This is a genomic window from Candidatus Nitrosotalea okcheonensis (assembly GCF_900177045.1).
Classification (GTDB): Archaea; Thermoproteota; Nitrososphaeria; order Nitrososphaerales; family Nitrosopumilaceae; genus Nitrosotalea; species Nitrosotalea okcheonensis.
Genome location: NZ_LT841358.1, coordinates 17073 through 74743 on the forward strand (window position 1 = coordinate 17073; position 57671 = coordinate 74743).

Below are 57671 nucleotides of genomic sequence, written 5' to 3' on the forward strand. Positions count from 1 at the left end.
TTCTCAAGTCAATATGGTAGCAAAATCAATTTCTGATAATTCTATATCAATAGGAAATGCTACTGCAACTGATAACATCAAGTTGGTCTCACTCACAAACAACGCATCAAAGACATTCCCGCTTGGCAAGACTACCATATTGTGGGTGGCAACTGATGAGGCAGGCAACAAGGCAAATGCCACACAGATAGTTGATGTGGAAAATACCACACCGCCAAAACTAACCGTTCCAGCAGGTATCACCTTTGAGGCAACTTCTCTTAACAATAATACCATACCAATAGGAAATGCTACTGCAACTGACATAGAACCGGTAACGATAACAAACAATGCTCCAAAGACATTCCCGCTTGGCAAGACTAGCGTATTATGGATTGCAACAGACGCATCTGGCAACAAGGCAAATGCCACACAGATAGTTGATGTAGTTCATACAACTCCGCCAAAACTAACCATTCCAGCCAATGTTACATTTGAAGCGACATCTATTGATAACAATACTGTATCCCTAATGCCACCAAATGTATCTAACATAGAACCGGTAACAATAACAAACAATGCTCCAAAAACATTCCCGCTTGGCAAGACTAGCGTATTATGGATTGCAACAGACGCATCTGGCAACAAGGCAAATGCCACACAGATAGTTGATGTAGTTCATACAACTCCGCCAAAACTAACCATTCCAGCCAATGTTACATTTGAAGCGACATCTATTGATAACAATACTGTATCACTAATGCCACCAAATGTATCTAACATAGAACCGGTAACAATAACAAACAATGCTCCAAAAACATTCCCGCTTGGCAAGACTAGCGTATTGTGGATTGCAACAGACGCATCTGGCAACAAGGCAAATGTTACACAGATAGTTGATGTGGAAAATACCACGCCGCCAAAACTAACCGTTCCAGCAGGTATCACATTTGAAGCGACATCACTAAAAGACAACCTAGTTCCAATAGGGAATGCTACTGCAACTGACATCCAACAAGTCACAATAACAAACAACGCATCAAAGACATTCCCGCTTGGCAAGACCAGTATTCTATGGATTGCAACAGACGCATCTGGCAACAAGGCAAATGCCACACAGACAGTTGATGTAGTTGATACTACAGCACCAAAGATAACTGCACCGCATAACATCATAGTAAATGCTACAAGCTCTACAGGAACTCGTGTTGATATTGGAAACTTGACAGCTAGCGATAATGTACAATTAGTCACAATTTCAAATAATGCTCCAATATTATTCCCATTCGGGAATACTACTGTAACGTGGACTGCAAAAGATGAAGCGGGGAATGTGGCCAATGCTACTCAGATAATTCAAGTTGTTGATAGATCACCACCACAATTGACAATTCCTGTAGATGTAGTAACTGATGCAACGGCATTTGAAACACCTCTTGTGATAGGAAATGCTAATGGTACAGGAATAATCGACGCCTCACCGAAAATAACAAGTAACTCTACTGGACTATTTCACATTGGTAAAACAATAGTACAATGGACTGCAACTGACAAGTTTGGCAATGAAAAGACACTCGATCAAACTGTTACAGTGCTTGCATGTGGAAAACCATCTTCTGACTATAACTTGGTTATGGGAACAAATAGCAGTGACACACTAACAGGCTCGATGGTGCCAAATCTGATAATTGGACTAGGGGGCAATGATGTAATTCATGAGGGTTCATCTGGTGACTGTGTAATTGCTGGAGATGGTAACAATATCATATATGCAGGAAATGGCACCAATACAATTTACGCAGGTAATGGTGATAACGTCATAAGAGGAGGAAATGGAAATATGCAGGTGTTTGCAGGCACTGGAAGCAACATAATCCAAGGTGGAAGTGGACAGAACACTTGCAGCCTTGGCAGCCCAGCAAAAGATCTAGTTACAAACTGCCAGGTAAAACTCCGCTAAATTTTTAGCAAAACACTATTTTTCATATAGATTATAATTACAACTGTCCATTTTCTATATGATGACAAGTTCCAAGAACCTGTTTTCCCGTGCCAAAAAAATCATACCGTCTGGCATAAACAGTCCCGTAAGATACTATGATCCGTATCCATTCTTTGTAAAAAAAGCCAAAGGTAGTACATTGTGGGATGTAGATGGGAGACATTATCTTGATTACTGTAACGCATATGGCGCATTGCTTCTTGGACACGGGCGCAAAGAAATAATTTCTGATGTAAAAAGGCAGCTAGGAAAGGGAACCCTTTACTGTGCCCCTACTGAAATTGAGGTAGATCTTTCTGAATTAATATCTGGAAATTTTCCATCTATGGAAAAAGTACGGCTAGTTAATACTGGCAGTGAAGCAACCATGACATCTATTAGGTTGGCAAGGGGATTCACAAAAAAGAAAAAAATAGTAAAATTTGAAGGATGTTATCATGGTGCACATGATTATGTTTTGGTCAAAGCCGGTTCTGGTGCTGCACATATTGGCATGTCTGTCTCTGAGGGAAGCTTGGACGAAGTCTCAAAAAATACTCTTGTCGTTCAGTATAACAACTCTCAACAATTACAATCGTTATTGGAAAAAGAAGATGATATAGCTGCAGTAATTGTAGAACCTGTTCTTGCAAACATGGGACTAGTATTGCCTGCAAAGAATTTTCTAAATGACTTAAGAAAAATAACCTCAGAAAAAAACATTGTATTAATTTTTGATGAGGTAGTAACAGGATTTAGAATGTCCTCTGGCGGCGCTCAAAAATATTTTTCAATACAGCCAGATATTACAACTCTTGGTAAGGCTCTAGGAAATGGTTTTCCTATTGCTGCAGTGGGGGGGAAAAGTGAGATCATGGACATGCTGTCTCCAGAAGGAAAAGTATATCAGGCAAGTACATATGCAGGAAATCCCATATCTGTCTCTGCTGGAATAGCATCTGTCAAGACCATGAATAAACTCCAGTCCAAATTATATCCAAAACTTGAAAAGAATTGCACCAAGCTAGTTTCTGCAATACATGATTTAGCATCAGACCTGAAAATTCCCCACCAAATTAATTCTATTTCGTCTATGTTTCAGATCTTTTTTACAGATGAGCCAGTTGTGGATTACTCATCTGCAAAAAAAGCAGACATGGTGAAATTCAAAAAGTTATTTGAAATATTACTCAAAAATGAAATATTTATTGCACCATCCCAATTTGAAACAGTTTTTCTGTCATATGCACATTCTAAGGATGATGTGAAAAAAACAATTTCTGGTTACGAGAAAGCACTAAAAGCGGTGAAATCATGAAATATGTGATTGGAACTAGAGGTAGTCAGCTCTCACTTACTCAAACAAACTGGGTGGTATCAGAAATTAAAAAAAAATCTCCCCAGACAGAATTTGAAATAATTACAATAAAGACACAGGGGGATACTGATGCACGGCCTCTTTTCACAATAAACCAAAAAGGAATATTTGAAAAAGAGATTGATAGGGCAGTGGCAGAAAGAAAGGTTGACTTTGCAGTGCACAGCCTAAAAGATGTTCCCGTGGAATTACCAGAAGATCTGGTACTAGCATGTGTTCCAAAAAGAGAAGAAGCAAATGATGTCTTTATAGCAAATGATGGAAGTATGTTAAACACAATAAAAAAGGGGGCACTCATTGGCACAAGTAGCTTGAGAAGGGCGGTACAAATTACAAGAATTAGACCAGATGTTGTAGTGAAACCAATTAGAGGCAATATTGAAACAAGAATACGAAAAGTCCATGATGGGGAATTTGACGGTGTAGTCTTGGCCCAAGCAGGAATCACAAGATTGGGGCTTGGTGTAAAATTTCAGAGATTGTCAATGGACACATTTCCACCATCTCCAGGACAGGGAGCGCTTGGCATAGTATCACGAAAAGATAATGTTTCATTGATCGAGTTGCTCAAAAAAATTGAAGATCCAGAGACTCGGAATGCAATAGAGGCAGAAAGATCGCTTTCAATGTTTGTTGATTCTGGGTGCCGATTTCCGGTTGGAGCATTCGCTCACAGAGACAATGATCGTCTAAAATTAAAAGTAATAGTATATTCAATAGATGGGAAAAAATCTATAATGGTGGAAAAAGACTCGGAAACAAGCAAGGCAAATGATCTTGGTAAACAAGTTGCGACAGAGCTCCGTGAAAAGGGAATTTCAGACATTGCAAAGGACTGGAGAGAAAAAGTAGAGGAATGGAATAACAAATGACTGGCAAAGTTTTCATTGTTGGTGCTGGTCCTGGAGACCCAAAACTTATCACACTAAAGGCAGTTGAATCTATCAAGTCTGCAGATATAGTCCTCTATGACAGATTGGTGAGTAAAAAAATAGTTGGCATGATCCCAAAAAGGGCTGAAAAGATGTATGTTGGAAGAGATGTTGGTGATGATTACAAACACCAGAATACAACAAATGATATGATGGTAAAATTTGCGAAAAAAAATAAAAATGTTGTACGACTAAAGGGGGGAGATCCTTTTATTTTTGGAAGAGGTGGGGAAGAAGCAGAGTTTCTACGAAAACATAAAGTCAAATATGAAATAATTCCTGGTATAACATCTGGCATTGGTTCTGCAGCATATTCTGGAATTCCTCTAACACACAGAAAATATGCATCATCTGTAGTATTTGTAACAGGTCATGAGGACGCAAAGAAAACTGAAGGCGTAGTTGACTGGAAAAAACTTGCAAACGCAGTAGATACCATAGTAATCATGATGGGCCTATCAAGACTTGATATCATATCAAAAAAATTGATCAGCGGAGGGTTGAGCAAGAATACACCGGTGGCAGTGATTCAAAACGGAACCACTGATGAACACAAGATGATAAAAGGTACACTCTTGAACATATCTAGAAAGGTCAACGAAGCAAAAGTCAAACCTCCGACCATCGTTGTAGTCGGCAAGGTGGTAAATCTCTCTGGTAAAATAGGGTGGAGATGATGATGCAGGGAAAAATCATTGCTATTACCAGATCCAAAGAAGACTCGGAGGAGTTTACTAGATTGATATCTAATGCAAAAGCAAAAGCAATCTCATTGCCAACGATAGAACTTGTAAGCAAAGGGGAGGGAATGGTGGACGAATTTTTAGATGCAGTAAAGACAGATGATCCGGATTATTCTGTTTTTATGAGCTCAAAGGCAGTAAAACTTTTGTTTGATACTGCAAAAAAAATCTCCAAATATGAAAAACTCCAGCTTGCTGTAGCAAATACGACCGTAATTGCAGTGGGTCCAAAAACAAAAACTGCACTTGAATCTGAAGGCATTAGGGTATCACATGTACCAGAAAGGTTCTCGTCAGTTGGGGTAGGAGAGGTTTTCACATTTCTTAATGCTGATGGAAAAAAAGTAATTGTTCCGCGAAGTGGGGCATCAACACCATTTCTTGCACAGCTTTTAAAAAAAATAGGCCTCAAAGTAAAAGAGGTCTATCTATACGATGTCAAATCTTCTAGCTCATTGTCCTATTGGAATGAATTCAAAGAACTTTTTTCACAAAATAAGGTGGATGGAATAATATTCACAAGTGCCTCATCTGTACGAGCATTTTTTGATATCATGTTGTCTGATGTGGATGAAAAAACGCTAAAAAATAATATAGAAAAAACTACAACTATTGCTATAGGTCCCTTTACAGCAGATGAACTCAAAAAATTTGGGGTGAAACCATTCACGGCAGATGTACATACAGTACAGGGCGCAGTAGATGCCATGAAGAGTTGCTTTACTAGGTGAGCAATTTTAATAATGACCCAATAACCAGAAATGACAGAAAACAACTTGAATCAAATGTCAAAGGAAATGTTATCTAAAACCCGTTCTCTTTCCATTGTTATTCCTACATATAATGAGTCAAAAAATATAGTGAAGATGCTTGATTCACTACGTGCAACACTAACACGGGAAATGAATGCAGAAATTATTGTGGTTGATGATAATTCTCCTGACGGCACAAGTCAGACTGTTGAAGAATATGCAAAAAATTCTGAAAACACTGGATATACTATTCAAATAATACGCCGTGAGAACAAGCGAGGCCTGAGCTCTGCCATTGTAACGGGAATAGAAAGCGCAAAAGGTGATGCTGTGGTTGTAATGGATAGTGATTTGTCTCATCCTCCGCAGACCATACCTCAAATGGTTGAAGAACTACAAAATTCTGATTGTGATATTGTCGTGGCATCACGATATGTGAATGGCGGGGGCGTTTCCGGGTGGCCATTTAAAAGAAAATTAATCAGTAAGGGTGCGACCAAAATTGCTCAACATGGGCTGGGAATAAAAATAAAAGATCCAATGTCTGGATTTTTTGCATTCAAGCGTCATATTGTAAATAATATAAAATTTGATGCCATTGGATACAAGATACTACTTGAAATTCTTGTAAAAGCCAAGGAAGCCAAAGTCAAAGAGATACCTTATACGTTTATCAATCGTACTACAGGCTCGAGCAAGCTTGATTTCTCAGTAGGTGTTGGTTATTTACAATCTATATGGAAGTTGTATAGATACGGCAAGTCTGTCAAGTCAAACGAGAGACGCACATCTGTTCATTTTCTCTCAAAGGCTGGAAGATTCTATACTGTTGGCGCATCTGGCTTGCTAGTAAATTATTTTGTATCTTTCATGTTTGGAGCAGTACTTTCCAATCTCTGGTATATCTATGCCACAATGATAGGCATTATCTTCTCTATGAGCTCCAACTTTATACTAAACAAGATCTGGACATTTGAAGATAGAACATTTGAACCAAAGCGAACTCTGATGCAATATGGATTATTCCTTGGATTCAGTGGAATTGGTGCAGTATTTCAACTGTTGATGGTATATGGTCTTGTTGAACTCAGACATTTGAATTATTCAATTGCCTTGTTCTTGGCAGTTGCCATTGCATCTGTAGGTAACTTCATCCTAAACAAAAAGTGGACCTTCCAAGAAAAAGTTTGGAGCTAAACCATATTCTAAATTCTTGGAATATCTTTTCTTAGTTGGGCCTAATGTTTTTTATTTAATTTTTTCATGTTTGATCCCATTTAGCTTAGCCTACTCCGCTATACGAGTGTGAAGAGGGGTGTAACTTTTTTATAACATAACGGGGTTATGTCAAGTATGACTTCTGAGAACCTCAATATGGATTATAGTAAATATGATTTTAAAGACTCTACTGAGATGTATGTTTACACTAGTAAAAAGGGTCTATCAAAGGAAGTGGTCGAAGAAATTAGCAGAATGAAGGGAGAACCACAATGGATGCTGGACTTTAGACTTCGCTCATACGAGATCTTTATGAAAAAACCCATGCCAAACTGGGGGGGTTCTTTGAGTCAGATTGATTTTAACAATATCTATTATTATGCAAAGGCTTCTGAAAAAACAGAAAAGGATTGGGATAATGTTCCATCTGAAGTAAAAGCAACATTTGATAAACTGGGAATTCCTGAAGCGGAAAAGAAATTCTTGGCTGGAGTAGGAGCACAATATGAATCAGAAGTTGTTTATCACAGTTTGAGAGAAGATCTTGCAAAAAAAGGTGTGTTATTTTTGGATACTGATACTGCTCTAAAAGAACATCCCGAAGTCTTCAAAAAATATTTTGGCAAAGTAATTCCGCCGGAGGATAACAAGTTTGCAGCACTTAACAGCGCTGTATGGAGTGGAGGATCGTTCATCTATGTTCCAAAAGGGGTCAAAGTGGATCTTCCATTACAGGCATACTTTAGAATCAACAAGGAAAACATTGGTCAGTTCGAAAGAACTCTCATAATTGCAGATGAGGGTGCAGAAGTGCATTACATAGAAGGCTGTACAGCACCAGTCTATTCTTCGGAATCATTACACTCTGCAGTTGTAGAATTAATCGCAATGAAGGGTGCAAAACTGCGATACACGACAATTCAAAATTGGAGTAATGATGTGTATAATTTGGTTACAAAGAGAGCATATGCATATGAAGGTGCCAGTGTAGAATGGATTGATGGAAATATTGGCAGTAAACTTACCATGAAATATCCTGGAATTTATCTAATGGGACCGCATGCGCATGGTGAAACGCTTTCAATTGCATTTGCCGGCAAGAATCAGCATCAGGACACTGGTGCAAAAATGGTTCATCTTGCACCACATACTACATCTAGAACAACATCCAAGTCAGTAAGCAAGAGTAATGGTAGAACAACATATCGCGGTCTCTTACATGTAGCAAAAGGTGCAACTGATGTCAAAGCATCAGTCAGATGTGATGCGTTGTTACTGGATGATATTTCAAAGACTGATACTTATCCATACATGGAAATCAACCAAGAGGATGCAACAGTGACACATGAGGCCACTGTTGGAAAAATTGGTGACGAACAAATCTTTTACCTGATGACAAGAGGATTTACTGAAGAGGAAGCACTTACACTTATTGTGAATGGATTCATAGAGCCGTTTACCAAAGAGCTTCCGATGGAATATGCAGTAGAACTTAACAGGCTGATTAAAATGGAAATGGACGGCTCAGTCGGCTAGCGTGCTGATTGTGTCAACTTGTGATGTAAAATGTCTTCTTTTGTTCTCTCTAAACTTAACTCTAGTCACATAGACGAAATTTCTGAAGCAAATAATGATCCAGCATGGCTGAAAGAATATCGCAAGAATGCATTTACCATATTCCAACAACTTCCTCCGGAGGTATCTCCTCTTTACAACAAGTACAGCGACGCAAACAAGATGGATCCAGAACAAATAATGTTCTCCCTGAGCTCTGACAGCACAATCCCAGACTTTGTCAAAGACAGGTTAGTAGAAATTGGTAATAATCCAAGCATAGTTCAAATCGGTACTAGCATCCACAAAATCAATATTCCGTCCGAACTAAAAGAGAAAGGTCTTGTGATGTGTTCTATCCAAGACGCAATCAAAAACTATGGTGACAAGATAAAAAAATCATTTGAACAAACAGATTCAAAGAGAGACAAGTACATCGCACTAAACAATGCTTTTTTCAATTCTGGAATATTCATCTATGTTCCACGAAATCTTGTTTTGGAAAAAACAATACATCTTGTGTCATCACTTTCACTTGACCAGACCTCTACTATATCACGCAATGTTATAGTGGCGGAGGATAACAGCAAGTCCTCGATTGTTCAGGAAATCTATGCGCCTCACGCAACAAAACAACAAGCATATCTTGAATTATTGGATGTCACAATTAATCCCAACAGCCAATTTGATCTGGTTACATTGCAGGCAATGGATGAGACTGCGGTCAACTTTTCTTCCAGGGTGGCAAGAATAGAACGTGATGGTAGAATGAATTGGTACCTGGGATTGTTTGGCTCACACCTCTCGAGATATAAAGTTGATAACTTTCTTAACGGTCAGGGTGCAACTGCACAAGATACCGAAGTGGTTTTTGGAAACAAGAACCAATCATATGATCTTGCCTCAAATTTGATTCACAATGCACCATCTACAATCGGCCGAGTCTTGGAAAAATCTGTTCTCAAGGACACTGCCAAATCTCTCTTTAAGGGAATGATACGAATTGAAAAAGACGCACATCACGCAGAATCCTATCTTTCAGGACACTCTATTCTGCTTGACAAGGGAGCAAAATCTGACTCTATACCAGGACTTGAAATATTTACAAACGATGTCAAGGCAACACACTCTGCGTCAGTTGCCCAAATGGATGAAGAACAAATTTTTTATCTTGCTACCAGATGCTTGAACAAATCTGATGCTCAGAAAATAATTGTTGAGGGATTTCTTGAACCCCTTTCAAGAAAGATGTCATATCAGGTCCGTGCATGGATAAGTTACCTGATAGATTCCAAATGGGCAGGACGTAATCTCACTATTAAGACTGATGAACAACTCAAGGCTATGCTTGAAGTAGAAGAAACAAGATATCGTGAGACTGACACATTTGAAAGCCATTACAAGTATCGGTGAGATCTTTGTCCAAATGGGTTAATGTTTGTAAAACAAGTCAATTAAAGAAAGGTGAGATGCTTGATTTTGATCATGGGGATAAAAAAATTTTACTTGCAAATCTTGATGGCAAAATCTATGCATCCGATAGAATTTGTACTCATGCTGATGCAGACCTCTCTACTGGAATATTGACAGAAGAAGGGGTTACCTGTCCACTTCATCTCTCTACATTTAATCTAAAGACGGGTGTGCCAGAAAACCTTCCAGCTGAGATACCGCTGAAAATCTACAATGTTAAAATAGAACAAAACGAGATCTACATTGAGGTAAACTAATTTGCAAACAAGTTTCATAAATATTGAAAACATTCGAAATGACTTTCCGATTCTGAAACGTATGGTACACAAAAACAAGCCGCTTGTATATTTTGATAATGCAGCCACTACGCAAAAACCAATTCAAGTGATTGAGGCCATTAGTAACTATTATCTGAATTATAATTCTAATATTCACAGAGCTGTTCATGAGCTTGCTGAAGAAGCTACACTTGCATATGAGGCAACAAGAGACAAGATAGCTAAATTCATCAATGTAAAAAATCGTGAAGAGATTGTTTTTGTAAGGGGAACTACCGAAGCAATCAATCTTGTTGCTTATGCATGGGGGCGACAAAACATCAACAAAGATGACATCATAGTAACCACCGAATATGAACATCACAGCAACATAGTCCCATGGCAACTTTTAGCAAAAGAGAAAGGGGCAAAACTAGAATATATTGGAGTAGATGACAACGGGGATCTAATCCTTGATCATTTAGATACATATCTCAAGACAGGGAAGGTAAAAATTGTAACATTTAGCCAAATGTCTAATGTTCTTGGTACAATCACTGACTCTGAAGAAATTGTCAAGAGGTGTAAAGCATATGGTACACGAGTGCTTATAGATGGTGCACAATCGGTTCCACATCTTAAAGTAGACCTGCAAAAACTTGACTGCGACTTTTTTGCCTTTTCGGCACACAAGATGCTTGGCCCCACTGGAGTTGGGGTTCTTTGGGCAAAAAAGGAATTGCTCCAAGAAATGGTTCCGTTCAATGGCGGAGGAGACATGATACGAGAGGTACACAAATACGAGACTACATGGAATGATCTACCATACAAGTTTGAGGCTGGCACTCCAAACATTGCAGATGTAATAGGATTTGCAGCAGCACTAGATTATCTTAATAAAATAGGCATGGACAAGGTGCGAGAACATGAAATGGAACTGACAAAATATGCACTGGACAAACTATCACAAATAAAGGGAATCATACTATATGGTCCAAAAGATGTGGCAAAAAGGGGCGGTGTGATATCATTCAATCTCGGAGATATTCATCCACATGATCTTGCCACTATAATTGATGAAGATGGAATTGCTATTCGTTCTGGTCATCACTGCGCACAAGTACTGATGGAAAGATTGGATGTATCTGCAACATCCCGCGCAAGCTTTTATATCTATAATACAAAAGAAGAAGTAGATGTTTTTATCAGGTCACTTAACAGGGCAAAGGAGTTGTTCAAGCTATGAGCAGTGCTGATATTTACAGAGAAATTATTCTTGATTATTATCGGAATCCAAGGAACTATGGAAAAATACAGGATCCTGACATTGCACAAAGAGACAGCAATCCTCTCTGCGGTGACGAGCTTGAGATGCATCTTAACATAAAGGATGATAAAGTTGCAGACGTAAAATTTACAGGGAAAGGCTGTGCCATAAGCCAAGCAAGTGCGTCCATGTTGACAGAACTCATACTGGGCAAGGATTTTGAATATGTAAAAAAACTCACAAAAGAGGACATACTTGATAACCTTGGTCTTCATGATCTTGGACCTGCCAGAATCAAATGTGCCTTGTTATCATTGAAGGTTTTAAAATCTGGTCTGTATTCTTATCTTGTTGACAAGCTACATGATACTGCATCTGCAGACAAGATAAAAGAAGAATCTTCAGGTCTTTACTAAATTGTCCATCTCAAATATTGCATTACCACTTCAGATTAGAAAAATAATCTTTGAAAAATTTAATGATACAAATGTTAGATTCACAAATGACGAAATCCTCGAACTGCTAAAAAATAACGGCCTTGACAGCTCTGTTACAATTGATGATGTTGAGCAATATTTTAACCAGTTGCGTGATGCTGGATTGATAAGGCAGATTGCCCAGAACTTTACCACTAATTGGTACAAACTCTTTGATGTTGTAGAAAAAATCAAATGTAATTCATGCAACCAGGAAATTTATCTGGGGAAACTAGAACCGCGAGTATGTACAAATTCTGAATGCAAGGCAGCCATTTAGGTAATCATATTCTAGATTAAATTCCAGTATCTGGATCATGCTATTTTCTGTACTCTGCCTATCTTGCCGCTTTGTAACTCTACTTTAATTCCATGAGGGTGAGAGCTGCTCGAAGTAAGGATTCTTTTTACTATGCCATCGGTTAGTTTGCCTGTATGTTGATCCTGTTTTTGCACTATTGATACTGATATTCCTATCCTAATTTTATCTCTTGTAGGTATGTTTTCCAACATAAGTCTCATGTACTCATTTAGAACGATATCTTGTGGCAGCTTCTTCTAATGCTTGAATCATTGGTAGCTTTACACCTGTGAGGTATAGTACCAATGCACCTCCTGCGGTGCTTATGTGGTTTATCTTTTCGGCAAGACCGTATCTTTTTAATGCTGCAGTAAGATGTCCGCCGCTTACAATTGTAGTGGCAAATGAATTTGCTACTCCCCTGAGGAGTGACTCTGTTCCAAATTTGAAATTCTCATTTTCAAAAAATCCTGCCGGTCCACTCATGAATACAGTTCCTGCACTCTGGATAGATTTTAGGTAATAGTCGACTGATTTTGGTCCCAAATCAAATATCTGCTCACCTTTTGAAATTTCACGTACATCCATTTCTTCTCTTTTTCCATTTCTCTCAACTGCAATGTCTACTGGAACTGAAAATACATCTGGGTATTCACCAATTAGAGCATGTGCCTTTGAGACTACCTCTTCCTCTCTCTTTATTCCCAAAGGGAACTTTATCCTTCCCTGAGCTCTCAAAAAGACATTTGCAATAACTCCTGTAAGAAGAACTTGGTCTGCTCTGCCGTTCTGAATTAGCTCCTTTATTGCCTCAAGCCTGTCAACCACCTTCGAGCCTCCAAGCACAACCACATGTGGTCCCTTGGCAACAGTCATTATTTCATCTAGCTTTCTGACCTCTCGTTCTACCAACTTTCCCGCACATGATGGAAGAACATGTGCAAAACCAATTATTGATGGATGTGATCTGTGGGAGCTTGGAAAAGAATCCAGTACACAAATATCAAATAATTTTGAAAGTCTTTGTACCATTATTGTTTTTGATGCGTCAGAAGATGAGAATTCATAATTTTCTTCTGCACATAATCGCAAGTTATCAAGTAATATGATATCGCCATCTTTCATATTTTTGATTTCTCTTTGTGCTTCTGAACCAATTACATCTTCAATGTATTTTATCTTGCGGCCCAATATCTGCTCTAACACCTTTGCATGTTTTTCCATTCCTGTGTAGTCTTTGTTGCCGACTCTTCCTTGGTGCGAACCGATCACTACTTTGGCACCCTCTAGGTCTTTGAGAGACTCGGTTGATTCCCGAATCCTGCTTGTCTCAATTATCTCCATTGTGACAGGATCTATGGGGCAGTTCATGTCTACTCTGAGAAATACAGTCTTACCCTTTGTGTCAAAGTCGTTAATTGTTAAGATTCTCAATATTGTTCCTATCTTTGGATGTGGTTAAAATCTTTTAGATGGTTATTTTTTGTTTTGCTAAATCTTTTGGACGATCATTTTTACAATTGGGTTTTTCTTGAATTCATTCCAGATTACCAGTCCATGTTATGGTGTAATTGACATCTTTGTACTTGGATAGGGACAATTCTGGTGAAACAAAAATGAAAAAGATGAGCAATCTGATTTTAATATGGTGATATCAAGCAATGGTTAGATGTCGCATCTAGGAGGGAAATCTCGCTGCAGAACGTGATCTTTGACATACGAAGCAGGACATTTTTCTTACTATTGCTGGCTTTTCTGATTCTGCTTTATCTATCTGTTGCAAAAATAGTGATTGTACAAGATACAGGATTTGAAACAACGCTTTCAAAACTTGTGGGAAATCCTGTAGTAGATCTTACGATGGATGTATTTACAGAACTTGGGTGGGTGCTGTATCCAATATTTATCAGTATTATACTGTTTATTATAAAAAGAACAAGACGTCTTGGACTTGTACTTCTTCTCTCGTTATTGATAGGTACTATGGTTGCAGCCTATATGCGATGCTATACAGGATATGAAAAGCCCGCACTTGATTTCATCGGTGCACATCTGGCAATCAAATCTGGTGCAGATGTGAGTGTACCATGTACTATTGATGGCACTTTTCCTGCAGGCGATACCGTGAGAACCACCATATTTGCATTTATCATAGGATATGCATTATCCAAAAGATTTCCGCGGGGATGTTATCTTTTATGGGTGTATCCTACAGTAGTCTCAATAAGCAGATTGTATCTATTACAAGAATATCCATCAACTGTAGTTGCTGGGGTGATATTTGGCATATTGATTGCGAATATAATCTCCAAAAAATTAAAGATAGAACTTATCTTTGACAAGTCAAAATCCTAGCTCTTCCATAACCTTGGAGCTTATCAGAACCATTGCATAGTGATCTGTGTCGTAACTGTATATCCAATATCTTACATCGCGTTCTTGTTTTGCTTTTCTCAATCCAAAATTAAGCTCATTCATAATTGTAAAACCAATTTTTTTTGCAGACTTTTGCTCTTTTGTCATGATGATCCTAAATGCGCCCTTTTGCGCTGAAAAACCGAGTCTTATCATTTGTTCAGCCAAATCGGGAGCCTTTCGCTCTTCATCGATCTGAAATGAATGAGCAATTGGTAGTTGTGACGGGTGAAAATCCATGACTTGTGTATGCACTTGCTAAATAAAATCTACTTGGTCATACTTGAAACATCTCAAAATTTTGCTAAAAAGCTCAAAAATATGTTGAAAATTTTCACTCATATGTCAAATACTGATCATAACAAAAACTTAATCGATTACAAAGGCTCATTATCACATGGCATCGCTTGAGGCTTTATCAAAATCATACGGTATGAAAAAGGCGGCAGTATCAAAATTGCGAAAACAGGTTGAAAATAAACTAAAAGAGGCTGTTTCTAAAAAGCGAAGAGCATCATCAGGTCTTGTTGCCTTGGAGAAACAAAAGGAAAATTTGACAAGGGCCAAAGTCCATGTATCTCAGATTCTAAACCAACATCTTTCTCAAAAGGCAAGCATTGAGAGGCTCAAAATTGCGGCAGAAGAGAGATTGCTGCATGAACAGGATGCAAAAGACCAGGTAACCCAACAAAGTGAGTATGGGTCCTCTGAAGACAAGAACTCTGTAATTGAAAGGCTCAAGTATATTGATGAAAAAATAGCTGAATTACATTCCGAATTAAAAGAAAGAGAATCTGGTTATTCTAGACTGGAAAAAGCGATAGAGTCAGGTGAAAAAGAACAATCCAAGCTCGAAGGCCAGCTAAAAAAACAAGGTCACACCAAACCTATCTTGATTGAACAGCTAAAGGCTTCCACAAAAGCAGAATCTATCTTGAGACCAAAGTTTGAGTCTCTTTTGAAACTTGAAGCCCAGGCAAGTAATGCCTTGGTAACGGTGCAAAAGAAATTGGCAGAGATTGCAGCACAGAGAAGAAAGAAGATGGCAACACTTGCAGCCATGAAAAGAAAAAGAATGGCAGCACTTGCAGCTCGGAGGAGAAAGAACAATGCAAGAAAATTGGCCCTGAAAAAAACCAGAAAAGCAAAGACAAGAAAGGCAAAAAGAAAACACGCTAAATCTGCAAAACACAAGACCCGTTCGGAAAAAGTATCAAGAAAAAAGGTAATGAAAACCGTTAAAAGAACAGCGACTAGTACCAACAAAAAAGCGGCGATAAAGAAGAAACTCAGACGCAAATAGTAACCGCGCGCACCATTAATATTGAATTAATTTTTCCGTAACGATGTTGTCACTACCACAACATATTGTTGTAGAATTTACCGAAATACCCACTCTTAAAAATCCATCACTTATTTGTGGATTTCCAGGAAGTGGATATGTTGGTAAGCTTGCGATTGATCACATGATCGAAGAATTAAAAGCAATCCCATTTGCAAACATACTGTCATCATCATTTCCTCCGCAGGTGTTAATTCAGCCTGATGGAACAACCGATCTTATGAAAAATACTTTTTACTTTTACAAGGGAAGTTCAAATGATCTTGTTCTATTAAGTGGAGATGCACAACCTGTAACTCCTGAAAGCGAGTATGAGATGGCTGAAGAAATTATAAAAATCTGTGATAAACTTGGGATAAAAACTATCTACACGCTTGCTGCATACATCACAGGAGTTTTTTCTAAATCTCCCAAAGTTTATGGTACTAGCACCATCCCACAAATTGTCAATGACTTTCAAAACTATGGCATATCAACTATGAATGGCGGAAGCATAACTGGAATGAATGGTCTTATTCTTGGTGTGGGAAAAAGAAAAGAAATCACTGGAATTTGTTTACTTGGAGAAACATCCGGATATGTTGTAGATGCCAAGGCGTCAAAAATTGTGCTTGAAATGCTGTTAAGGATGTTGAATCTTAAACTTGATTTGACCGGTATTGCAAAAAAAGCACAGGATACAGAACAACTGGTGAAAACAATTGAGGAACAAATGGGGCAAAGAACCGGAGGGAATTCACTATCAATGCCACAACATGACAAAAAACTAGGGTACATAAGCTAGACATGAAAAAACGTGGACCAATAATTGCAATTGCAGGGGCTGTAATGATTGTAATGGCTGCATCCATTGCATATTCTGTAATGCCTAAAACATCCCTTGGTAGTGGGGGAGGAAATTTTTTCCCTTCGCCAGAAAGCCTGTTTGATAGTGTCTCTGATAAAGTAAGTATTGATGCAGGAAATGTATACACTTTTTCACATACTGTAAATGCTGCTCAGATACCCCTGATGTGGGGAGTTCATGTTGTGGACTATAACCCGAATGATTCTGTGGCAATATCTATAACAAATATCTTCGGAGACAAGTTTGGTTCATTTGTAGACAATGATCCTATTTTTATAAAATCATTCAATGTGCCAAAAGCAGATACCTATAGCTTTAACATTGAGAACAAGGGCAAGGAACCAATTACCGTAGTGATGTTATTTACAGAAAATCCTGAGCAGTCCAAAGCATTGACTGATCCCAACTCGCCGTTTGTAAAAAACATACTGCCACTGGCAGAGGCTGGATTCTTGTTGATTATAGGAATCATTGTGATAATATCCGGTACATTACTTGGTGTACTAGATTGGAGAAAGGGAAAAAATCCATCTAGTGGTAGATATGTCTAAAATTCTAACACTACTAGTTTTCCAAACTTTCCAACATTGAGTGCATTTTCGCCTCTAAATGTAGAAATATATCCATTTTCGATTCTTACCTTTGAACCTTGTTTTACCATTTTTATCTGTGCATCCCATAGGCTAAGCTTGATCTGTCCGGTTTCATCTTTTAACATTGCATCTGCAACTTGAGCTTGTCCGCCCGTTTTGAGGTTGACAGTTCTTGGATCGCTGATGCTCTCGATGATTCCTTCAACTGGCTCTAGCTTGTTTTGTGGTCTACTCAGTTGATCTATGCTTGGCATTTGAGAAAATTGTCCATTCACAAATAATAAGTGTTTTGATGGTAACTTCTGGAAAGAGAACGGGGTTTGATTAAATGAAATTCTTGGTGTGCAATTTCGGGGTTTAGATTCATGGGAGTGCTTTTCCTGTTCCGATAAAGACTGAAACATCATTTTCGTTTTTAGGATTTGGTGGTACAACAATCAAAGAAACGATATTAAAATCGTCATTCAATCCATTTTGTTCAACTAGTTTGTAAAAAGCACGATTCGTGTGCCATTTTTGATTTGTTTCATTCCACATATAGTCTAGATCGGTTATTGATTTAGGATGATGCCATTTCGCTCCTTGCAGATCTGCGTATAGATAACTCTCTCTTTCTTTTTTGTATTTTTTCCACGAAGCGTCATTTTGTTGTATTATTTTTTCGAAATCAATATTCTCTAACATTTCTCCATCAAGTAAGTATACGCCTTTTTCATATCCAAATGTCTTATCGATGAAAATTGTTTTATTGAGAATAATCTTTGATTGATGTAATCTAAAAATAGAATTAATCTGTTCTTGCTTCAAATGTTTAAAATGAACTAAAAGACAAAAAATCGCCTTTTCTAGTTCTTCACAAGAGGTACATAGTAGAAACAATGCAACGGGCTTGTTTGTTGATTCATACAAACTATTTGCAGATTCTTTCAATTCTTCTGCATTTTCATAAGATTTTCTACTACCATCTAAAAAATTTATTTTCATACATCCTTTATGATTTAATGCTATAAAATGTTCATGTTATCTATGAATGACTTTTCGATGCTAATTTTATGAGATTTTCAATTTTATTTTCTCCCAAATCCAATTTGATCCCTGCTTGTTCTGCGGGTGTCTTTCCAATTGATCCATGCTCTCTAATGAAGTTGTAATGAATTCGATAAGCATCTATTAATTTCTGTGCAGATTCTTTGTGATCCATGCCTCTCATTACCACTTCTCTATCCCTGAAAACTCCGTTCAATCGTTCTACTTTTTGGTTTAATCCGTTATGTCTCACACTAACAGACCTGATGTTCTTGACTCTCTTGCCTTCCATAATATAGTATTCTTTCCAATATGCCTCATTGTAAGATTGATTTCCGTCATGAACTATGGCTATTGGCATCGGCGTCTTAGATTTTGCATCTTGGAATACTGCTCTTGCATCTGCAACCTCACGCCTTTGAGATACTTTTGAAGTAATCCAAAATCTAGTGGTATTGTCCATCATATTCCATAACCATTGATAATGTCCTTTTTCGTGGTGTTCTTTTCTTACATGAACCATCATTTCATCAACATGATATACACCTGACATTTCTTTTGGAACTAGAGAATCTACAAAGGGTGATACAACTTCACCAAATTTTTGAACCCAGTTTAGAATAGATCTGTGGCTAACCTCAATTCCATGAAATAGTTTGATATGTTCTGTTACTTTCCTTAGTGAAATTCCCTTGAAGTACAGATCTAATGCCACTGTAATTATCTTTGAATTTATCTTGTTGTAGGCAAAGCCCAGATTATCAGACCACTTGCGGTTACATTCCTTGCACTTGAATCTCTGAATATCTCCGGATTTGTTATGTCTGATTCCTATCTTGATTACATTTATCGATCCACATTTACAGATTAGTTCGCTATCTGCTTCAAGTTGTTTTACATCAGTGTTTGCAACGATTTTATTTCGTAACTCTTTTGAAATTAAAACTGCTTGAATGTGCTTACATTGTAGTCTTTTTTCCACATCGTCATATTTCTGGTCTTTATTGTACTTTGAAAGTCTGAAAACATAATCAGGACAAGAACAAGTCCAACCCTGTTTGTATTCATGAATTGTGTCATACCAATTATCAGATGACTGTGATTTTACCTTGTAAGTTACTGCATTGATTCTCTTGATTTGATCATTGTGACCAACTATCGTTAGTGCTTTCATTTGTCTCATGTTGCCTTGTTTTCTATTGATGACCATCTATTACCTGCTATAGCATACCGCACTAATATTTATAAGGGTTGCTATAGATGGTAATGTATGGCAATGAAAAAGATCACGGTAGCAATTACTGAAGAACTTGAGAGAGAACTTGAGAAGGAACGAAAAGATAGACGATTTGAATCAGTACCAGAAGTTGTTAGAGTAATTCTTAGTGATTATTTTAGAAAAAACTCCTAGAATAACACTATACAATTATGGGTAGAAATCCAACTAACACAGAAAGCGATATTCCAACTTTTTCATTTCTACTAAATCTTCCTCCAAGTTGACCTCTTATAGGAACTAGATATGTCCAAATTCCAAGAAAAACAAGATATGATAAAAAGTAATGCTGATAATTTGCATAGAGATTGCCAAAGAAATTATCTGTCAAGAATGGCAAACCGAATAAAACAGCAATTTCTATAGTTCGTAATAGTAAACCGTCTGTACGTGTTATGAATCGACGGTCAAATATGGTTCTAATTCCATTTCCAGTTCTTTGTACAATACGTCCATCAATAGTATAAATTAAATTAAAACTTGACAGAAATCCTAACATTAGAAATGGACTAATTGATTCTGTCGTGGTTTGCCATGCTATGTTCATGTATTAATTGTTTATGACTAGTCTATTATGATCAAATTCTAAATCAATTATCTTTGACTTTTAACATGTTGAATATTCTAATTGCCACAATCATAATTGTGATGGTAAACACTATCACAATGGAAATGTTGATCTTGTCTACAATTAACATTTTTAGCGTTACAAACATGTCTGCAACCAATATTAGAAGGAAAATAAAAATTGCATTTTTTGTTAAGATGAATGGCTTATCAGAGGTCAAAAACAACCCTAGCCAAAGTAGAAAATACTTTGGCAAGAGTTTTTGGTTTGTAAACCCCGATTTTGCACACGGACAATTTCAAGGTGTCAAACCCCGTTCTCTTTCCAGAAGTTGATGGTAAGTTCTGCTAAGATGTCGATTTCATCATCTAAATTTACCGTGTTAAGATCGGGGGGTGATTATTTGAAAACAGATTTTGAATATGTTGTATGTTTCCAAGATTTTTTTCTGCTTTTGTTTCTATACTATCAATCAGTTCATGTTATTTGCTGACTAATTCTAGTAGCCTTTCTCTATTATTGAGTGGAAACCATGGATCAAATCTAGATTTAGGTCAAAACAAGATAGAAAATATTATCAGATTAGCCTCTAAAAATAATTCATTATATAAGATTGTACTAGTTCAATCATTAAAAATGCTTTTCTAGTCTCTTGCTCTATGATACAAAAGATGCCCTCAACAACAGAGAAGACAAAAATTCTCATCGTTGATGATGAACACGACATAGCTAATTCGCTCAAAAAAGGATTAGAATCCAGGGGATATGCCATTGATGTATTTATTGATCCTCAAGAAGCATTAGAGAATTACAAAGTAGGTAAATATGATCTTTGTATTTTTGATATTCGAATGCCAAATATGAATGGTTTTCAGCTGTATGTTGAGATAAAAAAGTTAGATCGTAATGTAAAGATCTGTTTCTGTACTGCACATGAGTCAGAATATCATGAAGAATTTCATAAAGCATTTCCTGAATTAGATGAAAAATATTTTATTTCAAAACCAGCTACGTTGACCCAATTGGTTACCCGTATCGAAAAAGAATTAGAAAACGGGTCTTCAGGACAACATTACTGATGTAAAGATATTTTCTTATCTTTTATCTCCCGGAAATTAATGCCTGTATCAAACCCTTCATCTTACCAGATCTTGATGGTAACTTTTTGCAATTTAATGATTGGTGATATATTCACTTGGTAATTATTTGGTTTTTCAACCACTGTGCAATCTGTTTTGTAGCCTCATTGTGTGACATGTCAATTATTGGTAAGAGAACATTGTTGTTATTATTTTTCAGGTATTGTTTGTATTGCGGCATCTCGGTGTATTCTATTGCTGCAAAATGTATCTTGCCTTCTATCTGGTCCTTGATAATCTCAGGAGTGGGAGGAAAACCTTGTGGTTCGTATAATATTCCATCTGCCCACCGCGCTGGAGGCGCAGAGCTACCGAGAGGTACATTGTTGGTCTTGATACTTAGAAAATCATCAATGCTGTTGACTTTGACAAGCTCATGAATTATTATTTCGTTTATTGGTTGGTGTCTGATTATTACCATATTTCTAAAGAAATTAGTGTATCATTTAATGGATCCGATTCACTTTATTTGAGATATCTTCCAGAACTAGTATGACTGGAGAACAAGAACAATCATTACAATCGTAAATGCAGTAAAGATGGATCCGATTCCTATTGCCATCTTGGTGTTTCTACTCATATATTTTCTACTCCCATTTCGCTAATTTAAGACATTACATGTATGTCAAAATACAGATTTTGGTTTTACCAAACTTGGTTAACTTGATTAGATTTTAAATAAGGTAACAATAATTCTAGTCTGCATGAGCGAACAACCAAGGCAATTTTTCAATTTCTCATTTTTTAAGGTAGATCCAAAATGGAGATGGATGGCAGATCTTGCAAAAGAAGAATCTGCAAAAGAAGTAGAAATTGTCCTTAAGAACTCACAAATAAAGTACAGGACATATTCTACCTTGGGTCTTAGAGATGATGCAGAGTTTTTGTTATGGTTTGTATCTGATTCTATTGAAAAAATCCAGGATATAATATCTAAACTATACCTTACAGTCTTTGGAAAATATATTGTACCAACTCATGTCTATCTGTCCAACACAAGACCATCAATGTATGCTGATAGCAAAACACAACGTGGTTGGCTTGGGGGAGAGGATCAAAAAAAATATGCCATCGTATATCCCTTTATCAAAACACGAGAATGGTATCTACTGCCGCTTGAAAAGAGAAAAGAGATGATGGGGGAGCACATACAGGTTGGACACAAATATCCTGAAGTTTTACTCAATACGTCATATTCATTTGGAATACATGATGAAGACTTTATGCTTGCATTTGAAACCGATACTCTGCACAAGTTTCAGGATCTGATCATGGACTTGAGAGAAACTCAAGTCAGTGGATACATTGCAGTAGATACACCAATGATTGTATGCGTCAAAAAAGATATTGTCTCTTTGATTAGGAGTCTTGGATGATGAAGGCTCTAAAAGAGTGGGCTACCGTAATAACTGCGCTTGAAAATGGAGACCAAACAGTTCTGCTTCGAAAGGGAGGAATACTTGAGACTGCATCAGGCTTTAAGGTAGAGGATAAAAAATTTGCACTCTTTCCAACATATGAACACCAAGACAACTCTTCTTTAAAATCACAGTTTTACAGATATCTTGCTGATGTGAGAGAACAAAAACCCAAAGATGGTGTAAACAAAATTACATCTTATGCTGAAGTACTTGCAGAGCATGATGTTTCTTCCATGAAAAAAATTGAAGAATTGTCAAGATTTCATATCTGGAGCGATTCCTATATTGTAGAGCGGATGAACTGGATGCCACAAAAACCCATGACTGCAATGTTTCTCAAGGTGTACCAGATTCCTTCTATTGAGATTCCGGTTCTTCCTGAATATCACGGTTGCAAATCTTGGATAGAATTAAATGCTAATACTGGAGATGGATCAGCTGTTTTAAATGAGACAGATCTTCAGCAACAATTATCAGAGTTTAGGAGTATTGTGAATTGAAATATAGAAAGCTAGGAAAGAGTGGAATTAATGTCTCTGAAATTGGGTTTGGAGCATGGACTCTCGGTCTTGACTGGTGGGGCAAAAAAATCGAAGATGATGAAGCCAAGAGAATGCTAAAACGTGCATTTGATCTGGGAATTAATTATTTTGAGACCGGGGATATTTATGGAAGGGGAAAAAGTGAGAAATTAATTGGTGAGGTATTCTCCGGGATGAGAAACCAAGTTGTCTTGTCTACAAAGTATGGATATGATATTTATTCAAATGAACAGATAGGTCACAAGGAACTTCCTCAAAAATTTACAGCTGAATTTACTGATTTTGCCTTGAAGAAAAGCCTTGAACGACTACAAACAGATTATGTTGACGTATATGGATTACACAACCCAAAGATCTCAACCATACGTGACAAACAAGTTTTCGAATTCTTGGACAAAAAAACAAAAGAAGGACTTATCAAAAGTTACCAAATTGCACTCGGTCCTGCCATTGGATGGACCCAAGAGGGAATTGAATCCATGAGGATAACTAATACTACTGCAGTACAGACTGTATACAATATTCTTGAACAAAATCCAGGAAACACGCTAATCAATGAGGCAGAAAAGAATAATGTTGGAATTCTAGTTCGTGTACCTGATGCCTCTGGAATACTGACCGGTAAAGTAAATGCAGACACAAAAATTAGCGAAAAGGATCATCGTTCTGTAAGAAGCGGAAACTGGATACAAGAGGCGCTAAAGAAAGTTGATCAATTGATGCCTATAGCAAAAAGAAACGGCTTGAATATTACAGAACTTGCAATCAAGTTTATTTTATCGCAAAAATCTGTCTCATCAGTATTGCCCACGGTTGTAAGTGAAGAAGAGATTGAAATGTTCTCCGCAATGTCTGATGGCAAGTATCTAAACGATGCTGACAAAAACGAGATAGTTGGGCTTTTCAACCAGTGGCCGTCATATGATCTAAAGGCTTCTGTACAAACAGCCTAAGTCTTATTTACAAATCACTGGAAAAATAAAACAAATTATATTCAAAGACGAATTAACACAAGTGAAATGGCTGTAAATCCCAAGAAGACGTCCACTATGACGTTCCGAATCGATGAAGATGTATTAAAAAAACTTCGTTCTGAATCAGAACATCGGGAAACCAGTCTCAATACATTTGTCAACCACATTTTCAAAAGATATGTCGAGTGGGACATGTATGAAGCAAAAGTGGGAATGATTCCAATTGCAAAGCCGATCATTTTAGAACTTTTTGGAAATCTAACCAAAGATCATGTTGTTGACATGGCAACTCGCATTGGGAAAAATGTAGTCAGAGATACGGCATTGTTCATGCGTGGAGATTTTAACCTGAACTCATTCATATCTTGGTTTGAGGCTAGAATGCGTGCCTCTTCGATTGAAATAAATCATAACATAAAAAATAATGTCCATACGTTTATCATAAAACACGACCTTGGGGAAAATTGGTCTCTTTATCATACTACTGTACTTGGGCTGATCTTTCGTGAAGTTTTGGATACGACAGCTGATTTTGAATACAACGCTGGCATGATGGCGTTTAAATTTACTGAATAAATAATTGCATACGATTGCAAGTGTTTGCAAATGAATTCAGTCTAATCACTCTTGTTATATTTCTGTAGTCTAGTATGCTAGTAATGCAAGTGTTACAACAGGGAAGAATACTTGAAAACAAAGACGCGGACAATATCTTAAAAATAATGTCAAATGACCAAGCTATGACTATACTTAGATCTACCATTGACACGCCAAAATCAGCATGGGATATTAGCGTCATGTCTGGGGTTCCGCTAACCCAGGTATATAGGTGGGTTAGGAGGCTTCACACATCTGGACTTGTACGTGTATCGGGCGACACAAATTTGTCTGGCAAAAAATTCTTCATGTATCAAAGCAAGGTAAGCTCAATCAAGGTAACATTGACATCCATCACAGAATCAGTGATGGAGATATCCTAGAAATTTATTTTATAATGTGATTATGCTGTAATTAGATCCTCAATGTTAAATTCATGTTCTACGAAATACTCCACTCGCGTCTTTTTGAATTCTCTTGAACTGAATAGGATTTTGTAATTGCTAACCTGGACTTGTTTTTGAATCTCTTTTGCCATATCTTCTGCCTCTTCGATTGATTTGCAATGTACCATTGAAAATACACTATATGGCCAATCCTGGTAGACAGGCCTCTGATAACAATGACTTATTTGTGGAAACGAGCCTAATTTTGAACCAACCTCTTCAATTTTTTCATCTGGGACTTGCCATACTATCATGCCATTTGCAGTAAAGCCGACTTCTCTATGTCTTAGGATTGCAGCAAACCTTCTCATTATTCCTGTCTCTTCATACAGTTTTACCTTTTCAAGAAGTTGTTCTTCAGTTATTCCAAGTTTCTGGGCAGATTTTAAAAATGGCCTCTCAACTATCTCTAGATCTTTTTGCAGTTCTCGTATGTAGTTTTTCTCTTCCTCGGTTGCAATAAACTTGGTTTCTACAATCTTCTTCTTCTCTTCTGATGGTTTGATGTCCGATTTTTTTTCCTCTACCATCTCAAGCTTTACTCCGATCTTGAACAGCTTGATTGTAGGAAGAAGCCTTGTTTTTTTAATTCCTGCTAACTTTGAAAATTTATCTATCTCCGTCTTTAGATCGGACCCCGGAGGAACTGCTAAGGTGAACCATAGATTGTATTCATGATTTCTCTCATAATTATGACTGACACCTGGATGTTTGTTTACCTGATTTGCGACATGATCTAGTTTCTCTGGGTCTATTGCCATTGCAACAAGTGCACTCTTGTATCCTAGTTTTCGTGTGTCAAATATCGCACTAATCTGTCTGATTATTCCTGCCTTCTTGAGTGTAACAAGTCTCTGCATCAATTCTTGGTTTGATAGATCGAATTTTTTTGCCATGGATTCATATGGTTTTGGGATCAGAGGAAAAGTCCACTGGATTTCATTTAAAATTTCCTTATCCATCTTGTCCATGTTAGATGAAAACCTTGTCTTACGATTAAAAATGTTACCTAGTTTCTCATGGAATCTATAAATATCATTTACAGTCAGCCAAGATCCATTGATAGTTGATCTAAATCTTAGAGGAGATTTGGTGATTATAGTGGGTGGAGGAAATGAGGGTTTGAAAAAAGTAAATTCCCTGCTGACCCAAGAATGCAAGATTCTCCTTATCAGTGATTCAACAAATAGGCAAATTCAAAATTATGTTAAACAAAAAAAAATATCTTTCAAGAAAATGAGGCTTGTCAACGCAAATTTTCTAAAAAAATACAAACCGTTTATGGTATTGGCAACAACTGATGACAAGGCACTCAATCGCAAAATTGTGGAACAGGCCAAGTCTATGCGTTGTTATGCATATGCTGCTGACGATCCTGAAGCAAGTGACTTTGCATTTGGTTCAGTGATTAATATAGCTGACACTGTACAAATTGCAATATCAACAGGAGGTCGAAGTCCTGCCATGGCAAGAAAACTAAAACTTCAGGCAGAACAAATCTTCAAAAAAGTGATAAAAAAAGAGGACATTTATCATATAAAACTACAGGATTTTGCAAGAAAGGCGGCAAAGTATAAGATCCAGACATTCTCTGAACGAAAAAAGTTCCTTTACAGTGTTATGAATGACAATCATGTTAAACAATTAATACAAGACGAAAATCTAAAAAAAGCACAGAAGCGGGTTATGGAGATGCTAGATAATCTGATATGACAAGTGATGTAATCAACGCTAGAGTTACTTTTAGAAAGTCACCCATTCACATGCTTGAGAGGTTCACCTTTCCCGATCTAGATTCTGCATATGAATCATTTTTACAGCACTCTGGATTGCACGAGTGTGTAATTTTGCAAACCTGTAACAGGGTGGAACTTTTTGGTTGCGCAAATTCTACCGATCTTGACAAAATAAAAAAAACATGGGCATCTGTAGCAGGATTGGAAGAAAATGCATTCAAAGAAAATCTTGAGATAAGTAAAGGAACCGATGCCTATGCACATCTGCTCAAGCTTACCTCTGGCCTTGATTCTCTTGTAATAGGGGAAGAGCAAATACTTGGACAAGTAAAAGAATCCATCAGTACAGCAAGAGGGATAAAAGCCTCGGGTGATAATCTTAATACTTTATTTGACAAGGCAATTAAAATTGGGACACGCGTACGTCAAGCAACCGGAATCAGTAAAGGAAGTATATCTATCGGTTCCATGGCAGTAAATCTGGCAGAAGAAAACATTGATGATCTGAAATCCAAACACATTTTGTTGATTGGAACTGGAGAGGCAGCAAGTCTTGTAGCAAAATCACTCAAAAAAAGAGACATTGATTTTCTCATAACTAGCAGAACCTTTGAGCGCTCAAAGGCCTTTGCAGAGACTGCGGGTGGCAAACCATTACCATTCGAGGAAGCAACTACTAATTTCAAATCCATTGATGTGCTGTTTGTAGCTACAGTTGCACCATATTTTCTTGTGACACATGACAGAGTAAAAGAAGCAATGGATTCACGAAATAATGGGATGCTCATAATGGATCTTTCTAATCCGCGAACTGTTGATGACAAGGTATCGGAAATAGATCATGTCAAAGTTATGAACTTGGACCAAATTGCAGAGATGGTGGAAAAAAACATGAAAAATAGAATTGGTGTAGTATCATCAGCAGAGCATATAATTAATGAGGAATTACCTCTAGTAGAAGCAGCAATGAAGAGACTCGAGGTGGAGCCTATTGTGACTAATGTATTCAAGGAGATAGATCAAGCACGAGTAAAAGAACTAAAAAAGGCACTTCAAATGCTAGGGGAAAAAGATGAACAAAAGATACGAATTATTGACCAGCTTACACAAGCAATTGTCGAAGACATAATGTCGATCCCAATGAATAATCTACGCAAGGCCTCAGAACAAGGTGATTCTGAAATTCTAAAAACTGTTACAAGACTCTTTGATTATAAAAGAGAGTAACAAATTATATTTGCTAAAAAGGATGTCTTGTATGTAATGTCTTTTCCTAATTTGAGACTGCGACGTCTGAGAAAAACTGGCAAAATTAGGGAACTCTTGGAAGAAGTACGGCTATCTCCAAAGGATCTAATATGTCCAATATTTGTACAAGAAGATCTAAAATCAAGAATCCAAGGGAGCTCAATGCCTGGAATGGAGAGGCTTCCACTTGCAGATGTTGCAACTGAAATAAACACTATAGCAGAATTGAAAATTCCAGCAGTAATGGTATTTGGAATACCTTTATACAAAGATGAACATGGAACATCAGCTTTTTCTCAAAATGGAATTGTACAAAAAACAATTTCTGAAATAAGGAAAAATATTGGAAACGACATTGCAATAATGGCAGATGTATGCCTCTGCCAATACACAAGCTCTGGCCATTGTGGACTTGTCAAGGGAGACAAGATAGATAATGACTCTAGTCTTGAAACTCTGGCAAAAGTTGCAGTGAGTCAAGCCCAGGCAGGAGTTGATGTTGTATCACCATCTGCCATGATGGATGGGCAAGTAAAGGCAATACGACAGGGTCTTGATGATGCTGGGTTTCACGATGTTGCAATAATGTCTCACTCTGCAAAACATAGATCTTCATTATACTCACCGTTTAAGGACATGGCACACTCTGCACCTCAGTTTGGAGACCGAAAGACCTACCAATTGCCGTACACAAATCCAAAGGAGGCTATGAGGGAGGTTGAAACTGACATACAAGAAGGAGTAGATATAGTCATGATAAAACCAGCATTGGCATATCTGGACTTGATATCTATGACTAGAGAAAAATTCAATGTACCGATTGCTGCCTATAGTGTATCAGGAGAATATGCTCTTGTAAAGGCAGCTGCTATGGCTGGATATGTTGATGAAAAAGAAGTTACATTGGAAATTCTTACAGCCATCAAGCGTGCTGGTGCGGACATGATAGTAACATATTTCTCAAAGGGTGCAGCAAAAACTCTTAACGAGAAATGAGAGAAGATCAAACATTTGAGATAGCACGTGCATATGACTTACTACCGCATGTGGTTGGTGCAAGCTGGGCATCAATCTGGTTTCGCATTAACAAAATAAGAAGACCTACAAAAGAAGAATTCAGAGAAAAAGTTGTCGAATATTTCAAAATGCTAGAGCCTCTTACAAACGCATATCCACAAGAGGAGAATTTCAGGGATATGATTAATTATATAAAAGATAAGCATGCTGATGAAATTAGAAGAATAATGACCGGAAATAATTCTGAAATTGAAAAACGATACAAAAGATATGTAGACTATGGCTAGATCTCTTTTTTTAGTTGGTCAAGAAACTTTTTCATCACATTGATTCTTTTTCGCGCCTCAATTTTTCCAGCATCGGTGTTCATTGTTTTTTCCAAAAGCAAGAGCTTTTTATAAAAATGATCTACAGTCCAACTCTTATCATCTGGCAAGCGTTTTTTGCAGAATGGATCAACGTTGCTATAAAATGGTCTCTTTTCTGCACCGCTAACTGAAAATGTCCTTGCTATTCCTATGGCTCCCAATGCATCTAATCTGTCTGCATCTTGTAGTATCTTACCTTCTATTGTCTTCGGTGTAGTGCCTCTTGAAAAACTATGATCTCTTATTGCATCCGATATGATGTCAATCTCATCTTGACTGCAATTATATTTTTTTAAAATCTTTTTTGATTCTAGTGCACTCTCGGTTGCGGAATTTTTTGAACGAGGATCGGATTTTTGATATGATATAATATCATGTAAAAGTACTGCAGCTGTTATGATTCTGATGTTGGCTTTTTCCTTCTTTGCAATCACTGTTGCATTCTTGAGTACCCTCATAACATGTTCAAAATCATGAGCTGTATCGTTTTGCTCAAGTCTATTTTTTACAAGTGATCTTAATTTTTTAAACTCCAATCTGGTCTATGATGCATATTGATTTTATAAATTGAGATTGTGATTCTGACTCGTGTCTAGATGGAAATTCATGAAATATGGCGTTAAACCGCAAATAATTGCAAACATTTTGATCCTATACCACAGTTATGCAAAAAATGGCTGGCAAGTGCAATATATTTATAAATTAAAATCACGTACAAATTCTGTGAGCATCAAAGCGTGGAAATGTTATCGTTGCAACTTGACTTTTACTGATGAATCGCACGCTGCTTTACATGAAGATCTGTCGAAACACAACGTAAGAGAAATTCAGATAGTAAAAGTATAGAAACCAAAACTAGATGATATGTATTGGGAGTCAACTGAATAAAACAATGTCTTACTCTAACATATCGAAGATGAATTTTGAGGTCTCCGAAGAGCAGAAAATTTTTCTTGACAAGATAGACCGAGTCTGCAAATCCATACGAGATTATGAAACAAGATGTTATCTTGATGAAAGAATGAACGACCGAGTAATCCCGGAATTTGGAGAAATTGGAATGCTTGGGTGTCCGATATCGAAAAAATATGGAGGTTTGGGATATGACATTTTGACATATCTTTTTGCAATTGAAAGAATTGGCAGGGAAGGAAATTCTCTTCGTACATTTTTCTCTGCACATGTATCTATTGGTCAAATGGTGATACAAAATTGGGGAACCGAAGAGCAAAAAAAGAAATATCTTACAAATACTGTCAATGGAAATAACATAATGGGTTTTGCATTGACTGAGCCTGATGCTGGAAGTGATCCTAAAAAAATGACGACAACATTTGAGGAACGTGGTAGCAATTATGTTCTCAATGGTACAAAGCACTGGGTTGGAAATGGAACATTTGCCAAATTAATTACAACTTATGCAAAAGGCTCTGATGGGAAAATATCCGCATTTATTGTAGATACATCTTCAAAAGGTTTTGATGCACAAGAGATGAAAAACAAAATGGGGTTGCTTACTGTAAAAAACGCCGAAATTACTTTTGAAAATTGTCTTGTCCAAAAACAAAATCTTCTTGGAAAAATTGGAAATGGTCTTAGTGTTGCATTTAGTGCATTAATTGACGGCAGGCTGAGTGTTGCAGCAGGAGCTGTGGGTGTAATGAAAGACTGTCTTGATGAATCTATTGCATATTCTCAAAAAAGAGAACAACATGGCTCTGTTCTTGCAAAAAAACAACTTACTCAAGAGCATCTTGCTACAATGATTGTAAATATTGAAAGTTCTAGGTGGTTAGTATATCGTGCAGGTATGGCAAGGCAAAAACTACATGATTATGTCGAAGACCTAAAAGAAAAAGATGCAAATTGGCTAGATGCCCTTAACAGGGAGAACAAGGAATATTCAGCACTACGTAACAGGGCAGATAGGCTTGCAGCTATTGCCAAACTGCATGCTACAAACGCAGCATTTGATTGTGCAAACCGCGCAGTCCAAATATTTGGTTCTTATGGATACCAGAAAACAAGCCGGGTTGCAAGACATTTTCTTGATTCTAGGGCGATTATAATCTACGAGGGTGCAAACGAAGTACTCAAACTAAAGATAGCATCGCTTGAAATGGGTGACAAGTATGATGCATACTAGGTTCTCATCAAAACTTTATGCATGATGTCAAGGCCCTCCTGAATCTGCTCTTTTGTAATTATCAATGGCGGTATGATTCTCATTGATTTTTGACCTGCTCCCAAAGTCATCAAGCCATGCTTGAACAACTCGACAAGTTTTTTGTCACGATGAGCAGTCGAGTCAAACTCTATGCCAACCATGAGGCCTAGTCCTCTGACATTTATCACTCCTTTTTTTCCCACCATTTCAACCAAGCCGGTCTTGAGGATGTGGCCCATCTTTGTTGCATTTTCAAGCAACTTGTCTCTTTTTATAACTTGAATTACCCTTGAACCTACTGCCATGTCTATTCTATTTCCCCCGCCCCACGTACTTGATAACACTGATCTCTGCATTGGATCAAATTTTTTGCTAAAAGCTGTTGCGCCTATCTGCAATGCCTTTGCCGTGCTCATTATGTCTGGTTTGATACCGTAATGTTCAAAGGCCCACCACTTACCTGTATGGCCTATCCCAGACTGGACCTCATCCAAGATGAGTGGAACTCCATATCTTGTTGCAAATTTTCTTAAATTTGAAATGAATTTCTTACTTGCAACATTGTATCCACCCTCTCCTTGAATTATTTCCGTTAAGATGAATGCCACTTTATTTTCCTTTAGAATCTTTTCTGCAGCATCAAGTTCTGGATCGTTATCATTCGTACAAAACTTGATTCTTTTTGATGGAAGTTCTGGAAAGTTATATTTCTGAACTGGTCTGCTAAATGTAAAACTCAGGGCTCCCAATGTTCTTCCATGAAATGCACCAGTACAAGAAATTCCGGGAAGAGGACCCATTTTCTTGTATGCCATCTTTATTGCATTTTCAACTGCCTCTGCACCACTGTTTATGAAAAACGTCTTAAAGCCTGATGGTAAAATAGTTGAAATATTTTCCGCAAGATCTGCATGCTCCTGGCAATAAAAGTCCTGACCTGCTATCTTGTATGTTCCATTTGATGAATACTGTGCAAGTATCTCTACTATGTCAGGATGAGAATAGCCCAACGGACAGGAGCCTATGTTTGATGTAAAATCAAGATACTTGTTACCATCAATGTCTTCTATGATGCAATTATGTCCATGCGAAACAACTAGCGAATACACGAATGTCGAATCATAGGCGTGTTTTTTCATGGTGTCAATAACACGCATAGCTTTTGGACCTGGTATGACATCCCTCGTTTTTTTCATTTTCTACTGCATACTAGCGAACAAATTTTCTAATAAACACTAGTATAGATTACCATGGTCGAAAACCATCCAGAATGTGATGATCTAAATCGCAAACAAGACAGAAAGGGAGAAAATGAGGGATGCAGAGGGTGGGATTTGAACCCACGAACCCCTAAGGGAAGGGATTTCTTACGGAAGATCTTGAGTCCCTCTCGGTTGACCGGGCTTCGGTACCTCTGCAACGAGAGATTCCTGTACTGAATATATAACTGAAACCGTGTCTGTCTGGGTTTTGAATATTGTTACTGTCCGCCTACAATTTTTTCTGACATTGCAGGCATGGTGTAGAAAAATTCGTCCTCAAAGCCATAGTCTTGTTTTCCAGTCTTTCTTAATGCTTCAAAGTATCTCATACAGTCTGTGTAAAATTCATTTGATTTTGACCGATCGTCTGTTTGCATGTCTACTGGTTAAAAAAATTAGGTTTGTACACCGATGTAAGAAATTTTAGACATTGTTATTGTCTTTTTTTTATTAATTACTGGCCTTAGGAGTCTGCGAGGCTTTGTACAAACTCTATGTGATTTGATACACTCATCACTTCTATCATATCCTCAATTCTTCCGTCAAGTCCAATGAGATATGTTATCCTTTTTGTGTATGTTCCGAGTATGCCTCTTGCCTGATACTGTGCAGCTACCTTCTTGCTGGTATCTGAGAGTATCTTGAATGGAAGATCATATTTTTGGCAAAAATTTACATGTGATTCTATTGAATCTTGGTTTATTCCAATAACTTCGTACTTTTCTGATATTTTTGGATAGTAACTCTTGATCCCGTTTGCTTCTGCGGTGCAGCCAGGAGTATTGTCTTTTACATAGAAAAATAGAATTATCTTTTTCTTTCCAAAATATGATGAGAGTCTTACTTTTTCTCCTGTATTTGACTCTAGTTCAAAGTCTGGTGCGAAATCGCCTATCTTCATACTGTATGTCTAAAATTATTTGATGTTGTACAAATGGAAAATTTTCTATTGTGTGGTTTCCTGAATTCCAAGCCATCCGTAACCTTTTTGTTCTAATTCGTCAGCAAGTTCCTTTGGACCTTCTTTGATCATTTTTCCTTGTGCCATAACATGAACAAAGTCAAGCTTGTCAAGGAATTTGAGAATTCTTGCATAGTGTGTAATCACAATTACTGTTGCATCCTTTCTTGAAACTGAACTTATTGCCTTTGCAACTGCTTGTACTGCGTCAATGTCTAGACCTGAATCTGGTTCATCAAGAATTGAAATTCTTGGCTGAAGTACTGCCATCTGTAAAACTTCTGATCTCTTCTTTTCTCCGCCAGAAAACCCCTCATTGAGATATCTTGACAGAAAATCATGTTTTAACCCAACTTCATCAAGATTCTTTTTTAGGTAATTCTGAAACTCTCTTACTGTAAGAAAGACTTCTCTTTTTTCATCTGCAAGTGATTTGCTTAGTGCGTTATATGCAGTTCTAAGAAAATGAGAATAGCCTACGCCTGCGACTTCTGTTGGATATTGAAATGCTAAAAACAATCCTTTCTTTGATCTTTCATCAGCTGATAAACCAATAATGCTTTCACCATCTAACAAAATGTCTCCTTTTGTAACTTCGTACTTGGGATGGCCCAAAATTGTATATGATAATGTACTCTTACCTGATCCATTTGGACCCATGATGGCATGGACTTCTCCCGGACCTGTCTTGAGATTTACTCCCTTGAGAATTTCCTTACCGTCTCTTTGTACATGTAGGTCTTTAATCTCCAGTATTGCCATTGTAATCATGAAATGTTTTTGGGTATATAATCTAACAAAAAATTAGCTCTGTCTAACTACCTTTTTCATGTCTAGTCATCATCAAGTTCCTTGTCAATTTTATCCTTTAATGATTTGTATTTGTTGAATCGCTTGTTCCAATGCGAAAAGAAGCGGTATTCCTTTATTGCAATAACCAACAAAATTATTGCAAATACTATTGAAATTATTATGAATGTCTTCAATCCAAAAAATATAGGTCCTGTGTGAGATCTATCTCCTATGTGTGATATTGGTAATTCCTTGATTATTGTACCATTTTGATCCACAATCTGAATGTGCATTCCAGGCTTGTGATATATACTGCTAAATCTTTCTCCGCCTTGCTGCGATGATTCTAAATGTTTTATGTCATAATCTGGGTGACCTAGTAAAACGCCTCCTAGTATAACGGCAACTGGTCCAAAAAGTAATGCGCTTGCAATAAAAATAAGAAATAACCTGCGCGAACTGTTAGTGTGAGACAAAAGTTCATCTAAAATTTTCAGAATATTTTCTGATTTTTTTTTCTCGTCTCTGTCAGATGGTGATACATTGTTTTCAGGTGAATTATTTTCGGGTTCTGACATTTACTAAGAACACTCCTGTTGCATTAAAAATGCTTCGCTAACTTTGTTCTTGATCATGTTTTTCATGTCTTGGAAATATGTCCTCATACGGTTCTAATATCATCTTGCAAAATTCTCGTCCTTTCTGTGTCACTGCATATTTTATTATCTTCTTGTTTCCCCACGCCTGTTCTGTTCGCTTTATGAAACCCTTTCTCTCAAGACTCTCAAGAATGTCCTTATGCTTCATTAAATTCAAACCACAATAACTAAGAAGTGATGTCTGATTAAGTTCACCATGTTCTGTTAATTTTAATATGATGTCTTTTCGTATGTACACTCGGTCTCTGTATTCATGTGACAAGATTATTACTCTGCCATCAAAATTATGTATTAAGCTTTTACTTGAAATTTCTCATAAAGTCTAAAACTTGCATATCTAATACTTTTACCTTTCACTAACAATGTTCACTGACATAGTTTCGCAATTTTTTATTAAGCAATTGTGGTATTGATGGATATGAACACAACAGAACTAGTCAAGAATAAAAAGATGCTTGCTATAATAATTGGAGTAGCAATTCTTGCTACTGCAGGAGTGTCAGCAGCATCTGCACAAGTTTCACCAACATCAAGTCAGACCCCCACAATACAGGGCACAATCAACCTTCAGCAAACAATAATGTCTAACGTAAAGATTGCATTCCCTGATGCAGCAAATACTGCGGCAACAGCAGTAAGTGGAAAAGTGATAGGCGGAAGACTAACAGTGGCACAGGGATACGTAGTATACAGTTTCAAGGTGATTGATGACAAGAATATGGTATACACCGTAATTGTCGATCCATCAAGTGGAGCAGTATTGTACAAATCAACGGGTCGCCAGTTCGGAATGGGCGAATTTGGCATGGATCATGGACATATGATGCATGGACACATGGGTGAACAAGCATGGAACTCAAAGACTCCATCAGGAAACACAACTCCATCATCTGACACGACAGCCCCAAGTGGATCACAATCCTGGTCCTAAACTCTTTTTTCCTTTTTATTTTAATTGATGATTTTTTAAAAGAATCGTTTCATCACGAACATTGTTAAGTAACAATGTTTGATAATTGTTTTAACTGCAGTAACTAGTCCAAATGTGTGCAAATTGGATTGAAATCACTTCAAAACTTTGAAAGCGGATCGCATTCCCCAGAAATATTCGAGCCTGTTTGTAACATGATCCTCAACTTGGATTCTAATATTCGATTTGTTGGGGTGATGAACAATAAAGGTAAACTGCTTACTGCAAGTGTGAAAAAAGGAGTACGTACTTTTATTACTCCACAAGATCAGGAAATGCTACTCATGGAGATTGCACTGGGTGTGCGAATGCGTAAGGAACATGATCCACAGTTGGGACCTGTAAATTTCACTATCTCATATGGTCACAAGATGGTATCCATGAATTTTCCACTGGACGATGAAATACTATGTGTCTCTGCGGAAAAAAAGATTGATCTTGTAGCAATACCGTTTCTAATATTACAACTTTTAGAAGCAGAATTGCATAAAAAAGAAGTTGATGATAAAAAGAATTTGGAACAGGAACATGTCTGACAAAACTGAATTTCAAATGTGTGGAATGTATATGATGTCATATGATCATGTAATGTTGGAGATCCGCTTCAAATCGGTACATTATTCACAATGTACTGGATTTTGGCATAAATGGTATTGAGAAAGCTAATTTCATGCACCACAATTTTTGGCAGTGATTTTCATATGATGCAGATTAGACTAGAACCAAGAGATGTTGCAAGATTAAGTTCGCTTGGTAATAATGTATGCAGAAAATGTACTATGAAATTAATGGAAGGAGATGTTGTAATACGAATTGGGGCAAGACCTCCAAAATATTATCATAAAGGATGTTTCAAGGTGTATTGAGTAGTTGGTGACACAAGAACATCTGATTTTTCTACGCATCTGATCCTACTCACTAACAATGTTCCTGAACAAGGTTTGGCAATCGTTTTATTCTAAAAACTAGACAAAGAATTTCATATGGTTCTTTCAAACATATGGAATTCACATAATGATTATTTTCATGCATATGAAACTCAAATAGATGAGTTCTAAAGAAGAAAAAAATGATCTTGAAAAACATGACAAAAGATTTGGTAGTTGAAAAAAGCACACAGAACGAAGTTGTCAACAACAACTCTTTTGCTCTGAGAGTAGAAAATCTTTCTAAGATATATGATTCTTCTGCGGGACGAGTTGTGGCACTAGACAATGTAAGCTTTGCAATCAAAAAGGGAGAATTTGTATCGGTTGTAGGCCCATCTGGTAGTGGCAAGTCTACTGTTTTGAATATGGTTGGAGCACTTGATAGGCCAACAAGTGGGAAGATCTACATCGATGGCATAGACGTATTTTCTCTTAATGATTCTGAAATTGCCACCATGAGAAATGGTCGTATTGGATTTATCTTCCAGTCGTTTAATTTGATTAATAGGACTACTGTCCACAAAAATGTAAGACTGCCTGGGATGATTGCAGGTATGTCAAATGACGATGTAAATTCTCGCACCATGAAGATCTTGGAAGCCCTTGGTATTGCTGACAAGAGGGATCAAAAACCTGTCAATCTAAGTGGTGGACAGCAACAAAGAGTCGCAATAGCTCGTTCTTTGATAAACAATCCAACCATAATTTTGGCAGATGAACCAACTGGTAACTTGGATACGAAAACAGGTGATGATGTATTTGACATGTTGAAAATGCTTTCACATAAATTCAAACGTACTATAGTAATGGTAACACACAATCCTGAACTTGCCGAGTCTACGGATAGATCTATATTGTTAAGAGATGGGAGAATAGAAAAAAATGTCATCAACTAGAATTTCTGTTAAAAAGTTTTTTGGGAAAAGAATAGCAATCAAAATTGCAATTCCAATTTTAATTGTAATGTTGTTTGCACCTACTACAATCACATCTTTTAATGCATATGGACAAGTGGTCACAGTGGTACCATCTGACAATGGTCATCTGGGAATAGTACAATCACAGGATTGTTTCGCACCCCTTACTACAATACTTGATGCCACTTATTCTGGTCCTGTAGTAGTGGACTCATATTGGGTGGACCAAGGGACATCGTCTTCCACCGATATTACTAGTAATCCTGTCAAAAAAGAGATAGGTCCAGGAGAAGGACCATCTGTTTTTGCTGTAGTCCTTAACAATAGAGGAACAGCATATTCTATAACTTCGATCACTGCATTTCTTAATCTTCCATCAGGATTTGCGGCCACTGGTGAAAGCAAAAATCCACAATTACTTCAAAATTATAATCAAGCATCAAGAGTTGCAAATAATCCTGCAATAGGAAACTACTATGGCCAAGTGGCACCAGGTGCATCATTTACTATGTATTTTAACATAGATGTATTACCGACAGCCAAAGTAGGCACTTTTTCTACAACCGTTGTTGCAAATTATGTCCAAGTGGGAGTAGTTGGACAACAATGTACATCTGCATTGCTCAATGTACCGTTTGTTCTTCCAGGAAAAGTGATATTGGATGCATCAACCGTATCTTCCAATCTTGCTCCTCAAACCAATGATCCGGTTTCGATAGAAATTGACAACAAAGGTTCCGCTGATGCAACTGGAGTTGTAGCAACAATTGTGGATCTTGGAAATTCTAAAGGCAGTTCGGGAAGTAGCAGTAGCTCAGGATCTGTTGTGCTACAATCATCTACGACACAAATTGTTAATCTTGGACCGAACACTTTCAATATAGGTACAATACCTGCAAAATCAAAAGCGGTAATAAGTACAACAGTTTACCCTGGTACAGCTGCAAGTGGTTCTACTCAGCAGGTTACACTTCAAATAAATTATCAAAATGCATGGGGTAAACTTTTGACTAGCACAATTAATACGGGGCTTGTCATAGCACCCAATCCTCCACAGTCTCTTAACTTGTCATATCTTGGAAATACTACAACTCCTGTAATCACTGCATCCATGCTAGATGATCTGAATTTTGCAGTTGCAAACAACAGTACTGATACAATGTCCAATATTGTAATCTCTCTTGTACCGCAATCAACTTCGGTCTCTGTAGTGGGTCCCTCTACTTGGACAATACAGAACTTGACACCCGGTGAAAGACAGGTACTCACAACTAGAGTGTATGCTGCAAACACTTTGATTGCCACCCCTACTTCTTTTACATTAACCGCCACATATGTCTCAAAAGGTCAATCACAAACAAATTCTCTTACTCTGGGAACTTTTGTTGTTGGTGATATACGACTTCAAATTTATGATCTCTCGCTGACTACCTCTGGTGGTACCTCTAGCCTTGTTGGCAATTTACTTAATCAGGGCAGTACGACTGCATTATTTACTACTGCACAACTTGCACCTTCTCAACTCACAAGTGCAATGAAAGCTGCGAGAATGACAAACTTTACAAATAACACTGGATCTAATGGTGACAATCCAGGTCAAGGTGGTCAGGGATTCCACGGTGGTCAGGGACGTAATGGTCCGGGTGGATCAAGTTTAACGCAACAATTCATAGGAGATCTCTCACCTGATTCTCCAATTCCAATTAGTATACCCATTAGAGGAATCAATTACTTGTCATCAGGAATGTATCATGTAGTATTCAAAGTAACATATGCTGATGACTTGAAGAATTTTCATACCGTCCTAGTGAATGGAACAGTCAATATTGTGCGTAGTCCTCCGGTTAATATCTCTACAAACCAACATACTTTGATTGACAGTATTCCTCTACCCATACTTATTGGAGCACCAATTGCAGTTGTAGCAGCAATTGTCTTTCTAGTAAAAAGAAAAAAATCAGAAAAGAAAAAATTGAAATTGTTGACACAGGGAGACACTGACATCATCTCAATATTTGACAGCACAAAAAAGAAAGAAAATGAATCCTAAAGATCTTTTCTTGTTGTCATTTGAGGCACTAGTTGACAGAAAGGTGAGAACACTTCTTACTATTCTGATGGTTGTGCTTGGAAGCAGTCTTGTTGTTGTATTGAATGGTTTGAGTGCTGGTCAAGCCGCATTCTTGGAAAAACAATTCAATACTTTGGCTGCTAATGTTATTTTTGTAAGCAGCGGACAACGTGGATTTCGAGATGCTTCAGCAGGAAATGCTCTGATAATTAATAATGTCATTATTGAAAAAATGAAATCCCTACCATTGATATCTGATGTAATACCTGAATATGCTGGTTCAATAACGATGAATTCGCAAGGAAACACTGAACGAGCGTCTGTCATTTCAATTGATCCAACAAAATTGTCTGTGGTGTTGCCTAATCTTGAATATGTTGATGGTTCTACAGTAAAACCAAACGATCGATCCTCTGCTATTGTGGGAGATACCATAGTAAATCCCCCTGGTGCTGACAATGCCTTTGTTACACTTGGCCAGACTATTGTAGCTACATCTACATATTCCGATGGAGCTGGAAAGACAGTAACAGTAACGAAGAATTTTGTAATTTCTGGAATTTTAAAACCATCTGGTAATAGTAGGATAGATAATTCGGTTATCATTAATCTTGATGCAGGAAACGATCTGTTGCACAAGCTAAACAAATATGATAGTGTAATAGTTGCAGCAACAACTCCAGATGATGTTGATGCCGTACAGCAAGAATTGACATCTACATTTGGAAAAACTCTTGGATCTACAACACCAAAAGCAATTATGGCGGTAAGACAGCAAGCTGCAAGTGGTAACGCTGCCTTTATTCTAATGGTTGGAATTATTGCACTTGTTGTAGGTGCAGTTGGTATTGTTACTACTTTGTATAATTCAGTCACAGAAAGGATTAGGGAAATAGGTACCATGAAAGCAATAGGCGCACAAAATACTACAATTCTCGCACTTTTTCTGGTGGAAGCAGCTTTGATAGGGATAATAGGTGCTTCATTGGGGTTGCTCATAGGTATTGGTGGAGGCTATATCATGAGTATTGCAACAACAACTTCTCCTGCGGGAGGAGGTCCAGCAGTGCATATACCTCCAATCTTTATCCCAATGGATTTGATCAAAGCCTGGCTCCTTTCTTTGTCACTAAGTGTTGTAGCTGGAATGTATCCTGCATGGAAAGCATCACAGTTGTCTCCAATGGTTGCACTGAGAAGAGAATGAAATTTTAGACCATGCCAAATCATGAATTTTTCCATGGGATAAATACAAAAACCGAGACTAGAAAAATGAAAAACTAGCATTACATGTGCAAATTTTGAACGACGCATATAATGCTGACATATAGTCTTCCTTTTTCAAGCATGTGTGATATTTGTATAGCATGATCAAATGTGTAGCATTTTTGTAAATAATTTCTATGGACATCTCTTGGTTGATGGAAATGGAATAATTTCAGTATGAAAAAATCATCAAAAATATAGACTATGACGCACTAAAGTCTCTAGTCCAGTTTGAATACTCTTGGATCATACCTGGACTTACACTAGGTCTTCTTTTTTTGATTATTTTTTTAAAATCGTCCATGGTAACATCACGTAGTTGTACATGTGTAAGATCTGTGTTTCCTCTGGATTCAGCTAAACTGAAAAATTCATCTATTACAGATAGCTGAACTGATTGACAAATATCTCTTATGTCGCTTGCACTGTAACCGTCTATTAATTGTGCAAGTTGTGATGCTTCTACCGAAGAATCTTTTTTTAGTTTTGATAAATACAATGAAAATAAATTTTGTCTAGTTTCTAGTGCTGGGAGTGGTATGTAAATTCTTTTTGAAAATCTCCTGAGAAATGCCCAATCTAATTTCCAAGGTTTGTTAGTAGCTGCAATTACGTATGTTTGAAGATTTTTCCCTTTGTCATTTACTCCATCCATTTCTGTGAGAAACTGATTTTTTACTCTGATCTCTCCACCGTTTTCATTCTGTGAATTACCAAGGAGTGAATCTACTTCATCTATCAACATGATTACTGGTACGTTTTCTTTCTTAGATAAATCTCGTGCCATATGGAATAACTGGGACACGTTTTTTTCAGCATCCCCTAACCACTTACTCATCATTGATGCTGCATCCACATTTATGAAATAGCCATCAATTTCACTTGCAGTAGCTGCCGCAAGCATTGTTTTTCCACACCCCGGTGGTCCATACAGAAGAATTCCTCGAGGCCATCCTAGAGTAAAAAGTTCTGGTTTTTTAGCAGGATATACAATGGATTCGCGCAGTGCTACTTTTACATCTTCTAATCCTATCACTTCTTTCCAGTTCACATTTGGTTTTTCCTTTATGATCATATTTTCAAGATTGTTATTAGATACAGTTTGATTGGAACTGACATGATCTGAAGAATTGCCGTGATTGTTGCCATTTTGAGAAGAACCATCTGATGGAAAGTGTAATTCGCTTATTCTCTTTTTATATTGCTCGCAATGTTGCTCGTAAACTGGATTCAGTGTATTATCTGGAAATAATTGGATTAATTTTACTAGTGCATCAATAGCTCTTTGGTAACTAGCGGCTGCTGCACTCTTGTCTCCTTGACCGTCTTGTCTTATTGCATCTGCTGCATATTTTCCTGCTGCTCCTTCTAATGCTTGGGCTGCCGCACTCATGAGAACATCACTATATATTCTAAAATTTACAAGGTATGGTATACTGTAAAATCGTATGATTCTATTAGTTAAATTAATTAAAGCACTTTTCATGTAATCGTTATTTTTGTATTACATTATTAGCACATGTCATGTTCATACTAAAACTAGAGTAGAAAAGGTTACAGTATGCTCTGTCATACATATTATAATACTATGTTATACTGTAGTGAAAGGATATAGATTTGGAGCCGCTTGAATTTTGTAATGCTTGTTTTCAGAGGGGAAAACCCAATCTTTGTGAAACCTACAAAAATACGTTCACTAAAATCAATTCATTACAATTTTCCCAAAAAACTAGGTTAGACAGGATTCTTACTAGATTAGAAATAAGGCCGCGTTCAGTTGATAAACGATGGACGCTGATCATTCCATCAGAAAAACGCAAAGAATTTCTTGATTCCTTGTGGGGGATAAATGTCACAGTACATACGTTAGAGGACCATGTCAAGGTCATAACACAACTCTATAAACCAGAGGTGAGAAAATTAGGTGTTAGAGAACAAATCGAGCTTCCAACACCTGAATCATGGGAAGAATTTGATCCAAAATCAAGAGACTGGATTCCTCTCAAAGTTGTTATAAAAAAAGAAAAATTCTATGCTCAGGTAAATCTGGGAAATGTACTCAAGTGTTCAAGTTTTGAAGGAACAACATATTTTCGTACTTACCTAAATGCTGATACTCCAACGCTTACCCATATGGAAAAACGTGCGGTATACAACATCGTTTCTACTATATCTGAACCCATTACCGCTATCTGGAAGCATGATGATAGTGGCCAGCGCGGATTTATTGGATATGATCAATTGTTAAACATACCTGATGAAATTTTTAATGTTCTGCGAAGGCTGGCAACTGTAGATAAGAGGGTTCCAGATACTATGATATTTGAAAATAATGATTTTGAATTGATAAAAACGGTACTAGGTTGTATCAAAATTGAACTGATCGTGTCTTCTGAAACAATAACTACTATATCTGATAAAAAATCTGATGTTCCATTACTTATTGAAGGGATACAAAAAGATCGTCTCCAAGTTATGTTGAATATTATTAAAGAAATGGGCGGTAAAATCGAGATTGAAAAAGACAGCCTCACTGTATTAGGTACACGTGGATTGATTAAGATAACATTTGTAGATGATGACAAGAGCTCACAAGATGGCAATATGATGAAAATCTCTGTATCTGCTCTTGAAGATCCACCAAGATTTGCAGAGATATTAGTGATGGTGAAAAAAAGACTTGGTCTTCTTGACCTACCGCTTGAGAATGTACTTAGTCAACACTGGCCAATAATTTCAGATAACGATCTACAGTATATAATACAGACTGCAATCTCATGGTGGTCAAGTAACCCTGTATTGGCTACAAAAATAATTGGTGATGCCGAAAAATTTGCCAAAGTAAAAGAATGGAATGCAAAAATCAAAGAAGGCAAGATCCGTTCTACCCTTGACACCATAACACTTGGGAAGATAGTGAAACAAAAGGAATCAAATAAATTCACAAAATAATCTGTAGCATACTTCATAAGCAAAATATGAAAATTTAGTATCTATACGCTTGCCATATGTGTTAACATACCAGATCTGCTTTTTTGATATTATTCATTTTTTCCATAATGCTGTTTTTGAGTTGAATTGGATTCAAACCGGGTCTTGAAACTACCAAAATAACATAGTTGAAAAATTCAAATAAAAGTGTGGTAGATCTCTCCCTTTCAAGAATTGAGCTTTTCACTTTCCCAAATTCATCGTCATGATCCCGGTTCATTGATATCTGAAGAACACATTGCATGAAGAACATCTCTTTTTTTTGCATAGTTAATATCTTGTCTATTCCATTTTCTCTTGCCTTGGTTTCTATGACTCTACCTTTGTGGTTTAAAACTGCAACAAATTCTACGTCATTATCTAAATTGGCAATGTCGTTACATAAAATGTCAAATTCAAAATAGTTATCATGTATTATTGACATTACAACATGATGAAATTACTGACTCAAAAGGATGTGCCGTATAGAATGTTATTGTGTATGATGTCTATATAGAAAATAAGAAACTATGATGTGTTCATTTTTCCAATTATTTGCAAGTTTGATCCTTTGAGAACTGTAAAAGACAATCAAGTTTTTATGTCATAATGCCATCTATTTTTCGAGCAAGTGCAATAATGGAATCGATCACAATATTGGTACAGTATAAGATAAAAAAGAAAAAACTTACCAAAGCAACTAATGCAATATTAGAGTATGTGGAACAAGTAAAAAAGAATGAGCCTGGAACAACTGAATACACGGTGTTTCAGGATGAAAGTGACCGTACTATGTTTATACATGTCATGTCTTTTGTCGACAAGGCTGCCAAAAAGACACATGAAAAAAGTGAATATCTAAAAAAGTTGAAAAAAATACTGGTCCCAATATCCAAGGGAAAAGCTGTGTATACCAGTATGGTAGCAGTACAATCTCCTATATCTGAGGAAAATGCTGAAGAAATTAGAAAAGACATGTCTTCACATGAACCCGTCTGATTTTATCTCTGATTCATTTCTTGCTGTATTGGCATTGTAATGATTTCTAGTTTTTACATGTGACAAAATTTTTATCGGCGTCTTGGATTTTATTCAAATTATTGGTTACCTACACGCTGAAGAAAAACATCGATTCTTTTCTGAAGATCATTGTGTATCTCTAACACTGTTCTGTTTCCATTGATTGGTATTAGACCATATTTTTTTTGCATTGCGTGAAACTCTTGTGAAATTCTTTTCTGGTAAATCAAAAATGACTCGTACATGTCTTCTGACAGACCAATGTCAGCCCCTGACTCGTAATGGTCTAGTGTAGAATTCTTCTGGAACACCCTGTGTATCAATACGGATGGCTCCACATCTAAATAAAACACAATGTCTGGCTTTATGGCAAACCCATACAAATTATGGCACCATGTTCTGTCCAGCCCTCTTACCAAGTTTCTTGCTATGAGGGTGTAAATGTACCTGTCCGCAAGTACAATGTATCCTGCCTGTAACGCGGGTATAATCTTGTATTCAAATTGGTCTGCAAAATCTGCAGCATAGTACAACGCTAGAGTTTTTCTTCCTAGGTTGTAGTCTCTTTTTGCCTCTAATATTCCTCTGCCTACAAGCTCTGATCTTTTAAGGCCAGTATTGAGTACGGCGTGCCCGTCTGCCTCTAACCTCGTCGTAATCTCTTGGATTTGCGTACTGCGTCCTGATGCATCTGGACCTTCTATTACAATGAGTCTTCCCTTGATTTCTATCTCTTGTAGATTCTTTATTCCATGACCATAAAATTCAACAGTTCTCTTTCCAAGATCTTTGTATTTTGTTCGTGACACTTTTCTTATCTCCTAGTTCTTGTCTTGTTTGCCTGATGACCTTCTAAAAGAGGCATTATTTTTTTTCTCACAATGTTCTGCTGTTCTTCGATATTCATTGTTCCATCTATTACTGTGAATTCTTCGTTTTCTGCAAGCGAATCATACTGTTCAATTATCCTCCCCTGGAAAATTCTATAGCTCTCATATTGATCATTACTCAGGTTCATATCCATTCCAGCTTCGTAATACTTTAGCTTAGGTCTGCCTATCAGAATTCTGTCAACTGCAATATCGACTGGAACCTTAAAATAAAATGCAACATCAGGCTTTATTGCAAAATCATACACTTTCTTGACCCATTCAGGATTACAACCTCTGACAATATCTCTTGCAAAAGCTGTATACACATATCTGTCTGCTAATACAAAATGACCAGCTCTTAGTAACGGTGAAATGTTTCTCTCATATCTGTCTGCAAAATCTGTGGCATGTAACAAGCTAAAAGTAGTTGGAGTAAGTAATCCTTTCTTCTTTCCTTTCGAAGTAATCTCCTTTACCATCTCTGAAGAATTCCATTCTGACTTGAAAACACTGACACCTTTGTATGCTAACCATTTTTCTAAAAGATGAATCTGTGTGGATTTTCCTGAACCATCTATGCCTTCAACTATGATTAGCTTTCCTCTGGATTCCGTCCTCATTCTTGATTCACTATGATATGAGGCAATTTTAGGTTTTACAGAAGTTACTACGCTTTTTCACCTACCATTTGTTTTGTAGATAGGTGTAATGACTGTGATCTATATAGTAATTGTAACTCTATGAAACATATGACACCATGATTTGTATTTTCAAGATCTGGTCACTTCTAACCTGTTGATGGAATGCCAATTCCTTCAACTCATAAATATGTGAAAAATTGATGACTGGTAAATGGATCTACTGATACTACGACACGGTGAGGCGGGAAGACATTCTTTGTCTCCGGGGGATTATAAAAGACAACTTACTTCAGAAGGAAGACAAGAAATTGTAGATTTGTCACATGGTCTACGTTCTTTGAAGGTAAAATTGGATTATGTTTTTACTAGTCCTCTTTCACGTGCCAAACAAACAGCCGAGATCGTGGCAAAATCTCTAAAATACGCCTGCAAAATTGAAGAACTTGATTCTTTAAAGCCAGAAGGTAACAGACTAGAGTTTTACTCGGTCTTGTCAAAATTAAAGCGTGATTCTGTGGTGCTCATAGTAGGTCATGAACCATACCTTAGTGAAATGATAAGTGAAGCAATATCTCAGTCTGATTGCAGAATACGTCTAAAGAAAGCTGGCCTGGCAAGGATAAGAGTGATCTCAACACTCCCAAAAATCAAAGGCGAATTGAGATGGCTGCTTGTCCCGAAACATCTAAACAAAATTACATGAGATCTTTACGTTTTCTATATTTTTCATTTAGTAAAAAAATGTAAATCAGAAGTAGATTAATAGTGACATGTTAGTATCAATGCAGGTAATGTTTAACTGAAAATATCTGTGATTGATCTCGGCTTTAACTCTGCCAAACTCGTAATCTATAATGTTAAAGATGATGATTCGTTTGATGTTTATCAACAAGAAGGAGTCAAAGTGAGGTTGGGGGAAGGACTTGACAAAAAAGACCTGCTAGAAAAAAAACCCATGTTAAGGGCAATTGATACACTAAAAATTTTCAGAGAGATAATCCAACTGAATCCGATAAAATCTGTCTTGCCCATTGCTACTAGTGCAGTAAGAGAAGCAGGTAATCGTAATGACTTTGTCAGTTCTGTTTTCAAAGAAACTGGATTTAATTTCAAAGTTTTATCTGAACGAGAAGAAGCCTTGTATTCTTATGTCGGAGCAATAAAATCACTTCATATTCCTGATACATTATTCTTTGACATTGGAGGGGGTAGTCTGGAGATTGTCCACGCAGAACGATTCAAGATAAAAAAAGTGATCTCATTGCCATTGGGATCTTTGAGATTGACAAACCAATTTGATGGAAAAAAAGGCAGACTTACTAGCAAGAATCTTAAAAACCTTCATAGACATGTCTGGGATCTTCTACCCAGCAAAAAAGATCTTGGTCTTGGCAAAGATACTAAACTTGTGGGAGTTGGGGGTGCACTGCGTGCATTGGCCAGGTATGAACAAAGACTGTCTGGATATCCTCTGGATAAAATTCATAATTATAAAATTAGTCACAAATCACTTGATTCAACAGTTGACAAACTGTCAAAGATGAAATCTGATGACATTTCCAAGATTTCAGTCATAGGTTCAAGCAGGGCAGAAACGATTGTGGCAGGATCTTGTGTGATTAATACACTAATGGAAAAATATGGCTTTTCAAATCTGCATATAAGCAATCACGGACTCAGAGAGGGGGCACTTTCAATATTTCTAGAGGATCCAAAGATGTATGATGATGGAAATATTACTGCCGAACAAATTCGAAAGATAATAGGTCTTGGTACACAACAAAAAACAAGTCCAGAAAAACAGGATCTTCTTAACAATTTGTATTCTATGCAACTAATTTCTAAAAGGGAAAGAAACATACTTGATTACGCTGAAAAAAATATATCTGAAAAATCATCGTATAGTAATCCCCAGAGTGTTTTCTATTCAATTATGGATGAAGATCTATCACTTGATCATACCGATCATCTAGTTTTGGGGCTTTCTCTTGTTCATGCACGACATTCAAAGACATCCGATTGGCTATTTTCAAGATACAAAACAATCTTGTCTGAACAGGATAAGGTATCAATGAAAAAAATATCTGTACTACTTATCCTACGAAAGATTCTTGATAGGACCAAATCGAAGGCTGAATTAAAATTACACGGTTCCAGAATAGTGGAGTTTGTTGTAACTCCATCAAGGTCTACTCAAACTTTTCTACTCAAAGACGCATTGAGAAAATTTGAGGCCATGTTTGATGTCAAGGTGATTCTATCAACCCGCCCATATCCCGGAAGCTCGCATAGTGTCATATTAGAACTTTAAACCAAAATTATCTGCTTTTGGGTATTTTCTAAAAAAAGTAACAAATGTGTTATACTTCTTGTTTCGTTCCATCGTCTCTGCTGATATGATGTCTGAATATCTTGAATTTTGTTCAATACTTTTGAGATAGTTGATTATAATATCGCTATCATGAATCTCTCCAAGCATGTCCTGGATATTTTTTAAATTTTTGAGCACATCGAAAGTTGTTTTTTTGTCTGACGAAAACTCAAGGGAATATCGCAATTTTTTAAAGTCTTTTCTGAGCATGTGGAGCTCATCAATTTTTTCCTCATCTCTTAGTGCAATTATTGTATTTTTCTGTATGTTCAATACTATGCAGTCTAAAACCTTGAGATATTTTTTTTCCAATTTTGATTCTTTCAAAGCCGATTTGGGAATTTCAAGGCTGGGCAAGCGTGATATCTTGAGTGCTAGTCTGTTGGCATTTTCAATGTGTTCAATCCTAGAATTTTTTAACGACTGGACTAGACTCAGCGTCCTGTCTGGGTATTTTGATGTCATGTTTGCACAAATTATGTCAAAATCTCTTATCTTTGCATTCATTTTGAAAAATTTCCTGTCTTGCTTTATGTTATTTTTAATCTTACTCTGTTCTCTTGTACTCTTTGGAAGAATTTTGTATGCCGTTTCTAGGCGTCTAACTGATACTCTGATGTCATGTATGTTCTCATCATTAGGGTCTTCTATGTATTGGATAAGTTTTTGATTAAAGTTGTCTGAAGTCCTTTTAAATTTTTTAAGAAATATATTCTTACTAATCTTTATGGGTTTCTTCATTTTATTATTCATGATATGTGTCATTTCTTTTAAGTTCTAGCAATTATTTTGATGCAACAGGATGTTAAAAATTACATGACTTGATGTTGTTACATTGTATGAAATTTAATCTTACTATGATATTGCCTTTATGAAAAACATTATAACAAATGACACTGCTGCGCTGGCAGGTATGGTAATTATCCATGCCCACACAATTCTCTTTCCTACACCCCATCTCACTGCTGACATTCTTCTTACTGCTCCTACTTCCATTGTGATCCAAAGCATTTTTCATTGAATCATTTTTAGAAATTAGTGAATCTAGACGGAATAATTACGCCCATTCCTCATCTATATAGGACATGAAATCTGTATAGATGAAAAATACTTGCGATCTGTCTGTATAATGTGCTTTAGAGTGAATTATTTTCTGAAATTACATCCTGCACTGTTTCATTAATGACTGCTTCCGCAATATCACTTGAATATTCTGCAGTTCTGCGAATGTCTTCGAGAACAAACTTGATAACACTAGAATATTTCTTTGATTCCTCTAGACTATCTGTGAATTCTCTTTCTTTCTCAGATATTCTGCGTGCATTTGATGCAACATTGTCTGCAAGAGTATAATCCCTTTTATTTAGAGCTAAAATGGAATCTTCAAAGACCTTGAGTGATTCTTCGCTTAGGCGTGTTATTTTTTGTATCAATGCTGGTTCCAAAGTTGATTTTAGGAATTTTATTCTGCTAGCAATTGATACTGCATGATCTGCGATTCTCTCAATCGACTTGACTACTATTCTATAACTAATACAATCTGATGGTTTTTTAAGTCCTATGTCCCGGAGGATCTTTTCATGTTCAACCGCAAGTGTCAAGTTCCGTAGTATGTATAAACTGAATCTATCTACTTCATCATCTAGATGAGTGATCTCTTCACCTAATTCCACATCCATTTCTTTTAATGCATCAATTGCCTGTCTATGCATCGTTGATGTGAGTAAAAACATTCTCTTGAGTGCATCACTTATTGAAAGTTCTGGAAGGCTGGTTAAAATCTGGATTGTAATGGATTCTGAGGTAGACTCTACTATCTCTGTTCCGATCATATTTTTTCTTACAAGGTCTCTTATTGCTTGCTTGTGTTCTATCTGAATTCTGCCTCCCTTTGCACGTATCTCGATAATCTGATAACCTGCCAAATACATTGCAATAGCTTTTCTCTGAATTGATTCGACAGAATCTTTCTGGCTTATGACCGTCTTTGATTTTGAGATCTTTGGAGATGAATAGTTTTGTGTTGGTAATATTGAGAGCGATTTATTCACATTTTTAATTATTGAAACTGGATCTCCTGTTTTTAGTTTGAGCTCATCAACCCATTTTTTTGGAAGAGATAAAACATATGTAGATCCACCCACGAGTTGTAGTTTTCTGACCTCTTTTTCATTTAGTGTTTCTGACAATGCACATATTGTACTTCTTATAGTTAAAGCACTTGTCTCCCAATTCAATATATCTCTATATAGTTCTATAGTGGACTATGAAATCTAAGAAATTATGGTCGATCCTCTCATATCTTGTCTTACAATCCTGTATGTTATATGATGACTATTAAAATGAAAAAAGGATCATCTATCACTGATAAAATTTTCAAATATGTCGCTGTTGGTGCTGCTACTTATGTTCTGGTAATTATAGTCTTGATTGTAATTAATCTCTCTACAGGTTCTACCCAAGTTTGGCAGAAGGAAGGCATCTCATTTCTTACAGGTTCTGATTGGAATTCAGTTGACGGTAGAGAATCTTATGGTGCTGCGCCATACATACTGGGTACTCTTGTTAATGCTGGAATTGCTATGGCAATCTCAATACCTCTAAGCTTTGGAATTGCCATGTTTCTTTCTGAACTTGCACCTAAATTACTTCGAACTCCTCTTGCTATGATAATAGAACTTCTTGCAGCTATACCAAGCGTCGTGTATGGATTGTGGGGACTCCTTGTTTTTAGATCTTATATTCAAAATTGGATAGAAATACCACTTCACAATTTATTTGGTGATCAAAGCATAATATTTGCCGGAACTCCATTTGGGTTGGATATTCTTACTGCAAGTATAGTTCTAGCCATCATGATTGTTCCTACAATTGCTTCTATCTCAAAAGAGATCATGTTGGCAGTACCAAACAGTCAACGTGAGGCTGCATACATGCTTGGAGCAACAAAATGGGAAGTTTTCAGAATTGCGGTTTTACCATATTCAAAATCTGGATTGATTGGAGCTATAATCTTGGGTCTTGGAAGAGCTGTAGGGGAAACGATGGCAGTTACAATGTTGATAGGAAACGCAACAGGTGCGGCAGCCTTCCCGTCATCTCTATTTGGGCCTGGACAGACATTGTCAAGTATAATGGCAAATGAATTTGCAGAAGCTTCTCAAGGAGGCCTTCATTTGGCAGCTCTTATTGGTATTGGACTAATTCTATTTCTTTTGGCTTTTGCTATAAATATAATTGCACATCTTCTTGTTGCAAAGGTGATCAAATCACACGAAGGAGCAGTACTAGCATGATAACTGTAGAGCAAAGATCTGAATTTAGAAAACATTTTCACTATAACGTTGGCAGAAGGCTTGTCCTAGACAAAGTCATAAAGTGTATTGTGTTTCTATGTGTGGTAATTGCAGTTGTCCCACTTGTAGCTATATTGGTTAATGTCTTTAGTAATGGGGCTGCTGCTTTATCGTGGAATTTTCTCACTGAAATACCTGGAGCGGTTGGAAGTAACGATCTAGGTGGAATAGGTCCCGCTATCCAAGGAACATTAGTACTTATCGGACTATCTAGTCTCATAGGAGTTCCAATTGGTGTTATGGGTGGAATATTTCTCTCGGAATATGGCAACAACAGATATGGAAGGACTATAAGATTTTTCAATGACGTTCTTGCAGAATTCCCAACGATTGTAATTGGAGTGTTTACATTTATCTTGATTGTTTTAACCGTTGGAAACTTTTCTGTCTGGGCAGGATCTTTTGCACTCTCAATTGTTATGCTGCCTATTGTAATGAGAACAACTGAAGAATCACTCAAGTTGGTGCCTGTCACATATAGGGAAGCAGGCTATGCCCTTGGAATTAGAAGATGGAGAATAATTTTCACAATAGTACTCAGTGGCGCAAAAAGCGGTCTTGTGACTGGGATTTTGTTATCAGTTGCAAGAATTGCTGGAGAAACAGCACCTCTTGTATTTACAATTCTTGGAAGTAGTCAGTTCATACAAGGTTTGGATGGGCCAATTGATGCACTCCCACTTAGGATCTGGAGACTTTCATCTCTTCCATATGATAGCTCAGTAACTCAAGGGTGGGGAGCAGCATTTGTTTTGATAATTCTAGTTCTTTCCATAAATATCGGAGTAAGATACTTGTTCTTACGAAGAAAAGGACAAACCATATTAAAGTTCAAAAGGCTAGGAAGTATGTCATGATGGAAACAATGACAAAAGCTCCATTGAAAGATATCTCTACCGAGGATGTAAAATACAAACTCGTAGCAGAAAATATCTCTGCAAGCTATGATGGCATTGTTGCAGTCAAAAATGTTTCAATGAAGTTTCGTGACAAGGCTGTTACTGCACTCATAGGGCCTTCTGGATGTGGCAAGACCACGTTTCTTCGATGTCTAAACAGAATGCACGAGCTTACAAAGAATGCGACATTGACAGGAAGAGTTTTGCTTGATGGGGAAGATCTCTATTCTAATAAAGTGGATCCAATAATCAATAGACGAAAAATAGGAATGGTGTTTCAAAAACCAAATCCATTTCCTACAATGTCTATTTATGATAATGTGGCATGTGGTCTCAAACTCAACGGAGTAAAAGATAAAAAAATAATCGATGAGGTGGTAGAGGGATGTCTTAAGATGGCTTCACTGTGGAATGAAGTAAAAGGGGATTTGAAAAAGCCTGGCATGAGTCTTTCAGGAGGCCAACAACAACGTCTGTGTATTGCAAGAGCACTAGCTATACAGCCAGAGGTTCTCCTGATGGATGAACCAGCTTCTGCACTTGATCCAATTGCAACCCAAAAAATCGAAGAAATGATACAAGAGTTGAAAAAGGAATACACTATAATTATTGTAACACATAACATGCAACAGGCAACTAGGGTATCGGATTATACTGGATTTATGTATCTTGGAGACTTGGTAGAATTCGGCGAAACAAAACAAATTTTCGAAAATCCTAGAAATGAAATAACTGCAAAGTATGTTCAAGGTCAGTTTGGCTAGTCATGACACGCCTCATAGATCCTCATCTGGCAAATTTGTCAGAAATGATGAAGCAAATGTGTGATCTGTCAATTCGATGTACAAATCTTGCAATTGATGCGTATTTGGGTGGACAAAATGCAAGAAAAGAAGTACATGATTTCTCAAACCAAATGATGGATCTATATGATAAAGTCGGTGAACTTACATTTGAGATAATTCTACGATATCAGCCAGTGGCAAGTGATTTTAGACTCGTACGTTCTTCACTTGAAATTTCGTATGGATTTACCAGACTTGGAAGATATGCATATGATATAACATTGGTTAGAGATACTTTTGGTGATCTTTCTGATTGTAAAAATGAAGCGGTTTATACTCTTTCAGGTGAGATAAAACAGATGGTTAGACTTGCAGTCGAGTGTTTTGCAACTCTTGATTTGGAAAAAGCCAAGGAATTGCGAACTGATGAAGACCTTGTAGACAAATATTATAACAAACATTTGCCAATGTTGATAACATTAAACAATGTAAAATGTGCTCTTGCAGATGCACTAGTTCTCAGATATATGGAACGAATGGCCGATCATGCTGCATTTGTAGGAGATTCTGTAGGCTATATTGTTACAGGCGCAAGAACATACCGTTAATTCTGTTTAAAATTTTTTTATTTTGTTGATTAATTCCATGCTTGAAAAAATTCTTGGTATTTTTGATCACATTTTTCACGAATTTAACATCATGACAAGTCCATGACGTTGTAAAAATTATGTAACAAACGATGAAATTCAAAGTTAATCAACAAAGCATTTTTTCACAAAATCTAATCTATATAGATTACTAATTGATATGCAAACTATGTTGACCAAGGGTAAATAGTATATCTTTCCTGTCGATGTATGACTAATAAAGTCATTATGGGATTAACATTGATGTTAATCCTGATAGTGCCCACAACGTCGTTGCATGCAAGTGCACAGACTAGTCAATCTTATACAATCACAGGGGCAGGATCAACCTTCGTGTTTCCATTAATGGATACTTGGAGAGTTGAATACAATAAGTTACATCCGAACATCAGCCTGAACTATCAGTCGATTGGAAGTGGAGCTGGAATAAAACTCTTGGAACAAAAAAGTGTAGACTTCGCAGCATCAGATGCTCCATTATCCGCTTCTGAAGCAGCACAAGCACCTGGAGCCTTGACTATTCCAGATTCAATAGGCGGAATAACAGTTGCCTATAATCTTCCTGGAATTGATAAGGGGCTAAAACTAACAGGACCTGTTATTGCACAGATCTTTATGGGGACTATTACCTCATGGAATGATCCTGCACTAGTCAGTCTTAATCCTGGAGTAAACCTACCTAGCCAAAAGATAATCATAGCTCACAGATCCGATGGTTCTGGGACGACATATGCCTTTACCGACTATCTTTCTAAAGTCAGTCCAGACTGGAAGAGCAAAGTGGGTGAAGGTAAAACAGTTCCATGGCCAATTGGTACTGGAGGCTCAGGTAATGCAGGTGTTGCAGCCATAGTAAAGTCTACACAGTATGCTATTGGATATGTAGAATTGGCGTATGTATTTCAAAATAAAATGGCATACGCATTTGTCCAAAATGCAGATGGTACTTCCTTTGTAGAACCAACTATTGACACTGTCGCAGCAGATGCAGCTGCAGCAGGAAGCAACTTACCGGCAGCAGATGGTGACTGGAGTCAGGTATCTATAGTAAATCAACCAGGGAGTAACTCATACCCTATATCCACGCTGACCTATGTGATGGTATACAAGGACTTGAGTGTAGTAAGTGGAGAGACACAGGATAAATCTAATGAGGTAGTAAAATTCCTCAATTATATAATCCATGATGGACAACAATATGCTTCCGGCCTGTTGTATGTTCCTCTGCCTGATACAATCAAAAAGATTGACGAAGATGGACTTGCTAAAATAACATTCAACGGTGGCGCAGTTCCAGAATTTGGACCTATCTCAATTCTAGTTCTTGCAATTGCAATTATGTCAATAATTGCAGTTTCATATAAAACTGGATTCAGATTTAATCCAAAAATCTAAATCTTTTTTTCTTTTTTTATCATGCAAAAATTATGCACTGGTAATAATTTGATTTTTTAAATCATTATTATGATATGTTTTTCATAGTATATGTTGATCGAAAAATGAATTCTATACATCAACGTAACATATAGCTATTTACGTAATCTATGTCGATTATGTGTAAATAAACAAATCTTTCACATATGATTAATGACAAAAAAAATCTTTTTAGGATTAGCATTAATGCTAGTTCTAATAATGCCGACAACTGTTCTTAGTGCACGTGCAGAATCTGCACCTCCAGCACCTGGCGACAGTGATAAGTACAACTATAATGCCGGAGGATCAACTTTTGCATTTCCGATAATCGACAAGTGGAGAGTTGAATATAACAAACTATATCCCGGAATAACGTTGAATTATCAACCAATAGGTAGTGGAGCAGGCATTAAGCTGTTTACAACAAAGAAAATAGACTTTGCAGGAACAGATGCGCCATTGCAATCAAAAGAAATTGCAAAGGCTCCTAAAGGAACATTAACTATTCCAGAATCGATCGGTGCAATAGTTATTGCATACAATCTTCCAGGAGTTCAAAAAAATGGACTCTTGTTAACTGGAGATGTCATAGCAAAGATCTACCTGGGTCAGATTTCTACATGGAATGATCCGCAAATTGTGAAACTCCAAACTGATCCAACCATTGCAAAAGCATTGCAGGCTGACAGAAATAAGATTATTCTTGTACACAGATCTGATGGTTCTGGCACAACATTTGCCTTTACCAGCTATCTCTCACAAGTAAGTTCTGATTGGAGTGGTAGAATAGGACATTCGACATCTGTTCCATGGCCATCTGGAATGGGAGGCCCT

At 37.1% G+C, this 57671-nt stretch carries 67 protein-coding genes and 1 tRNA gene (1 of these 68 only partly in view); 45 read left to right on the plus strand and 23 right to left on the minus strand.

What is annotated here, in order from left to right:
• From BQ3481_RS11675 to BQ3481_RS00150, 12 genes are all read left to right on the plus strand, one after another.
• Positions 1–1939: HYR domain-containing protein (locus BQ3481_RS11675; RefSeq protein WP_197706546.1), on the plus strand; the 1939-nt coding region annotated here is incomplete at its 5' end.
• A gap of 61 nt (positions 1940–2000) precedes the next feature.
• The gene (gene hemL, locus BQ3481_RS00100) at positions 2001–3278 is read left to right on the plus strand and encodes a glutamate-1-semialdehyde 2,1-aminomutase (protein WP_157926396.1); all 1278 of its coding nucleotides are present in this window, start codon (positions 2001–2003) and stop codon (positions 3276–3278) included.
• Entirely contained in the window at positions 3275–4210 is a 936-nt protein-coding gene (gene hemC / locus BQ3481_RS00105; protein WP_157926397.1) for a hydroxymethylbilane synthase, read from the plus strand. Before hemL ends, hemC begins: the two co-directional genes overlap by 4 nt.
• The gene (gene cobA / locus BQ3481_RS00110; protein WP_157926398.1) at positions 4207–4947 is read left to right on the plus strand and encodes a uroporphyrinogen-III C-methyltransferase; all 741 of its coding nucleotides are present in this window, start codon (positions 4207–4209) and stop codon (positions 4945–4947) included. Before hemC ends, cobA begins: the two co-directional genes overlap by 4 nt.
• The gene (locus BQ3481_RS00115; RefSeq protein WP_157926399.1) at positions 4947–5744 is read left to right on the plus strand and encodes a uroporphyrinogen-III synthase; all 798 of its coding nucleotides are present in this window, start codon (positions 4947–4949) and stop codon (positions 5742–5744) included. The genes cobA and BQ3481_RS00115 overlap by 1 nt, the downstream gene beginning before the upstream one ends.
• Before the next feature lie 54 nt (positions 5745–5798).
• Positions 5799–6962: a glycosyltransferase gene (locus BQ3481_RS00120; RefSeq protein ID WP_157926400.1), complete on the plus strand. Its 1164-nt coding sequence runs from the start codon at positions 5799–5801 to the stop codon at positions 6960–6962.
• A gap of 156 nt (positions 6963–7118) precedes the next feature.
• A complete protein-coding gene (sufB, locus tag BQ3481_RS00125; protein ID WP_157926401.1) occupies positions 7119–8519 on the plus strand; it encodes a Fe-S cluster assembly protein SufB in 1401 nt (466 codons plus the stop codon).
• A gap of 30 nt (positions 8520–8549) precedes the next feature.
• Positions 8550–9950 (plus strand): SufB/SufD family protein, encoded by a 1401-nt coding sequence (locus BQ3481_RS00130; RefSeq protein ID WP_157926402.1) that lies wholly within the window; start codon positions 8550–8552, stop codon positions 9948–9950.
• 5 nt (positions 9951–9955) lie between these two features.
• A complete protein-coding gene (locus BQ3481_RS00135; protein ID WP_157926403.1) occupies positions 9956–10267 on the plus strand; it encodes a Rieske (2Fe-2S) protein in 312 nt (103 codons plus the stop codon).
• A 1-nt stretch (position 10268) separates the two neighbouring features.
• The gene (locus BQ3481_RS00140; protein WP_304441946.1) at positions 10269–11513 is read left to right on the plus strand and encodes an aminotransferase class V-fold PLP-dependent enzyme; all 1245 of its coding nucleotides are present in this window, start codon (positions 10269–10271) and stop codon (positions 11511–11513) included.
• Complete coding sequence (gene sufU / locus BQ3481_RS00145; protein ID WP_157926404.1) at positions 11510–11950, plus strand: Fe-S cluster assembly sulfur transfer protein SufU; 441 nt, start codon at positions 11510–11512, stop codon at positions 11948–11950. The genes BQ3481_RS00140 and sufU overlap by 4 nt, the downstream gene beginning before the upstream one ends.
• 1 nt (position 11951) lies before the next feature.
• Positions 11952–12290, plus strand: a complete 339-nt coding sequence (locus BQ3481_RS00150; protein ID WP_157926405.1) for an HECT domain-containing protein — start codon at positions 11952–11954, stop codon at positions 12288–12290.
• A gap of 35 nt (positions 12291–12325) precedes the next feature.
• Here BQ3481_RS00150 and BQ3481_RS00155 read toward each other — a convergent pair whose 3' ends face one another.
• Both BQ3481_RS00155 and BQ3481_RS00160 read right to left on the minus strand, forming a co-directional pair.
• The gene (locus BQ3481_RS00155) at positions 12326–12520 is read right to left on the minus strand and encodes a YwbE family protein (protein WP_157928402.1); all 195 of its coding nucleotides are present in this window, start codon (positions 12518–12520) and stop codon (positions 12326–12328) included.
• Between the two features lie 16 nt (positions 12521–12536).
• Positions 12537–13745, minus strand: a complete 1209-nt coding sequence (locus BQ3481_RS00160) for a phosphoglycerate kinase (protein WP_157926406.1) — start codon at positions 13743–13745, stop codon at positions 12537–12539.
• Positions 13746–14054: 309 nt separating this feature from the next.
• Between BQ3481_RS00160 and BQ3481_RS00165 the strand changes: the two genes are divergently transcribed.
• Positions 14055–14666 (plus strand): phosphatase PAP2 family protein, encoded by a 612-nt coding sequence (locus tag BQ3481_RS00165; RefSeq protein ID WP_197706547.1) that lies wholly within the window; start codon positions 14055–14057, stop codon positions 14664–14666.
• Here the strand turns inward: BQ3481_RS00165 and BQ3481_RS00170 are convergent.
• Positions 14655–14966: a hypothetical protein gene (locus BQ3481_RS00170; protein WP_157926408.1), complete on the minus strand. Its 312-nt coding sequence runs from the start codon at positions 14964–14966 to the stop codon at positions 14655–14657. The two genes, BQ3481_RS00165 and BQ3481_RS00170, sit on opposite strands and share 12 nt — an antisense overlap.
• Before the next feature lie 157 nt (positions 14967–15123).
• Here BQ3481_RS00170 and BQ3481_RS00175 point away from each other — a divergent pair, with 157 nt between their 5' ends.
• The 3 genes from BQ3481_RS00175 to BQ3481_RS00185 are packed head-to-tail and all read left to right on the plus strand — an operon-like array spanning position 15124 to position 17466.
• Positions 15124–16029 carry a coiled-coil domain-containing protein gene (locus tag BQ3481_RS00175; protein ID WP_157926409.1) on the plus strand — a complete coding sequence of 302 codons (906 nt, stop codon included), beginning with the start codon at positions 15124–15126 and terminating at the stop codon, positions 16027–16029.
• Between the two features lie 46 nt (positions 16030–16075).
• Complete coding sequence (locus tag BQ3481_RS00180; protein ID WP_157926410.1) at positions 16076–16852, plus strand: proteasome assembly chaperone family protein; 777 nt, start codon at positions 16076–16078, stop codon at positions 16850–16852.
• 2 nt (positions 16853–16854) lie between these two features.
• Complete coding sequence (locus BQ3481_RS00185; protein ID WP_157926411.1) at positions 16855–17466, plus strand: hypothetical protein; 612 nt, start codon at positions 16855–16857, stop codon at positions 17464–17466.
• On the opposite strand, the gene BQ3481_RS00190 is transcribed toward BQ3481_RS00185, so the two are convergent.
• From BQ3481_RS00190 to BQ3481_RS00200, 3 genes are all read right to left on the minus strand, one after another.
• Positions 17463–17762 (minus strand): single stranded DNA-binding domain-containing protein, encoded by a 300-nt coding sequence (locus BQ3481_RS00190; RefSeq protein WP_157926412.1) that lies wholly within the window; start codon positions 17760–17762, stop codon positions 17463–17465. The two genes, BQ3481_RS00185 and BQ3481_RS00190, sit on opposite strands and share 4 nt — an antisense overlap.
• A 109-nt stretch (positions 17763–17871) precedes the next feature.
• A complete protein-coding gene (locus BQ3481_RS00195; RefSeq protein WP_157926413.1) occupies positions 17872–18492 on the minus strand; it encodes an AbiV family abortive infection protein in 621 nt (206 codons plus the stop codon).
• A 40-nt stretch (positions 18493–18532) separates the two neighbouring features.
• The gene (locus BQ3481_RS00200) at positions 18533–19744 is read right to left on the minus strand and encodes a DDE-type integrase/transposase/recombinase (protein ID WP_157926414.1); all 1212 of its coding nucleotides are present in this window, start codon (positions 19742–19744) and stop codon (positions 18533–18535) included.
• Between the two features lie 66 nt (positions 19745–19810).
• Here BQ3481_RS00200 and BQ3481_RS00205 point away from each other — a divergent pair, with 66 nt between their 5' ends.
• Positions 19811–19945, plus strand: coding sequence for a ribbon-helix-helix protein, CopG family (locus BQ3481_RS00205; protein WP_157926415.1), 135 nt, complete (start codon positions 19811–19813; stop codon positions 19943–19945).
• Positions 19946–19952: 7 nt separating this feature from the next.
• Here BQ3481_RS00205 and BQ3481_RS00210 read toward each other — a convergent pair whose 3' ends face one another.
• Positions 19953–20357 (minus strand): hypothetical protein, encoded by a 405-nt coding sequence (locus tag BQ3481_RS00210; RefSeq protein ID WP_157926416.1) that lies wholly within the window; start codon positions 20355–20357, stop codon positions 19953–19955.
• 68 nt (positions 20358–20425) lie between these two features.
• On the opposite strand from BQ3481_RS00210, the gene BQ3481_RS00215 reads away from it, so the two are divergent.
• Positions 20426–20713 carry a hypothetical protein gene (locus tag BQ3481_RS00215; RefSeq protein WP_162287718.1) on the plus strand — a complete coding sequence of 96 codons (288 nt, stop codon included), beginning with the start codon at positions 20426–20428 and terminating at the stop codon, positions 20711–20713.
• A gap of 336 nt (positions 20714–21049) precedes the next feature.
• Positions 21050–21457, plus strand: a complete 408-nt coding sequence (locus tag BQ3481_RS00220; RefSeq protein WP_157926418.1) for a response regulator — start codon at positions 21050–21052, stop codon at positions 21455–21457.
• A gap of 112 nt (positions 21458–21569) precedes the next feature.
• Here the strand turns inward: BQ3481_RS00220 and BQ3481_RS00225 are convergent, their stop codons facing one another.
• Entirely contained in the window at positions 21570–21938 is a 369-nt protein-coding gene (locus BQ3481_RS00225; protein ID WP_157926419.1) for a hypothetical protein, read from the minus strand.
• 283 nt (positions 21939–22221) lie between these two features.
• Here BQ3481_RS00225 and BQ3481_RS00230 point away from each other — a divergent pair, with 283 nt between their 5' ends.
• The 5 genes from BQ3481_RS00230 (at position 22222) to BQ3481_RS00250 (ending at position 25434) form a co-directional block, all read left to right on the plus strand.
• Positions 22222–22893 carry a chlorite dismutase family protein gene (locus tag BQ3481_RS00230; RefSeq protein ID WP_157926420.1) on the plus strand — a complete coding sequence of 224 codons (672 nt, stop codon included), beginning with the start codon at positions 22222–22224 and terminating at the stop codon, positions 22891–22893.
• Positions 22890–23438, plus strand: a complete 549-nt coding sequence (locus BQ3481_RS00235; protein WP_231911806.1) for a DUF1802 family protein — start codon at positions 22890–22892, stop codon at positions 23436–23438. Before BQ3481_RS00230 ends, BQ3481_RS00235 begins: the two co-directional genes overlap by 4 nt.
• Positions 23435–24433: an aldo/keto reductase gene (locus tag BQ3481_RS00240; RefSeq protein ID WP_157926421.1), complete on the plus strand. Its 999-nt coding sequence runs from the start codon at positions 23435–23437 to the stop codon at positions 24431–24433. The genes BQ3481_RS00235 and BQ3481_RS00240 overlap by 4 nt, the downstream gene beginning before the upstream one ends.
• Positions 24434–24529: 96 nt before the next feature.
• Complete coding sequence (locus BQ3481_RS00245; protein ID WP_231911807.1) at positions 24530–25030, plus strand: hypothetical protein; 501 nt, start codon at positions 24530–24532, stop codon at positions 25028–25030.
• A gap of 83 nt (positions 25031–25113) precedes the next feature.
• The gene (locus tag BQ3481_RS00250) at positions 25114–25434 is read left to right on the plus strand and encodes a helix-turn-helix domain-containing protein (RefSeq protein ID WP_157926423.1); all 321 of its coding nucleotides are present in this window, start codon (positions 25114–25116) and stop codon (positions 25432–25434) included.
• A gap of 20 nt (positions 25435–25454) precedes the next feature.
• Here BQ3481_RS00250 and ahbA read toward each other — a convergent pair whose 3' ends face one another.
• Positions 25455–26468: a siroheme decarboxylase subunit alpha gene (gene ahbA, locus BQ3481_RS00255; protein WP_157926424.1), complete on the minus strand. Its 1014-nt coding sequence runs from the start codon at positions 26466–26468 to the stop codon at positions 25455–25457.
• A gap of 88 nt (positions 26469–26556) precedes the next feature.
• Between ahbA and BQ3481_RS00260 the strand changes: the two genes are divergently transcribed.
• Genes BQ3481_RS00260 through BQ3481_RS00275 form a run of 4 tightly spaced genes read left to right on the plus strand, consistent with a single transcriptional unit; the run spans position 26557 to position 29785 of the window.
• The gene (locus BQ3481_RS00260) at positions 26557–27210 is read left to right on the plus strand and encodes a precorrin-2 dehydrogenase/sirohydrochlorin ferrochelatase family protein (protein WP_157926425.1); all 654 of its coding nucleotides are present in this window, start codon (positions 26557–26559) and stop codon (positions 27208–27210) included.
• Positions 27207–28460 (plus strand): glutamyl-tRNA reductase, encoded by a 1254-nt coding sequence (gene hemA / locus BQ3481_RS00265; RefSeq protein WP_157926426.1) that lies wholly within the window; start codon positions 27207–27209, stop codon positions 28458–28460. The genes BQ3481_RS00260 and hemA overlap by 4 nt, the downstream gene beginning before the upstream one ends.
• A 36-nt stretch (positions 28461–28496) precedes the next feature.
• On the plus strand, positions 28497–29477 hold the full coding sequence (gene hemB / locus BQ3481_RS00270; protein ID WP_157926427.1) for a porphobilinogen synthase: 981 nt from the start codon (positions 28497–28499) through the stop codon (positions 29475–29477).
• Positions 29474–29785 (plus strand): hypothetical protein, encoded by a 312-nt coding sequence (locus BQ3481_RS00275; RefSeq protein ID WP_157926428.1) that lies wholly within the window; start codon positions 29474–29476, stop codon positions 29783–29785. Before hemB ends, BQ3481_RS00275 begins: the two co-directional genes overlap by 4 nt.
• Here BQ3481_RS00275 and BQ3481_RS00280 read toward each other — a convergent pair.
• Positions 29782–30402 (minus strand): HD domain-containing protein, encoded by a 621-nt coding sequence (locus BQ3481_RS00280; RefSeq protein ID WP_231911808.1) that lies wholly within the window; start codon positions 30400–30402, stop codon positions 29782–29784. The genes BQ3481_RS00275 and BQ3481_RS00280 overlap by 4 nt on opposite strands.
• A gap of 356 nt (positions 30403–30758) precedes the next feature.
• On the opposite strand from BQ3481_RS00280, the gene BQ3481_RS00285 reads away from it, so the two are divergent.
• Positions 30759–32012: an acyl-CoA dehydrogenase family protein gene (locus BQ3481_RS00285; RefSeq protein WP_162287719.1), complete on the plus strand. Its 1254-nt coding sequence runs from the start codon at positions 30759–30761 to the stop codon at positions 32010–32012.
• On the opposite strand, the gene BQ3481_RS00290 is transcribed toward BQ3481_RS00285, so the two are convergent.
• From BQ3481_RS00290 to BQ3481_RS00315, 6 genes are all read right to left on the minus strand, one after another.
• Entirely contained in the window at positions 32009–33229 is a 1221-nt protein-coding gene (locus BQ3481_RS00290) for an aminotransferase class III-fold pyridoxal phosphate-dependent enzyme (RefSeq protein ID WP_157926430.1), read from the minus strand. The two genes, BQ3481_RS00285 and BQ3481_RS00290, sit on opposite strands and share 4 nt — an antisense overlap.
• Before the next feature lie 123 nt (positions 33230–33352).
• A tRNA-Leu gene (locus tag BQ3481_RS00295) sits at positions 33353–33451 on the minus strand.
• 307 nt (positions 33452–33758) lie between these two features.
• A complete protein-coding gene (locus tag BQ3481_RS00300) occupies positions 33759–34196 on the minus strand; it encodes a peroxiredoxin (protein ID WP_157926431.1) in 438 nt (145 codons plus the stop codon).
• Positions 34197–34241: 45 nt separating this feature from the next.
• Positions 34242–35018: a Fe-S cluster assembly ATPase SufC gene (gene sufC, locus BQ3481_RS00305; RefSeq protein WP_157926432.1), complete on the minus strand. Its 777-nt coding sequence runs from the start codon at positions 35016–35018 to the stop codon at positions 34242–34244.
• A gap of 71 nt (positions 35019–35089) precedes the next feature.
• The gene (locus BQ3481_RS00310) at positions 35090–35626 is read right to left on the minus strand and encodes a hypothetical protein (protein WP_157926433.1); all 537 of its coding nucleotides are present in this window, start codon (positions 35624–35626) and stop codon (positions 35090–35092) included.
• A gap of 37 nt (positions 35627–35663) precedes the next feature.
• A complete protein-coding gene (locus BQ3481_RS00315; protein ID WP_231911886.1) occupies positions 35664–35945 on the minus strand; it encodes a winged helix-turn-helix domain-containing protein in 282 nt (93 codons plus the stop codon).
• 180 nt (positions 35946–36125) lie between these two features.
• Here BQ3481_RS00315 and BQ3481_RS00320 point away from each other — a divergent pair, with 180 nt between their 5' ends.
• From BQ3481_RS00320 to BQ3481_RS00345, 6 genes are all read left to right on the plus strand, one after another.
• A complete protein-coding gene (locus BQ3481_RS00320) occupies positions 36126–36638 on the plus strand; it encodes a PepSY domain-containing protein (protein ID WP_157926434.1) in 513 nt (170 codons plus the stop codon).
• A gap of 116 nt (positions 36639–36754) precedes the next feature.
• On the plus strand, positions 36755–37213 hold the full coding sequence (locus BQ3481_RS00325; protein WP_157926435.1) for a DUF6659 family protein: 459 nt from the start codon (positions 36755–36757) through the stop codon (positions 37211–37213).
• A 165-nt stretch (positions 37214–37378) separates the two neighbouring features.
• Positions 37379–37543: a hypothetical protein gene (locus BQ3481_RS00330; protein ID WP_157926436.1), complete on the plus strand. Its 165-nt coding sequence runs from the start codon at positions 37379–37381 to the stop codon at positions 37541–37543.
• Between the two features lie 218 nt (positions 37544–37761).
• Positions 37762–38502 (plus strand): ABC transporter ATP-binding protein, encoded by a 741-nt coding sequence (locus BQ3481_RS00335; RefSeq protein ID WP_157926437.1) that lies wholly within the window; start codon positions 37762–37764, stop codon positions 38500–38502.
• Entirely contained in the window at positions 38489–40573 is a 2085-nt protein-coding gene (locus BQ3481_RS00340; protein ID WP_157926438.1) for a COG1361 S-layer family protein, read from the plus strand. The genes BQ3481_RS00335 and BQ3481_RS00340 overlap by 14 nt, the downstream gene beginning before the upstream one ends.
• Positions 40563–41801, plus strand: coding sequence for an ABC transporter permease (locus BQ3481_RS00345; RefSeq protein WP_157926439.1), 1239 nt, complete (start codon positions 40563–40565; stop codon positions 41799–41801). Before BQ3481_RS00340 ends, BQ3481_RS00345 begins: the two co-directional genes overlap by 11 nt.
• A 261-nt stretch (positions 41802–42062) precedes the next feature.
• On the opposite strand, the gene BQ3481_RS00350 is transcribed toward BQ3481_RS00345, so the two are convergent.
• Positions 42063–43253 (minus strand): AAA family ATPase, encoded by a 1191-nt coding sequence (locus BQ3481_RS00350; RefSeq protein ID WP_157926440.1) that lies wholly within the window; start codon positions 43251–43253, stop codon positions 42063–42065.
• A gap of 224 nt (positions 43254–43477) precedes the next feature.
• Between BQ3481_RS00350 and BQ3481_RS00355 the strand changes: the two genes are divergently transcribed.
• Positions 43478–44812: a hypothetical protein gene (locus BQ3481_RS00355; protein ID WP_157926441.1), complete on the plus strand. Its 1335-nt coding sequence runs from the start codon at positions 43478–43480 to the stop codon at positions 44810–44812.
• 61 nt (positions 44813–44873) lie between these two features.
• Here the strand turns inward: BQ3481_RS00355 and BQ3481_RS00360 are convergent, their stop codons facing one another.
• Positions 44874–45275 (minus strand): DUF6659 family protein, encoded by a 402-nt coding sequence (locus BQ3481_RS00360; protein ID WP_157926442.1) that lies wholly within the window; start codon positions 45273–45275, stop codon positions 44874–44876.
• Between the two features lie 164 nt (positions 45276–45439).
• Between BQ3481_RS00360 and BQ3481_RS00365 the strand changes: the two genes are divergently transcribed.
• A complete protein-coding gene (locus tag BQ3481_RS00365) occupies positions 45440–45829 on the plus strand; it encodes a putative quinol monooxygenase (RefSeq protein ID WP_157926443.1) in 390 nt (129 codons plus the stop codon).
• 98 nt (positions 45830–45927) lie between these two features.
• Here the strand turns inward: BQ3481_RS00365 and tmk (BQ3481_RS00370) are convergent, their stop codons facing one another.
• Together tmk (BQ3481_RS00370) and tmk (BQ3481_RS00375) are read right to left on the minus strand one after the other, a co-directional pair.
• Positions 45928–46659, minus strand: coding sequence for a dTMP kinase (gene tmk, locus BQ3481_RS00370; RefSeq protein WP_231911809.1), 732 nt, complete (start codon positions 46657–46659; stop codon positions 45928–45930).
• Positions 46660–46664: 5 nt separating this feature from the next.
• On the minus strand, positions 46665–47342 hold the full coding sequence (gene tmk, locus BQ3481_RS00375; protein ID WP_157926444.1) for a dTMP kinase: 678 nt from the start codon (positions 47340–47342) through the stop codon (positions 46665–46667).
• A 232-nt stretch (positions 47343–47574) separates the two neighbouring features.
• Here tmk (BQ3481_RS00375) and sixA point away from each other — a divergent pair, with 232 nt between their 5' ends.
• A complete protein-coding gene (gene sixA / locus BQ3481_RS00380) occupies positions 47575–48066 on the plus strand; it encodes a phosphohistidine phosphatase SixA (RefSeq protein ID WP_157926445.1) in 492 nt (163 codons plus the stop codon).
• A gap of 108 nt (positions 48067–48174) precedes the next feature.
• Positions 48175–49674, plus strand: a complete 1500-nt coding sequence (locus BQ3481_RS00385) for a Ppx/GppA phosphatase family protein (RefSeq protein ID WP_157926446.1) — start codon at positions 48175–48177, stop codon at positions 49672–49674.
• Here the strand turns inward: BQ3481_RS00385 and BQ3481_RS00390 are convergent.
• The 3 genes from BQ3481_RS00390 to BQ3481_RS00400 form a co-directional block, all read right to left on the minus strand.
• Positions 49663–50475, minus strand: coding sequence for a CHAD domain-containing protein (locus BQ3481_RS00390; protein WP_157926447.1), 813 nt, complete (start codon positions 50473–50475; stop codon positions 49663–49665). The two genes, BQ3481_RS00385 and BQ3481_RS00390, sit on opposite strands and share 12 nt — an antisense overlap.
• A 114-nt stretch (positions 50476–50589) precedes the next feature.
• On the minus strand, positions 50590–50745 hold the full coding sequence (locus BQ3481_RS00395) for a hypothetical protein (RefSeq protein ID WP_394336727.1): 156 nt from the start codon (positions 50743–50745) through the stop codon (positions 50590–50592).
• 125 nt (positions 50746–50870) lie between these two features.
• Complete coding sequence (locus BQ3481_RS00400) at positions 50871–51923, minus strand: phosphate signaling complex PhoU family protein (RefSeq protein WP_157926448.1); 1053 nt, start codon at positions 51921–51923, stop codon at positions 50871–50873.
• Between the two features lie 153 nt (positions 51924–52076).
• Here BQ3481_RS00400 and pstC point away from each other — a divergent pair, with 153 nt between their 5' ends.
• The 6 genes from pstC to pstS (BQ3481_RS00430) form a co-directional block, all read left to right on the plus strand.
• The gene (gene pstC / locus BQ3481_RS00405) at positions 52077–53030 is read left to right on the plus strand and encodes a phosphate ABC transporter permease subunit PstC (RefSeq protein WP_231911810.1); all 954 of its coding nucleotides are present in this window, start codon (positions 52077–52079) and stop codon (positions 53028–53030) included.
• Positions 53027–53947, plus strand: coding sequence for a phosphate ABC transporter permease PstA (pstA, locus tag BQ3481_RS00410; protein ID WP_157926450.1), 921 nt, complete (start codon positions 53027–53029; stop codon positions 53945–53947). Before pstC ends, pstA begins: the two co-directional genes overlap by 4 nt.
• A complete protein-coding gene (gene pstB, locus BQ3481_RS00415; protein ID WP_231911811.1) occupies positions 53944–54753 on the plus strand; it encodes a phosphate ABC transporter ATP-binding protein PstB in 810 nt (269 codons plus the stop codon). Before pstA ends, pstB begins: the two co-directional genes overlap by 4 nt.
• 2 nt (positions 54754–54755) lie before the next feature.
• Entirely contained in the window at positions 54756–55382 is a 627-nt protein-coding gene (locus BQ3481_RS00420) for a phosphate signaling complex PhoU family protein (RefSeq protein ID WP_157926451.1), read from the plus strand.
• Positions 55383–55664: 282 nt separating this feature from the next.
• Positions 55665–56816, plus strand: coding sequence for a phosphate ABC transporter substrate-binding protein PstS (gene pstS, locus BQ3481_RS00425; RefSeq protein WP_231911812.1), 1152 nt, complete (start codon positions 55665–55667; stop codon positions 56814–56816).
• Positions 56817–57041: 225 nt separating this feature from the next.
• On the plus strand, positions 57042–57671 hold the 5' portion of the coding sequence (pstS, locus tag BQ3481_RS00430) for a phosphate ABC transporter substrate-binding protein PstS (protein WP_157926452.1). It continues 498 nt past the right edge of the window; the window shows 630 of its 1128 coding nt (coding positions 1–630); the start codon lies at positions 57042–57044; its stop codon lies beyond the right edge, outside the window.

Coding starts and splice junctions, on each gene's coding strand:
- BQ3481_RS00290 (WP_157926430.1), bottom strand. CDS start 33,229: ATGAAAAAAACGAGGGATGTCATACCAGGTCCAAAAGCTATGCGTGTT.
- BQ3481_RS00225 (WP_157926419.1), bottom strand. CDS start 21,938: ATGGTAATAATCAGACACCAACCAATAAACGAAATAATAATTCATGAG.
- hemA (WP_157926426.1), top strand. CDS start 27,207: ATGACAAGTGATGTAATCAACGCTAGAGTTACTTTTAGAAAGTCACCC.
- BQ3481_RS00175 (WP_157926409.1), top strand. CDS start 15,124: ATGGCATCGCTTGAGGCTTTATCAAAATCATACGGTATGAAAAAGGCG.
- BQ3481_RS00205 (WP_157926415.1), top strand. CDS start 19,811: ATGAAAAAGATCACGGTAGCAATTACTGAAGAACTTGAGAGAGAACTT.
- pstS (WP_231911812.1), top strand. CDS start 55,665: ATGTTAATCCTGATAGTGCCCACAACGTCGTTGCATGCAAGTGCACAG.
- sixA (WP_157926445.1), top strand. CDS start 47,575: ATGGATCTACTGATACTACGACACGGTGAGGCGGGAAGACATTCTTTG.
- BQ3481_RS00275 (WP_157926428.1), top strand. CDS start 29,474: ATGAGAGAAGATCAAACATTTGAGATAGCACGTGCATATGACTTACTA.
- BQ3481_RS00200 (WP_157926414.1), bottom strand. CDS start 19,744: ATGGTCATCAATAGAAAACAAGGCAACATGAGACAAATGAAAGCACTA.
- BQ3481_RS00345 (WP_157926439.1), top strand. CDS start 40,563: ATGAATCCTAAAGATCTTTTCTTGTTGTCATTTGAGGCACTAGTTGAC.
- BQ3481_RS00420 (WP_157926451.1), top strand. CDS start 54,756: ATGACACGCCTCATAGATCCTCATCTGGCAAATTTGTCAGAAATGATG.
- BQ3481_RS00360 (WP_157926442.1), bottom strand. CDS start 45,275: ATGTCAATAATACATGATAACTATTTTGAATTTGACATTTTATGTAAC.
- BQ3481_RS00210 (WP_157926416.1), bottom strand. CDS start 20,357: ATGAACATAGCATGGCAAACCACGACAGAATCAATTAGTCCATTTCTA.
- pstC (WP_231911810.1), top strand. CDS start 52,077: ATGAAAAAAGGATCATCTATCACTGATAAAATTTTCAAATATGTCGCT.
- BQ3481_RS00120 (WP_157926400.1), top strand. CDS start 5,799: ATGTCAAAGGAAATGTTATCTAAAACCCGTTCTCTTTCCATTGTTATT.
- BQ3481_RS00245 (WP_231911807.1), top strand. CDS start 24,530: ATGACGTTCCGAATCGATGAAGATGTATTAAAAAAACTTCGTTCTGAA.
- sufB (WP_157926401.1), top strand. CDS start 7,119: ATGACTTCTGAGAACCTCAATATGGATTATAGTAAATATGATTTTAAA.
- BQ3481_RS00115 (WP_157926399.1), top strand. CDS start 4,947: ATGATGCAGGGAAAAATCATTGCTATTACCAGATCCAAAGAAGACTCG.
- BQ3481_RS00250 (WP_157926423.1), top strand. CDS start 25,114: ATGCAAGTGTTACAACAGGGAAGAATACTTGAAAACAAAGACGCGGAC.
- sufC (WP_157926432.1), bottom strand. CDS start 35,018: ATGGCAATACTGGAGATTAAAGACCTACATGTACAAAGAGACGGTAAG.
- cobA (WP_157926398.1), top strand. CDS start 4,207: ATGACTGGCAAAGTTTTCATTGTTGGTGCTGGTCCTGGAGACCCAAAA.
- BQ3481_RS00185 (WP_157926411.1), top strand. CDS start 16,855: ATGAAAAAACGTGGACCAATAATTGCAATTGCAGGGGCTGTAATGATT.
- BQ3481_RS00190 (WP_157926412.1), bottom strand. CDS start 17,762: ATGCCAAGCATAGATCAACTGAGTAGACCACAAAACAAGCTAGAGCCA.
- BQ3481_RS00350 (WP_157926440.1), bottom strand. CDS start 43,253: ATGAGTGCGGCAGCCCAAGCATTAGAAGGAGCAGCAGGAAAATATGCA.
- sufU (WP_157926404.1), top strand. CDS start 11,510: ATGAGCAGTGCTGATATTTACAGAGAAATTATTCTTGATTATTATCGG.
- tmk (WP_157926444.1), bottom strand. CDS start 47,342: ATGAGGACGGAATCCAGAGGAAAGCTAATCATAGTTGAAGGCATAGAT.
- BQ3481_RS00320 (WP_157926434.1), top strand. CDS start 36,126: ATGAACACAACAGAACTAGTCAAGAATAAAAAGATGCTTGCTATAATA.
- BQ3481_RS00365 (WP_157926443.1), top strand. CDS start 45,440: ATGCCATCTATTTTTCGAGCAAGTGCAATAATGGAATCGATCACAATA.
- pstB (WP_231911811.1), top strand. CDS start 53,944: ATGATGGAAACAATGACAAAAGCTCCATTGAAAGATATCTCTACCGAG.
- pstA (WP_157926450.1), top strand. CDS start 53,027: ATGATAACTGTAGAGCAAAGATCTGAATTTAGAAAACATTTTCACTAT.
- hemB (WP_157926427.1), top strand. CDS start 28,497: ATGTCTTTTCCTAATTTGAGACTGCGACGTCTGAGAAAAACTGGCAAA.
- hemL (WP_157926396.1), top strand. CDS start 2,001: ATGACAAGTTCCAAGAACCTGTTTTCCCGTGCCAAAAAAATCATACCG.
- BQ3481_RS00300 (WP_157926431.1), bottom strand. CDS start 34,196: ATGAAGATAGGCGATTTCGCACCAGACTTTGAACTAGAGTCAAATACA.
- BQ3481_RS00330 (WP_157926436.1), top strand. CDS start 37,379: ATGATGCAGATTAGACTAGAACCAAGAGATGTTGCAAGATTAAGTTCG.
- BQ3481_RS00170 (WP_157926408.1), bottom strand. CDS start 14,966: ATGGATTTTCACCCGTCACAACTACCAATTGCTCATTCATTTCAGATC.
- hemC (WP_157926397.1), top strand. CDS start 3,275: ATGAAATATGTGATTGGAACTAGAGGTAGTCAGCTCTCACTTACTCAA.
- BQ3481_RS00230 (WP_157926420.1), top strand. CDS start 22,222: ATGAGCGAACAACCAAGGCAATTTTTCAATTTCTCATTTTTTAAGGTA.
- BQ3481_RS00390 (WP_157926447.1), bottom strand. CDS start 50,475: ATGAAGAAACCCATAAAGATTAGTAAGAATATATTTCTTAAAAAATTT.
- BQ3481_RS00195 (WP_157926413.1), bottom strand. CDS start 18,492: ATGAAAATAAATTTTTTAGATGGTAGTAGAAAATCTTATGAAAATGCA.
- BQ3481_RS00340 (WP_157926438.1), top strand. CDS start 38,489: ATGTCATCAACTAGAATTTCTGTTAAAAAGTTTTTTGGGAAAAGAATA.
- BQ3481_RS00130 (WP_157926402.1), top strand. CDS start 8,550: ATGTCTTCTTTTGTTCTCTCTAAACTTAACTCTAGTCACATAGACGAA.
- BQ3481_RS00235 (WP_231911806.1), top strand. CDS start 22,890: ATGATGAAGGCTCTAAAAGAGTGGGCTACCGTAATAACTGCGCTTGAA.
- ahbA (WP_157926424.1), bottom strand. CDS start 26,468: ATGGACAAGATGGATAAGGAAATTTTAAATGAAATCCAGTGGACTTTT.
- BQ3481_RS00335 (WP_157926437.1), top strand. CDS start 37,762: ATGACAAAAGATTTGGTAGTTGAAAAAAGCACACAGAACGAAGTTGTC.
- BQ3481_RS00285 (WP_162287719.1), top strand. CDS start 30,759: ATGTCTTACTCTAACATATCGAAGATGAATTTTGAGGTCTCCGAAGAG.
- BQ3481_RS00220 (WP_157926418.1), top strand. CDS start 21,050: ATGCCCTCAACAACAGAGAAGACAAAAATTCTCATCGTTGATGATGAA.
- BQ3481_RS00310 (WP_157926433.1), bottom strand. CDS start 35,626: ATGTCAGAACCCGAAAATAATTCACCTGAAAACAATGTATCACCATCT.
- BQ3481_RS00395 (WP_394336727.1), bottom strand. CDS start 50,745: ATGCTTTGGATCACAATGGAAGTAGGAGCAGTAAGAAGAATGTCAGCA.